Genomic DNA, 55,077 nt, shown 5'->3' on the forward strand with positions numbered 1-55,077 from the left:
CGTGGCCAGCAACGACAAGATCGGCAAGGCCGACACGCAGATCGCCGGCCTGTAAGCGCCCGCCCTGCCCCGCAGTATCCGAAGCCACCGTTCAGGTGGCTTTTTTACGTCCCGATTTACGTCATGAAAAAAGCCACCGCAGGTCGCCCTGGGGTGGCTTCTTGGCTGGCGGGCTGGCCCGTGCCGCTTAGCGCTTCTTGTCCGCCGCCGCCACTTCGTCGGGACGGATCTTGGCGGCCAGCTTGTCCAGCACGCCGTTCACATACTTGTGGCCATCGATGCCGCCGAACGATTTGGTCAGCTCCACCGCTTCGTTGATCACGACACGGTACGGAATTTCCAGGTTGTTCTTCAGCTCGAACGCGCCGATCAGCAGCACGGCGTGCTCCACGGGCGACAGCTCGGCGATGCCGCGGTCGACCAGCGGTGCGAACGTGTCGCGCAGCGCCACGGAATCCTTGATCGCGCCATACAGCAAGGCGCTGAAATGGTCGCCGTCGGCCTTGTCGAAGCCGTGCGCGCCACGGATGTTGTTGACCACGGTGGTCGCGTCTTCATTGTTCAGCAGCCACTGATACAAACCCTGCAACGCAAACTCGCGCGCGCGGTGGCGCGGCGTACGATTCTTGCTGGGGTTGGCGTGCAAAGTTTTCTCTGTCATGGTTTCCTACCTGTTCTCATTGCTTACACTACAAACTACACATGCGGCCGCCGCGCCCGCTCGTGGCAGGCGCGGCATGCCGTTCTTACTCTTCGTCGTCGCCGTCCTGGTTCAGTTCTTCCAGCGCGATGGCGAGATTGGCCATCTCGACGGCCACGCGGGCAGCGTCGGCGCCCTTGACGGCCATCCGCACTTCGGCCTGCTCGTCGTTCTCGGTGGTCAGCACGGCGTTGGCGATGGGGATGCCATAGTCCAGGCCGATGCGCGTGATGCCGGCGCCCGATTCATTCGACACCAGTTCGAAGTGGTAGGTTTCGCCACGGATCACGGCGCCCAGCGCGATCAACGCGTCGAACTGCTGCGATTCCGCCATCTTTTGCAGGATCAGCGGGATTTCCAGCGCGCCCGGCACGGTCACGTGCAGCACGTCTTCATCGGCGACGCCCAGGTGCTTGAGCTCGGCCAGGCAGGCCGACAGCAGGCCGTGGCACACGTCCTCGTTGAAACGGGCCTGGACGATACCGACGCGCAAACCGTCGCCGGACATATTGGTTTCGTAGCTACCTACGGTCATGGCATACCTCTTCTTGATGTGGGGTGATCTATCTTGGGTGTTATTGCTGCGGCTTGGTCATGTAGCCCGTCACTTCCAGGTTGAAGCCGGTCATCGACGGCATCTTGCGCGGGCTGGCCAGCAACTGCATCTTGCACACGCCGAGCTCACGCAGGATCTGCGCGCCGATACCGTAGCTGCGCAGGTCCATGCTGGCGGCGCGGCCTTTCGGTTTGGATTCCGGCTGGTCCAGCGCGGCGAACTGGGCGAACAGCTGGTCGGCCGTTTCCTCGCAGTTCAGCAGCACGATCACGCCGCGGTCTGCGGCCTTGATGGCGGCCAGCGAGGACGTGATATTCCACGAGTGGGTGGTCGCTTCCGATTCCAGCAGGTCCAGGATGGACACCGGCTGGTGCACGCGCACCAGCGCTTCCTTGCCCGGGCCCATTTCGCCATGCACCAGCGCCAGGTGGGCCGAACCGCTCGGCTTGTCGCGGAAGGCGATCATGCGGAACGAACCCTGGGCCGTGTGCAGCGGACGCTCGGCGATGCGCTCGACCAGGCTTTCGTTCTGGCTGCGGTAGTGGATCAGGTCGGCGATGGTGCCGATCTTCAGGCCGTGTTCCTTGGCGAATTCCAGCAGGTCCGGCAGGCGCGCCATGGTGCCGTCGTCCTTCATGATCTCGCAGATCACGGAGGCCGGGGTCAGACCGGCCATGGCCGTCAGGTCGCAACCGGCTTCCGTATGGCCGGCGCGCATCAGCACGCCGCCCTTTTGCGCTTTCAGCGGGAAGATGTGGCCAGGCTGCACGATGTCGGCCGGCGTGGTGTCCTTGGCCACCGCCACCTGGATGGTCTTGGCGCGGTCGGCGGCGGAAATGCCGGTCGTCACGCCTTCGGCCGCTTCGATCGAGACGGTGAAGTTGGTGCCGAAGGCGGTGCCGTTGCGGGTCGACATCATCGACAGGTTCAACTGGTCGCAGCGTTCTTCGGTCAGGGTCAGGCAGACCAGGCCGCGCGCGTGCTTGACCATGAAATTGATCGCTTCGGGCGTGACGAAATCGGCGGCGAGCACCAGGTCGCCCTCGTTTTCGCGGTCTTCTTCATCCACCAATATCACCATGCGGCCAGCGCGCAGTTCGGCGACGATTTCTTCGGTGCTGGAAATTGACATTTTTAATCCTTAGTAGCTGAGCAAGAACTTTTCTTAACCTGCTATTTTAAAGGATTTTGGCCCCGCCCATCCGCGAAACCTGGCTTTTATCCCGCTACAGTCCGGCATTTCGCCGTTTTCGGCCCGTATTTCCCGGCCATTACACCAGCACCTGACGGGTCTGGCGCAAAAACGCGTGCACCTGGGCCTCAATGGCGGGCTCCACCATGGCCTGCGGCCGCCTTCCATGCGGACAAGGCAGGCTGGGCGTCGTGCCGAACAGGCGGCAGATCAGCGGCCGTTCCTCGTAGGCGCCGCAGCCCGACGGCTGCAAGTGCGGACAACTCCAGTCCGCCAGCGCCTGCTCGCGCTGCGCGGCACTGCGCTCGGGCAGGCGCGCCAGTTCCTCGCTGGACGCAGTAACCGGGCCGCAGCAGTCGTGACAGCCCGGCACGCATTCGAAGGCCGGGATGCGGCGGCGCAGGAAACGCAATTGGTAGACGCGGTCGCTCATGGCAGGCGGCAATCGGAAAACATTATCATCCTATGATAATAGAAGCATCATGAAAAGCAGGTAAAATACTACCCCGACGACCATCAGGGCGGCCTGCCGAAGTACCCCGACCATGCAGAATCCACAGCGCGACGACGAAATCACCCTCCCACCCCGCTTCGAAGACGTAATCGCCGACAGCGGCGGCTTGCCGTTCACTTTCGATTACGGCGACATGCGCACGCTGCACTTCGACGAGCGCTTCATCCAGAGCGCCATGCGCATCTCCCAGCCCGACGAACTGCTGCTGAGCTACACGCGCGCCATGATGGGCTTCCTGCTGTTCCAGCCGCAACCGCGCCACATCCTCATGATAGGCCTGGGCGGCGGTTCACTGGCCAAATATTGCTACCGCCACCTGCCGGACAGCCGCATCACCGTGGTGGAACTGGACCCGGCCATTATCGCCCTGCGCAGCCGTTTCCACGTGCCCGATAACGATGCGCGCTTCCAGGTGGTGCAGGCCGACGCCGTCGACTACGTGGCCACGCTGGGCGAGCCGGTCAACATCATCGTGCACGACGGCTACGGCCCGGACGGCCTGCCCGCGCCGCTCAGCAGCACACCGTTCTACCGCCAGTGCCGCAAGGCGCTCGCGCCGGGCGGTGTGCTGGTGTCCAACCTGTGGGGAGAAGACCTGGACTTGCTGCCCGCCATGCAGCGGCTGCACAGCGTGTTCGACGCCCAGTTATGGTGGTGCAACGCCCAGTATTGCCTGAACCGCATCGTGTTCTCGTGCAAGGAATTCGACGCCGACGCCTTCCAGTCCACGCTGACCCAGCGCGCCGTGCGCCAGGAGTTGCGGCATGGCGAACTGGGCCTGTGCCAACTGGCGCAGAGCCTGTCCACTTCGGCCGGCCGCAGCCAGGCCGATTTCGAGGCCATCGCCGGCAACGATATGTACGCCGCCTACATGGGCGAGCACGCCGCCGGCTGAACTGCCGGCCCTTCCATCAGCGGCGCCGGCCAGCCCAGGCCACCACCGCGCGCGCCAGCAGCCGGTTCAGCGGCGCGCTCAGGCCGCGCGTGGCCGCCACCAGCCGCCGCATCAGCACTGCCCGGCCCGGCATCCACGACGGCAGTGGCGACCGCGGCGCCGGCGCCTTGACGGCGAACTTGACCCGGTTGCCATACGACATACCCCGGAAGCCGCACACGCGGCCGTCGAACGCGGCGCGCAGCCGGCGCAGCACGCCGGGGAAATCGCGGTCGTTGGCATGCAGATTGGCCACCAGCACGCCGCCCGGCCGCAAGGCCCGCAGGCAACTGGCGTAAAACGCCGCGCTGCCCAGCGCCGGCGGCATGCCGTTCACGTCATAGCCATCGACCACCAGCACGTCGAATTGCGCCGCATGGGTGGCGATCACGTCCACCGCGTCGCCCTGTACGACGCGAAAGCGCGGGCCGTCCGGCGGCACGGCGAACTGGTCGCGCACGGCGATCACTTCGGGATCGAGTTCGACCACTGTCACGTCGGCCTCGGGCAGATGGTGATGGCAGAACTTGGCCAGCGAACCGCCACCCAGCCCCACCATGAGGATGCTGCGCGGACGCGGCACGAACAGCAGGAAGCACATCATGGCGCGCGTGTAAGCCAGCGTCAGCGCGTGCGGGCGCGATAGCAGCATTTCACTCTGGATGGCGCCGTCGCCAAACAACAAGGTGCGGGTGTCGCCATCGGTCAGGACGATGGGCTTGCGGCGCGGCGGGACAACTGGCTGGGACATGGGAGGCAATGCGGTTGTCAAATCAAATTACAACAGCATTATAATGAAATTACCCTACCAACCTGCATTTTTGCCGCTCAGGCATGTTTGCGGAAGCGCCGCCAGCGCACCACCACATCGTCCATCACTGGGATGATGGCCAGCGCCAGCAGCAGCGCCGACAATGGCACGGTGGAGGCGAAACCGATGTGCTTGAAGCCCAGCGCGCCCACCACGCCGCCCACGAAAAACATGCTCAGCAAGGCGATGAGCAGCTTGAGCCGGTCGCGGTTGGCCATCACCTTGGGCTGCGCCGTGTGGTCGTGCTCCATGTTCCAGTAGACCAGCTTGCCCAGCTCGATGCCCAGGTCCGTCACCAGGCCGGTGACGTGGGTGGTGCGGATCTCGGACTTGGAAATCTTGGTGATGATGGCGTTCTGCAGCCCCATGATGTAGCACAGCAGCATGACGGTGACGGGCACGAACAGCCCCATGCGCAGGGACAGGTTGGCGCCGAGCAAACCGAAGCACAGCAGCAAGGCCGCCTCCAGCAGCAGCGACAAGGCGTATTCGCTGTGCAGATGCTGGCGCCGCGCCCAGTTGATCAGAATGGCCGAGCTGGCCGCGCCGGACAGGAAGGAGACGATGGCGCCCAAGCCAGACAGGGCCAATGTCACGTTGCCCATCGCCAGATCGTCCGCCATCGACGACACCACGCCCGTCATGTGCGACGTGTAGCGGCGCACGGCGAGGAAGCCGCCCGCGTTGGTGGCGCCCGCCACAAACGTCAACACCAGCCCCAGCAGCTGGTTCGCCTCGGTGGTGCGTTTGCGGCCGGACAGGCGGCGCAGAAACAGGATGGCCATAATCGATCGTCAATGTTGCGCTGTCGGCCAGGCCGCAGCTTGTAACCCAACAGGAACAACATACGTCATCTGAGGCCAACTTGCCGGGAAAACCACCGGGTGTGGCGTCCACGCCTCAAAAACACGCACACTGCATGCACATGATATTAACATCTAACCCGAGTAATGCGGGCCGATCCGGTGATTTCAAGAGCAGGCCGCCATTACAATTCGATTACAATGCAGCTTTTGACTCGCCCACCTCCGCGCCATGGAAACCAAATCCGCCCGCCTGACGATATTGATCGATCCAGTGAAGAAGAAAGCGTTTGAAGAATTATGCGCGGCGCAAGACCTGACGCCATCACAAGTGGTGCGCCAGCTGATTCGCGGCTACCTGGACAAGCATGGCGTGTCCTACGCCACGAAAAGCAAGATCAAGGGCGCCCTCGTCAGCGACGACTAAGCCCGCGTTTCGCGCCGGCCAAAAAAATGGGGGACGTAACACATTTGAGCATGTGTTACGTCCCCAATTGTTTTGGCTGCCAGGGCGCGTTGTGCCCCGGCGACAGGTGGGCGATTACTTGAGCGACAGCATGCGCTCAACGTAGCGCGCGATCAGGTCGACCTCCAGGTTGACCTTGGCGCCCGGCTTCAAGTGCTTGAGCGTGGTCATGGCGATCGTGTGCGGGATCAGGTTGATGGAGAACTGGCACACCAGTTGTTCGCCGCTGCCGATGTCGGTCACGCGGTTGACCGTCAGCGATACGCCGTTGACGACGATGGAACCCTTGAACGCCAGATATTTGGCCAGGTCGTGCGGTGCTTCAATCACCAGTTCCCACGACTCCCCCACGGCTTCAAACTTGCGCACCACGCCGAGGCCGTCGACGTGGCCCGACACCAGGTGGCCTCCCAGCCGTTCAGCCAGCGTGAGCGCCTTTTCCAGGTTCACTTCCGTGGTCGTGTCCAGGCCCACGGTGCAGTTCAGGCTTTCGCGCGACACATCGACCACGAAGCTGTCATTGGTCTTTTCCACCACCGTCATGCAGGCGCCGTTGATGGCGATCGAGTCACCCAGGGCCACATCGGCCAGCGGCAGGCCGCCCGCGTTGACGTGCAGGCGCACGCCCGCTTCCAGGCCGCCAGCCAGCGGCTGCACGGATTCAATTTTGCCGATGGCGGCGACGATTCCAGTAAACATGCGATACCAATCTTAAAGTGGGTTGAATCTGGCAAGGATACGCAAATCAGCGCCGATTTGCTTAACCTCATGAAATTTGAGCGTGTGCTTGCGCGACAGGTCCGTCAGCGCCGGCAAGGCGAACATCCCCTGGGCGTCGCCCAGCAGCACGGGCGCCAGGTAGACCAGCAATTCGTCCACGCAGCCTTCGCGGATCAGCGAGCCGTTGAGCTTGCCGCCGGCCTCCACGTGCAATTCGTTGATCTGGCGCCGGCCCAGCTCGCGCATCAGTTCAGGCAAGTCGACCTTGCCAGCCGCGTTAGGTAGCACAATGATTTCCGCCCCGGCAGTGCGCAATGCCGCCTCCTTCTCCGGATCGGACACGGCGGCCACGATCCAGGTACCGCCACCTTCCAGCACGCGCGCCTTGGGATCAATGTCGAGTTTGCTGTCAACGACGATGCGGCGCGGCTGGCGCGGCGTATTCACGGCCCGCACATTGAGCTGGGGATCGTCGGCCTTCACGGTACCGATGCCGGTCAGGATCGCGCACGCGCGGGCTCGCCACGCGTGGCCGTCGGCGCGCGCCTCCGGCCCCGTGATCCACTGGCTCTGGCCATTGTGCAGGGCCGTCATGCCGTCCAGGCTGGCGGCCGACTTCATGCGCACCCACGGCAGGCCGCGCCGCATGCGCGAGAAGAAACCGATATTCATTTCATGGGCCGCGTCGGCCAGCACGCCGGACGAGACGGCGATGCCGGCCGCCGCCAGCTTGGCCAGCCCCTGCCCCGCCACCAATGGGTTGGGATCTTCCATGGCCGCCACCACGCGGCCTAGCCCGGCGCGCACCAGCGCGTCCGAACACGGCGGCGTGCGGCCGAAATGGTTGCACGGCTCCAGCGTGACGTAGGCGGTGGCGCCGCGCACGTCGTGGCCGCGCGCCTGCGCATCCTTGAGGGCCTGGATTTCGGCGTGGTCGAATCCGGCCGCCTGCGTCACCCCGGCGCCGATCACGTGGCCGTCGCGCACGATCACGCAACCGATGCGCGGATTGGGCGAGGTGGTGTACAAGCCTTTGGCGGCCCATTCCAGGGCCAGGGTCATGCCGTCGAGGTCGTTGCGTATTTCCATATTCTTCCCGGCGCCGGCGCAGCGCCAGCGGCCTAGTCCGACTCGGCCGCCGCCGTGCAATCCACCGGTTGCACCAGCGGATCGCATACGCGCATCCGGCCCAGCATGTTGATCTTGATGTGGCGCGCCTGCCGCCCTTGCAGCAGCGACAGCGTGCCCCAGTGCGCGACCAGGCTATTGCCGGCGCTGCAACTGCGTCCAGCAGCATTATAAGCAAGGTAGAGCGGGACCGCACCGGATGAGAACGCCGACCGGATCACGATATCGTCCGATAACGCTTCCTGCCGGTACAGCACATGCTCGCCGCCATCGGGGCGCGCATTGCCATTGGCGTCGATGAACACCACCCAGCCGCGCCGCCAGTCGGCACCGCCCGGCTCCAGCGGCGCCAGCGTGACGATGCGGCCACGGGCGATCGCTTGAGAACGGGTCAGGTCGATCGCGCTGCACAGATCGTTGACGGCCGTGCGCAAGCGCGCCGCCAGCAGCAATTGCCGCAGCCCCGGTACGGCCGTGCCGGCGAGGATGCCGGCCAGCGCCAGCACCACCAGCGCTTCGACCAGACTGAACGCGCCATAGCGTTGACCGGGCCGGCGCATCAAGCTACGACGCCACGTGCCGCGAGGCCACCCGCCGCGATCACCGCTATCGCCGCAATCGCCGCTCATGGCCAGCAGTGGGCGCCGGGCCCGGAGGCGAGCCGCAAGCCGGTGCTGGTCAGCGTCAGCTCCTGGCAATCTTCATCGTGGAAATGGACATCCACCATGCTGGTGCCGGGCCGGGCGATCAGCCGCACGCACTGGCTGATCAATTCGCCTTCGCAGGCCTTGCCTTCCACTTCGTAGGCGCTGGTGTGGGCCTCGCTGCCGGTCCACCAGCGAAACAGCATGGCTTCCGGGTCTGTGCTGCTGGACGAGAATGCGATGTAGCTGTTGTATTGCGAATAGTAGCGCTCCTGCTGCTGCATCAGCCGCATCAGCGCCGCCTCCCCTTCGTTGCGCCGCACGCGGATCACGTAGCGCTGCAGGCTGGGGTAGGCTTGCGCCGCCAGCACGACGAATATCACCAGCGTGACCAATGCTTCCACCAGGCTGAAACCACCAATTCGCCCCATCATCACCTCCCAGACCATTTGACCGATTGGACCGCATGGACGCGGCTGCCCCTCCGGTTGCCCGCGATTGCCCGCGGCCTCCAATTAGCGGCGCGCCGCCGCATGCAATTCGCGCCAGTTCACTACCTCGCGCCAGCTCAGGCGGCCGGACGGCGCCGCCACCGTGATCGCCCCGGCCGGACGCACCGCGACGTCGCCCACGTTGCTGAACATCGCAATGGCGACGGTACGGGTAACGCTTGCCACAGCCGGCGATGGGGCAATAGCGGGGCCCGTTCCACCGGCCGCCGCCACCGCCGGCAAGCGCAGCACCACCGGACGCACGGCATAGCCCGGCGCGAGACGGGCCGTGACGCGGGTATCGCCAGCGCTCATGGCCGAAGCCATCCACATCGACGGCAAGCCCGTCAAAACGTCCAGGGCGTAGCTGCGGCTGCGCGCCGCGTCGCAAGGCATCCGGCCCGGCAAGACGGTATTGAACAGCAGCTTGCCATTGGCCAGCACGCCACTGTCCAGGCTGCGCTCCCCCGTGGTATCGCTGTGCAGAAAATCGATGTACCAGCCCTTGCTGTTGGCGGGCAGATCGGCGCCCAGCAAGGTCAACGCCGCATCGTCGTCTGCGCCGCTGAGCGTGCGCGGCGTCAGCTCGCCGCGCCCCGACACCAGTTGCGGCGGATCGGCCAGCGTGTCGAGAATGGCGTAATACGATTGCGACGCGGCGCGCGCTGGCAGCCGGTCAGCCGCCTCCAGCATGCGCCCTGTGCCGAACAGGATCAGATAACCACCACCCGCCGCGTACACCAGCCGGGGCTGTTGCGCGATCGCTTGCCGGACACCGGCGGCATCGCGCGCGACGAACAGCGGGGTTTTCGCCGGCCCCGGTCCTACCGCCCCGGACCAAGGCGCATTGCCGGTCAGGTCGAAGCGCCACAGGTTACCCTGCAAATCGCCGGCGTACGCGTAGCGCAGCACGCCATCCGCATCCACTGCCAGCGCCGGTGCGCTTAAGCCGTTGGCACGGGCCGCGTCGCTAATCGGCGTAACGAGGCGATAGTAGTTGTCATTGAGCCGCCACGGCTGCGACGGCAGCTTGTCCAGCGCCAGCAGGAACAGCGCGCCGTTGCCGCTGGCGCTGGCATGGCCGTCGGCCGCGTAATTGTTGACACCGCTGGCGACGACAGCCACGTCGCGCAGCACGGCCGCAGCACCGCTGCCGCCAGTGCGCACGCGCGCGACCCGCGGCAGGGTGGTCACGTTGCCCATCATGGGATCGTCGCGGTCCGTGAATTCCCACAGCACGCCCGATGCAGCGAAGTGCAGCGGGTCGGTCACGTCGAGCGCGAACACACCTTGCGCGCCGCCGCCCATGGCCGATACCAGTACCGTCTTCCACGCTGCGCCAGTGTAGGCCTCCCCGGCGCTGGCCGGGCCGTCGACGTAGGCGGTATGCACGTAAGCGGGGCTGGTCAGGCGGTTCAATTTGCTGAACAACGCATCTGGCACGTAAGCGAACAATTCACTGCCGTCGGATGCATCAAACCCATGCAGCATGCCATCGTTGGTGCCGATGTAGACGGCAGGCCGGCGCGTCTGGCTGCGCGCGTAAAAGTCCGCATACGCCGCGCCCCGCTCCACCGCTGACGCCACGCCCACATAAACGGCGGTGCTGTTAACGGCATCGCCCAACACACTGCTGCGGCGCCGGAACACACTGCCCTCCAGTGCACGCTCGCCGCGTAGATAGTCGAGCCGCTGCGGCCCCATGCCATCGGGTCGGCTGCGTGCACCCGCAGTCGGCGCACGGTCGAGCAAGGCCCGCTGGGCGCTGCTAATCGCGTCCCACGCAAACGGCACGGTGGTCAGCGTGCCATCGGGCTGCACGATGGCTGTGTAGATGTTGCGTGCGGCCGGCGTGGGCCGGGGCAGATGGCCGTCCACACCAGTGAGGATGGCACCGGCATCCCACATTGGTGCGCCGGCAGCCAACGTACTGGCGTCACTGGCCTGCACGGCGTAGCGTTCAAAGTGGCCGCTCCAATCGACACGGCTATAGACAGCCTGAAACACGGCTGATGCTGCGGCTTCAGCGCCTGCACCAGCAGCAGCACCAGGCAGCACCAGCGGCATGCCACGCACGGGCGGCCCGCCATCGGCCGAGACGCACCCGGCCAACAACGGCTCGCTGGCGAGATCGAGCGCCGGTGGTGCTGCGCGGGCAAGTCTTTCGGGGCAGACAACCAGCCACGCCAACAATAGCAGCAACAAGGGCAATTGCGGCAAAGGCGGCGTTGGCTGCAATGTCAGCAATTGCAGTAATCGCGGCAAACGTGACAACCGCAGCAACAGCAACCACTGCAAGCGCGGCAATGAACAGCGTGTGGCGTTCGTCATGCGGGCATCTCCATCTCAATCGGCCCTGCGGAAGACCGATTGCAGCACCACTTCCGTTTCCGGCCTGGCGCTAAATCCGATCGCCGTCACGCGGTAGCAATGTCCGCCCGGGGCGCCTACTTCGTCACTGGGCTGATGGCAGGGCAAGAACTCGATCAGGTAGCGGGGACGGTGAAATGGCAGGAAGCCACTGCCCGTCTGCATGGATGCGCCGCTGTAGTCGCCGTATTGCACGGTATGGCCGCCACCGTCTTCCGCACCGCTCAAGTCCACCGCCTGCCACGCGGGCGTCGCTGCGCCTGTCGCGCGGGCGCACAGGCCGGCGTTGACCGGCCCCGTGCCGCAGCCGTCGATAAAGCCCAGGCCGGTATCGCCGCCAAACAGCGCACTGCGCGCGCGCCACGCGCCAGCGCCAGAACCCGCACCACCAGCGCCACGCCCATCCGAACCGGACCCATCGCCGCCACCATGCCCGCCCCCTGCGGTTGCCGTGCCCGTCACATCGCGTTCTCCGTCCATAAGCGCATCCTCCGCCGCCTGAAACGCCACTTGCCTGTCCCGCCCCGCCCGCGCCGCTTGTTCTCCTTGCAGCGCCATCCGGGCAGCTGATGCGCCAACCAGCATCACGGCGACGAGGATCAACATCGTCACCAACAACGTGACGCCACGCTGCCGTCGCGCGTACATGCACGCCCACCCCATCACGTGCTCCGGTTACGCAACTGGAACAGCGCGACAAACAAGCGCCGCGCCCGCCGCTGCAAGGCCGGCGCCATCGGTTGCTCGGCCACCCGCACGCCGGGGTCGTCACCGGCATGGGCATCAGCGTAGGCTGCGCCGAACAAGTCGTAGGTCACTGGCGTACCGTCGGGCCGCGTCTGCACGTCACCGCGCAACAGCAGCGCGACCTTGACGGTGCGCACCCGCTTCCAATACGTCTTGCGGTTCAGGTCCCGCAACTGCTCGTCGGGCGTGGCGCCTGCCAGCACGAGACTGGCATCGAGCGCATTGACGGCGCTGGCGTTGAGGTAGGAATCGGGAATGCCGTCGGGCGGCGTATCGAGGTCAACGCCATACAGCACCTGGAAACTGTCGACGCCGCGCACGATGGCGTCGGCGCCCCAGCCGCTGGCGCTGCGGTACTTGCAGCGCAGTTCAGGTTCGCCGCCGCCGTCGTTGGCGACATAGAAAATGCTCCAGCCGCGCGCATCGGCAGTGTGACTGTCCGCCACGCCGAAACCGGCACAGTTGACGGCGGACCCATCGCCGTTGGCGGTGCCGCCCGATCCGCCAAAGCGCAACACCAATACGTCGCTGCCATTGGCCACCGGCGCCGTCGGATGCTCGATACCGTCGCTGCTGCGTGTGAGGCTGCGCGCATCGAGCCCGCCGATCGCAGCGCTGGCGGTAGAGACATAGGCGGCGGGCGCCGTCTCGCCATCCCAGTTCACGTAGGCACTCTGGCGCACGGCCTGACCGATGATGTCGAGCGCATAGTGGCCGCCGTCATCGAGCCACACGTTCGCGCTGTGCATGCGGTAAGCGCCATTGGCCAGCACCAGCATGGCGCAGGCCAGCAGCACCACCAGCATGCCCAGCGCCATCGACACCATAACCTCGGCCAACGCCACGCCAGTTTGCCTTTGCACGCGTGAATTCATGGCAGCGCTCCCACCGCCACGGCGACGCCGGGCACGAACTCGCCATCCTCATCGCGCGCGGGCGCACCATCAGGACGCTTGCCGCGCCACCCCACCTTGACCACCAGCGGCGCGCCCGCGCCACCGGTGCAGCGCCAGCGCAAGCGGCCGCCCTGCCACAGGCCGGCGTCACGGCACACCAAGGCGCGCCCGGCGGGCAAGCTGGCATGCACCTGCTGTTTGATCTCGTACAGATCGAATTGCGCCAACTGGCTGCGGTCGCAATGGGCGTCCAGCGCGTAGCACAGCGGCGACGGCGGCGCGGGCGACGGCTCGGCCAGCGCGTCATAGTTAAAGGACAGATAGGGATTGGCCGCGTCCGCCAACGGCGGCGTGATGCTGTTGGCGCGCATGCGCTCGGCCAGGCTGTTGGCCAGGTGCAGCGCTTGCGTGAGCAGGGCCGATTGATGGCGCGTGCGCAGCGCCGCCAGTTGCATGGCCGTGCCGCAAATGATGCCCAGCGCCAGCACCAGCAAGGCCACCATGATTTCCAGCATGGTAAAGCCGCGTGACCGTGTCCATCGCATGCCGCACCTCCGTCCCCGCAAGCCGCCTCACATGGCGGCTGAGGATGAAGTTAGCAGTGCGCGCGCTTCAATGCATGAGATAAGTCAACCGTGCGCCAAAGCGCGCTGACGGCTGGAAAGGGAATGACACCGGGAAGGGGAACGCAGACGGCAACGGGCCTCAGCCCTTACGGGGCTTGCGCTCCTGCCCCACTTCGGCGATGGCGTCCTGGAACTCTTCCAAGTCTTCGAAATTCTTGTAGACGGAGGCGAAACGAATGTAGGCGATCTTGTCGAGCCGCTTGAGCTCCTGCATCACCAGTTCGCCGATGTAACCGGAATCGACTTCACGCTGCCCGCTGGTGAGCAGCTTTTCCTCGATCGACTGCACCGCCGTATCCACGGCCGCAGCCGCGACGGGGCGCTTGCGCAAGGCCAGCATCAGGCTGTCGCGCAGCTTGGCGGCCGCATATTCGGTGCGGCTGCCGTTCTTCTTGACCACGAACGGCATCACCAGTTCGATCCGCTCATACGTGGTAAATCGTTTATCACATTTGGCGCAACGCCGGCGCCGGCGAATGGCGTCACCCTCCTCCGATACGCGGGTATCGAGGACCTGAGTCTCTTCATGCTGACAGAATGGACATTTCATGTGGGCGACGGTTTCGCTTGCGATTATTGTGTCAGGACGCCGGCCAGGGCCAGCGTCCTGTTGATACTACACCGATCAGGCAGCGTACACCGGGAATGCGTCGGCCAGCACCTTCACTTCGGCCTTCACGCGCTCGATGGTGGCGGCGTCATGCGGGTTGTCCAGCACGTCGGCGATCAGGTGCGCGACCTTTTCCGCTTCCGCTTCCTTGAAACCACGGGTGGTCATGGCCGGGCTGCCCAGGCGGATGCCGGAAGTCACGAATGGCTTCTGCGGATCGTTCGGGATGCCGTTCTTGTTGGTGGTGATGTGAGCCGAACCGAGGATGGCTTCCGCTTCCTTGCCGGTCAGGTTCTTGGCGCGCAGGTCCACCAGCATCACGTGCGACTCGGTGCCGCCGGACACGATGCGCAGGCCGCGGGCGATCAGGGTCTTGGCCATCACGTCGGCGTTCTTCACCACTTGTTGCTGGTAGGTCTTGAACTCGGGCGACAGCGCTTCCTTGAAGGCGACGGCCTTGCCGGCGATCACGTGCATCAGCGGGCCGCCCTGGATGCCGGGGAAGATGGCCGAGTTGATGATCTTTTCGTGCTCAGCCTTCATCAGGATGATGCCGCCGCGTGGGCCGCGCAGCGATTTGTGCGTGGTCGAGGTGACGAAGTCGGCGTGCGGCACAGGGTTCGGATACAGGCCGGCGGCGATCAGGCCGGCGTAGTGGGCCATGTCGACCATGAAGTACGCGCCCACGGCCTTGGCCACGGCGGCGAAACGTTCGAAGTCGATCTTTTTCGAGAACGCGGAGGCGCCGGCGATGATCAGCTTGGGCTTGTGCTCCTTGGCCAGCGCTTCCATGGCGTCGTAGTCGATGTCTTCAGCGGCGGTCAGGCCGTAGGACACGACGTTGAACCATTTGCCCGACATGTTCAGAGGCATACCGTGGGTCAGGTGGCCGCCTTCGGCCAGCGACATGCCCATGATGGTGTCGCCCGGTTTCAGCACGGCGAAGAACACGCCCTGGTTGGCTTGCGAACCCGAGTTCGGCTGCACGTTGGCCGCTTCGGCGCCGAACAGTTGCTTGACGCGGTCGATGGCCAGTTGCTCGACCACGTCCACGTATTCGCAGCCACCGTAGTAGCGCTTGCCTGGGTAGCCTTCGGCGTATTTGTTGGTCAGCTGCGAGCCCTGGGCTTGCATCACGGCCGGCGAGGTGTAGTTTTCCGAGGCGATCAGCTCGATGTGGTCGTGCTGGCGCTTGTTTTCGTTCTGGATGGCGCCGAACAGCTCAGGGTCTACGTTGGCGAGGGTGTGATCTTTTGCGAACATGAAAAAACTCCAATCAATATGAGTAACTTGTTTCTGGCAGGTTGGATCGAATGAGGGAAGCCGATAGCGGAAAGACAGCCTCATTGTGCGTACCATCGGTGGGCTGCCCAGGCGAACGGCTATTGAAATCTCACGTTCCCCGGTGGATGCCCACCTTTCGCCAACGGACCAACCCGCCTGCCGGGTGCCCGGCCTGGGGATCATCGCAGCTTTTCGCCAGTTACGTGAGACGTAATGGAAGGCAAATTGTAAGTTAAAGGCAGGAATTGGGCAAGATAAATGTTATCTAAATTGCAATCAAGCTGTCATTTTTGCGTGATAGGCTGGCGCGACTGGCATTTCGGCTACAATTTTGGCCACTCCTCCCCTTCCACCGACAAGGACAGAACATGATCGTATTCATCACGGGCGCGACGGCCGGCTTTGGCGCCGCCATGGCCCGCACTTTCGCCGGCCACGGCCACCGCGTCATCATCAGCGGCCGCCGGGTCGAACGCCTGCAGGCGCTGGCCGCCGAACTGGGCGCGGCCGCCCTGCCGGTCGAACTGGACGTGACGGACCAGGCTTCCATCGACGCCGCGCTGGCCGCCCTGCCCGCCGACTGGCAGCCGATCGACGTGCTGGTCAACAACGCCGGCCTGGCGCTGGGCACCACGCCCGCCCATGAATCATCGCTGGCCGACTGGAACACCATGATCGCCACCAACTGCGCCGGCCTGGTGGCCATGACGCGCGCCATCCTGCCATCGATGGTGGCGCGCGGCACCGGCACGGTGATCAACATCGGCTCCACGGCCGGCTCCCACCCTTATCCGGGCGGCAATGTGTACGGCGCCACCAAGGCCTTCGTGGAACAGTTCACCCTCAACCTGCGCGCCGACCTGGTGGGTACCGGCGTGCGCGCCACCAACATCGCGCCCGGCCTGTGCGGCGGCACCGAGTTCTCCAACGTGCGCATGAAGGGCGACGACGCGGCCGCCGCCAAGGTCTACGAAGGCACGGTGCCGCTGACGGCGGACGACATCGCCAACACGGCGTACTGGATCGCCACGATGCCGCCCCATGTCAATATCAATCACATCGAGATCATGCCGACCTGCCAGGGCTTCGGGCCGTTCGCCATCAAACGCAACGCCTGAAAACCGGGGTTTGCTTAGTATTTTTAAGTAAACTAGCTACAAAAGTTGCCAAAAGCGGCGATAAACGTAAGCGGTTGTTACAAGGCTTGGCATTTTGCCCGCCGTCAGCTTAACTGCTGGCGGCGCAACTTTGCGCGCCGGGATGACAGAAACGACAAAATGGACGGCGATTCCACGAAAATCGACCGCCCGCTTCAATCCCGACAACAAAGTCGCGTAAAATGTTGCTCAATCTCACTAGTAGCCAATCCAACATGTCTGCAGAGTTCACCTGGAATGTCCGCGTCTATTACGAAGACACGGACGCCGGCGGTATTGTCTATTACGCAAATTACCTGAAGTTCTATGAACGCGCCCGCACGGAATGGCTGCGCGCCATCGACGTGGGCCAGCACGCGCTGCTGCAGCAACATGACGCCATGTTCGTCGTCAAGAACGTCAGCGCCGAATACCACGCGCCTGCCAAGCTCGACGATGTACTAAAATTAACGCTCAGAATCGCCAAAATGGGCCGTGCCTCCATCCTGTTTGAACAGCAGGTCTGGTGCGGCGAGCAGTTGCTCAACACCGCCCACGTCAAGGTGGGTTGTGTCGATTCCGCCCTGCGTCCGCGCGCCGTGCCGCCCGAAGTCGCCGCCCGCATGCGCGGCGTCATGCCATCCTGAAGCCGCCCTTTTCACCCAGACCGTAAGCCCATGAACGTCACCCAAGACCTGTCCTTCCTGTCCCTCATCACCAACGCGCACCTGATCGTGCAGCTGATCATGGCGCTCCTGTTTGGCATTTCGCTGACCAGCTGGACCTACATCTTCCGCAAGATGTACGCCGTGCGCGCCGCGCGCCGCCAGACCATCGAGTTCGAAAAGACCTTCTGGGCCGGCGGCAACCTGCACGCGCTGCACCAGAACGCCGGCAAGGACCGCGCCAACAGCGGCGCCCTGGCCCGCATCTTCGAAGCCGGCATGGGCGAGTTCATCAAGGGCAAGGCTTCCTACGGCAGCCGCGACGCGCTCGACGTGGGCGCCGTGCTCGATGGCGCCCGCCGCGCCATGCGTGCCGCCTTCCAGCGCGAGATGGACGCGCTCGAATCGCACCTGGCCTTCCTGGCCTCGGTCGGTTCGGTGTCGCCCTACATCGGCCTGCTGGGCACCGTGTGGGGCATCATGAACGCCTTCCGCGGCCTGGCCAACGTACAGCAGGCCACGCTTGCCGCCGTCGCGCCCGGCATCGCCGAAGCGCTGATCGCCACCGCCATCGGCCTGTTCGCCGCGATCCCGGCCGTGGTCGCCTACAACCGTTTTTCGCACGACATCGACCGCCTGGCGATCCGCTTCGAGAGCTTCGTGGAAGAATTCTCGAACATCCTGCAACGCCAGTCGCGCTAATTAAGGCAGCACCATCATGGCTTCCTCTTTCAACAGCAGCATGCGCGGCGGCCGCGGCCGCAAGCTCAAGTCCGAGATCAACGTCGTGCCCTACATCGACGTGATGCTGGTGCTGCTCATCATCTTCATGGTGATGCCGTCGTCCAACAACCCGAGCGTGGTCAACCTGCCCAACGCGGAAAAAACCACCCGCCCGCCCGATGACTACATCCAGGTCGTGATCAAGCCCAATGGCGCGCTGTCGATCGGCGTGCAGGGCAAGGACCCGGACGCGCCCGAGACGGCGCCCAACCGCGAGGCCCTGGTGCGCAAGCTGCGCACGCTGCATGACGAACATCCCGAGTTCCCGGTGCTGATCGCCGGCGACAAGGACAGCAAGTACGACGATGTGATCCAGCTGATTTCGGAAGCGAAGAAGATGGGCATCAACCGCGTGGGCCTGGCAACCAAGTAATGCAGACGATGAAACACGCGACAAGCAGCGGCCCGTACAAGGTTCCCAAGGACCATGACGGCCTGCGTTCGGCCGCCATGGCCGTGGCCATGCACGCGGTGCTGATCCTGTTCCTGTGGGTGGGCGTGCACTGGCAAAGCAACGAGCCGGTGGCCGTGGAGGCCGAAGTGTGGGACATGAAGGTGCAGGAGGCCGCCCCGCCGGCGCCGCCCGCGCCCGAGGCGGAGCCGGAACCGGCACCGGAAGTGAAGCCGCCGCCCGCCCCGGTCTCGCCGCCCGACGAAGTCAAGCCCGAGCCCAAGGCACCGGACATCGCGCTCGAACGCCTGAAAGCCCGGCTCAAGGCCGAGAAGGAAAAACAGGAAGAATTGAAGAAGGAACAGCTGAAGAAAGAACAGCTGAAGAAAGAACAGCTGAAGAAGGAAGAGGAAAAGCAGGCCAAACTCAAGGCTGAGAAGGAAAAGGCCGAGAAGAAGAAGCTGGAAGAGCAAAAAGCCAAGGAAGAGCAGGAAAAGAAAGAGAAGAAGGAACAGGCCGAGAAGAAACTGAAGGCCGACAAGGAAGCCAAGGCCAAGCTGGACAAGGCGGCCGAGAAGGCGCGCGCGGCCGAGATGAGCCGCATCACGGGCGCCGTGGGCGCAGGCACCAGCGGCACGGCGGCCAAGTCCACCGGTCCCCGTTCCGACGGCGGCTACGAGGCGGCCATTCGCGGCAAGATCAAGGGCAACCTGGTCTACAGCGGCACGGACGACACCCTGAAGGCGTCGTTCCACATCTCGCAGCTGCCCACCGGCGAGATCATCTCGGTGCGCAAGACCAAGGGCAGCGGCAACGCGGCCTACGACACGGCGGTGGAAAACGCGATCTGGAAATCGTCGCCGCTGCCGAAGAAGAAAGATGGTACGGTGGTGCGTGATTTCGACACCGATTTCAATATGAAGGATTTACATTGATGGCTACCATGAAAAAACTGACCCATTGCGTGATCTACGCCGGCCTGGCCATCGCCGCCGGCAGCGCGCACGCCCAGATGCGGATTGAAATTTCCGGCGTCGGCAGCAACCAGATCCCCGTGGCCGTGGCCGCTTTCGCCGACGAGAACGTGGCGCCGCAGCAGATGTCGGCCATCATCAAGGCCGACCTGGAGCGCAGCGGCGCGTTCAAGGTGATCGACGCCGGCACCATCAACGATGTCAACAACATCGACTACAGCGCCTGGAAGGCGCGCGGCGCCGACGCGCTGGTGGTGGGCACGGTGCAGCAACTGGCCGACGGCCGCTACGACGTGCGCTACAAGCTGCTCGACACCATCAAATCCAACAAGATGTCGCAACTGGACCAGGCCACGCCGCCCCAGTTCACGCGCCTGGCGGCCCACAAGATCGCCGACGACATCTTCCTGAAACTGACCGGCGTGCGCGGCGCCTTCTCGACCCGCATCGCCTACGTGACCCAGGAAGGCCGCAGCTACCGACTGGAAGTGGCCGACGCCGACGGCGAAGGCGTGCAACTGGCGCTGCGCTCGAACGAACCCATCATCTCGCCGGCCTGGTCGCCGGACGGCACCAAGGTGGCCTATGTCTCGTTCGAGCAACGCAAGCCCGTGGTCTACGTGCAGAACCTGATCACGCGCGCGCGCACCGTGGTGGCCAATGAAAAGGGCAGCAACTCGGCCCCGGCCTGGTCGCCCGACGGTAGCAAGCTGGCCGTGGCCCTGTCGAAAGACGGCCACACCCAGGTCTACACCGTCAACGCCGACGGCAGCGGCCTGCGCCGCATCTCCAACAGCGCCGGCATCGACACCGAACCGAAATGGTCGGCCGATGGCCAGAGCATCTACTTCACCAGCGACCGCAGCGGCGGCCCGCAGATCTACCGCATGAGCCCGACGGGCGGCGACGCCCAGCGCGTCACCTTCGGCGGCAGCTACAACATCAGCCCCCGCATCTCGCCCGACGGCAAGACGCTGGCCTATATCTCGCGTCGCGACGGCAACTTCCAGCTGTATGTGCTGGACCTGGCCTCGGGCCAGGAGCAGCGCCTGTCCGACACCACCAGCGACGAAGCGCCCAGCTTCGCGCCCAATGGCAAGTACATCATGTACGCCACCGAGTCGGGCCGGCGCAAGTCGCTGGCCGTGGTGTCGGTCGACGGCCGTGTCAAGCAACGCCTGACCACACAGGTGGGCAATATCAAGGAGCCCACCTGGGGTCCTTTCATGCAGTAAAATCCTTCATTTACAACCAGGAGAGTCAACATGCGTAAACTCAGCAGCTTAGCCTTCGCCCTCACCACCGCCGCCATCCTGTCCGCTTGCAGCACCCCGGTCAAACTGTCCGAGCCTGCACCAGTGGTCGAGAGCAAGCCGGCGCCGGCACCGGCCGCCGACACCCGTACCGTCGCGCCAGTGGAAACCAAGTCGATCGATCCGCTGGACGATCCGAAAGGCGTGCTGGCTAACCGCAGCGTCTACTTCGACTTCGACAGCTACGTCGTGCGCGCCGATGGCAAGCCTGTGGTGGAAAACCACTCGGCCTACCTGACCAAGAACAAGCAGCGCAACATCCTGATCCAAGGCAACACCGACGAACGCGGCGGCGCCGAGTACAACCTGGCCCTGGGCCAGAAGCGCGCCGAAGCCGTGCGCAAGGCCATGGGCGCCCTGGGCGTGCCAGAGTCGCAGATCGAAGCTGTCTCGCTGGGCAAAGAGAAGCCTAAGGCCGAAGGCCACGACGAAGCCGCATGGGCGCAAAACCGCCGTGCCGACATCGTCTACAAGTAATCAAATTGATGCCTGACCCGCACGGGTCGCAGGCATAATACGGGGCGGCGCGCAGAACACTGTGCCCGCCCCGTTTCCATTTGTCCGACCGAATTGAAAGCGCCCACATGATCAAACCAACTACATCCAGCCTGGCCGCCGCGCTGCTGGCCGCGTTCGCCTTCCTGCCCCTGCACGCTGGCGCCGGCGTGTTCGACGACGACGAAGCACGCAAGGCCATCCTGGACCTGCGCACCAAGGTCGATACGCTGGCGCACGACCTGAACGCGCGCATCGACACCAAATCCGACAAATCGAGCACGCTGGACCTGGTCAGCCAGAACGAGCTGACGGCGCAGGAGATCGCCAAGCTGCGCGGCCAGATCGAAGTGCTGGCCAACGAGCTGGCCAACGCCCAGAAGCGCCAGAAGGACTTCTACGTGGACCTGGACACGCGCCTGCGCAAGCTGGAACCGCATGAGGTGACCATCGACGGCAAGGCCTCGCAGGTCGACCCGAACGAGCAGAAGACGTATGAAGCAGCCATGCAGCTGTTCAAGTCCGGCGACTACAAGAACGCCGGCATCGCCCTGAGCGAATTCGTGCACCGCTACCCGGAATCGGGCTACGCGGCCAACGCCCAGTACTGGCTGGGCAACGCCTATTACGCCCAGCGCGACTGCAAGAACGCCATCGCCGCGCAGCAGGTGGTGCTCAAGGCCTACCCGGACAGCCCCAAGGCGGCCGACGCCATGCTCAACATCGCCAGCTGCCAGACCGAGCTCAAGGACAAGGCGGCCAAGAAGACCTTGCAGGAACTGATCAAGCAATACCCGGATTCGAGTGCGGCCGCCACGGCCAAGGAACGCCTGAAGGGCAAGTAAGCGCCAGTGGGCGCAACGGCGCGCGGGGCGGCCGGTGGCCGCCCTGCCACGGCATGACGGCGCATCAACATAAAAGTCCGTCAGGCATTTGACAGAAGCGCTGGGGTTCCCTATAATCTTGCTTCTTTCGGGGGTCGTTAGCTCAGCTGGTAGAGCAGCGGACTTTTAATCCGTTGGTCGCAGGTTCGAATCCCGCACGGCCTACCACTCGAAAGAAGCCAAGGTTTATACCTTTGGGTCGTTAGCTCAGCTGGTAGAGCAGCGGACTTTTAATCCGTTGGTCGCAGGTTCGAATCCCGCACGGCCTACCAAGAATTCAGCAGTATGAGAAAAGGTTATGCGTTTCGGCGCATAACCTTTTTTCACATTTGCCCACCATCCCCTCCCACGAAAGCACCTCCATGAGAAAGACCGACCTGGCCAAATACGATGCCAAAAAACTGATGGGCAAAATGGCCGTTCCCGGTGGCGCCGAATTCGGCAAGGCTGCGGTGGTGGTCGATCGCCGCGAGCAGCGCCGTCGCGACCAGGCGCTGGGCCTGGTCCCCTTCGCCGTCAAGCTCAATAGCGACCTCGTCGCGCAGATCAAGGCGCTGGCGACCGAACAAGGAACCGACCTCAACGAAGTGGTCGCCGCGCTGCTGCAAAAAGGTTTGGCAAGCTGAGGTGCGGCCCGGGGAGCGACTGTCCGAAAGACAGACCTGACACCGCGTTTGTCACCGCGTTGCTATCGTGACACCGCTGTTATATCGGCCACGCCGTCTCCGCTTCAACGCTGTCCGTAAAAATGCGTGACGATGGGCTTGCGGAAGCTTTGATGACAGCCCAGGCATAAGGTTTGGATGGTCGCATAAGCGGCGATCACGCCCTTGCCGTCGGCGCGCGTCGCCGCCTCGTGCAACTCCTCCGCCGCGTGGTGGGTCTGCTCGTCGTAATGTTCGAATTTTTCCGCGTCTTTGCCGAGGAAGGACAGCACGCGCTTCTGTTCCGCAGCCGGTGGTTGCGGATGCTCGGCGATGCGCGGCGCCAGCTTGGCGATCATAGGCCAGTCCTCGCGCGCGATGCCGCCAGCGATGGCCTGCATGTCCGCGTCCAGTCCCTGCATGACTTTGCGCAGGGCCAGCGGCTTAACGCCCGCCCCTGCCTTCGCCGGCGCCTGAGTATCGGCCGCTTGCGCCGCCCCGGCCATCATCAGTGCCGCCGCCATCACGGCCGAGCTCAAGTACTTCATCGTTGCCTCCTGGTTCAAAGTGTCAGTCTATGGGGCGGCCTTCGCCCGCTTCTTCATGCGTGACGCCGTCACGGATATGGTAAATGCGCTTGAAGGTCGGGATGATCTTCTCGTCGTGCGTGACGATGATGACGGCCGTCCGGTAACGCTGCGCCATGTCGTTCAGGATGCGCATCACGGCCATCGCGCGCTGGCTGTCGAGCGGCGCCGTGGGCTCGTCGGCCAGGATCACGGGCGGCCGGTTGATCAATCCGCGCGCGATCGCCACCCGCTGCTGCTCGCCGCCCGACAGGCGCGACGGCATGGATGTGGCGCGGTGCTGCACGTCGAGCGCCGTCAGCAGTTCGAGCGCTCGCGCACGCGCCTCGCCATTGGCCACCCCGGCCAGCATGGGCAGCAGCGCGACATTGTCGGTGACGTCTAGGAAGGGGATCAGGTAGGGCGCCTGGAACACGAAGCCTATCCTGTCGCGCCGCAGCGCGCGCAGATCGCGCACCCGCCAGCCGTCGTCGTAGATCACGTCGTCGCCCAGCGTCATGCGGCCGGCCGTCGGGTCCACCACGGCGCCCAGGCATTTGAGCAGCGTACTCTTGCCCGAGCCGGAGGGGCCGATCAGGCCGACCACCTCGCCCGGCGCCACCTGCATATCGACACTCCTGAGCGCGTCGACGGCGGTGTCGCCATGGCCGTAACGCTTGCGCAAGCCTTCGATGCGGATGCCTTTGCCCTGCGCGTCTTGTCCATTACCGCTTTCATTCGGGTTACCCACCTTAGCCTCCAATCGCTTCGGCCGGATCGATCTTCAGCGCCACGCGGATGGCGACCAGGCTGGCCAGCGCGCACAGGAGCAGCACGGCGATGAAGCCGGCCACCGTGTCGAATGGCACCAGCAGCACGTATTTCGGGAACAGCGGCGCGGAAAGGCCGGCAGTGATGCGTCCAACAACGAAACCGATCACGCCCAGCACCAGCGCCTGCTGCAGGATCATGCCGGCGATCACGCGGTTGCGCGTGCCGATCAGTTTGAGCACGGCGATTTCACGCAGCTTGTCCATGGTGAGCGTGTAGATGATGAAGGCGACGATGGCGGCGCAAACGATGGCCAGGATCGCGAGGAACATGCCGATCTGCTGCGCCGACGTGGCGATCAGCTTGCCCACCAGGATGCGCTCCATTTCGGGGCGCGTGTAGACGGTCAGCCGCTTCCAGCGCCGTATTTCGGCGGCCGTGTCGTCGGCCGACTGGCCGGGCTTGAGCGTCACCAGCACGGCGTTGACGGAGGCGTTGGCGCTTTGCGCGGCGATCACGGCGTCGAGCAGGCCCGGCACGCCGGGGCGGTTGAAGGCGGGATTGGCGGCCGTGCGGCGCCGGCTTTGCCAGATCGCGTCGTTGTCCTTCAGGAACTGGGCCTGCTGCGCGTCCTTGAGCGGGATGAAGATCATCGGGTCGCCGCTGGACGATACCGTGCGTCGCGTCAGTCCCACCACCGTGTACAGGTTGCGGCGGATGGCGATGCGCTCGCCCAGGCGCATGCCGGCGGCGACGTCGGCCACCGCCTCGTAATGGCCGCGCGTGATGTGGCGGCCCGCCACCAGTTGCGGCGGCCAGCCCGGCGTCACGCCGGGTGCGCCGGGCGCGATGCCAACCACCATGGCCCGCACGTCGCGCTCGCCCTGGCGCACCTGCATGGTCAGATAGGTGGCGTTGGCCGCCTGCGCCACGCCCGGCATGGCGCGGATGGCGCGCCATGCGTCGTCGCTGACACTCGACGATTCGGCATACGGGCCGAGCGTGTCGCGCTGCACCACCCACAGGTCGGCGCCACTGTTGTCCAGCAGCGCCTTGGCGTCGTCGACCATGCCACGGTAGACGCCCGCCATCACCAGCGTCACGCCGATCAGCAGCCCCAGTCCCACGCCCGTGAACACGAACTTGCCCCACGCGTGGACGATGTCGCGCCCCGCCAGGCTGATCATCGCGGCACTCCGGCCAGGCGCGGCACAACGCGGATGCGGCTGTCCGGCGTCAGCGTCTTGTCGCTGTGGACGACGATCTGGTCGCCCTGCCGAAGGCCGGCGCGCACCTGCACCCAGCCATCGAGATCGGCATCACCGAGTGTGACGGGCACAAACTGCGCCTGCCCGGCCACGACCCGCCAGACACCCAGCACCTGCCCGCGGCGCTGGATCGCCGCGTTGGGGATGACCGGGGCGGCCGGCAGCGTCGGCAGGCGCACCGTCACCTCGGCCAGTTCCCCGATCGGTGGCAAGGCATCAGGCGCGGCGTCGAAGCGCACCTTGGCCAGCGTCTCCTCGGTCACCGTGTCGGCCAGCGGTTCGATCCGCGCCACGTGGCCGTCCAGGCCCTGGCCGGCGCGCGAACGCAGTGCGATCCGGGCCGGCAGGCCGGGCGCCAGTCCGCCAGCATGCACCTGGTCGAAGCGCACATTGATCCACAGGCTGTTGGGGTCCACCACCTCGACCGCCGCCTGGCCGGCGACGATGGTGGTGCCGGGATCGGCGTCGCGCGCAACCACGATGCCGTCGACCGGCGCCACCAGCCGCAGATTGCCGTGCTGCGCGCGCACGGCGCCACGGTCGGCGCGGGCCCGGGCCAACTCCTCGCGCGCGCCGGTCAGGGCGGCGTCGGCCACCTGCCCTTCCTGCCGCTTGGCCGTGCCCACCTCCTCGCTCACCATGCGCACCGCCACCAGTTGCTCGTAACGCCGCAGTTGCGACTGGGCGTAGGCCTGGCGCGCCTCGGCCTCGCGCACCGCCGCCTCGGCGCGACGCAACACCGCATCCTGCGAGCGCGCGCGTTCGTCCAGATCGACCGGGTCCATTTCACCGAGCAGCTGGCCGGCCTTGATCCGGTCACCCACGTGCACGTCGAGACGCTTGATGCGCCCGGCGTAGGTCGGCCCGATCTTGTAGCTGTAGCGCGTTTCGACAGTGCCGATGCCGAACAGGGCCGGCGTGATGGCCCGCGATTCGACCGTCGCCACTGTCACCGCGACCGGCGCCAGCGGGCCGGTGCGCAACGCGACCCACAGGAACAGGATCAACAACATGGCCCCGGCGCCGGCCAGCATCAACGTGCGCCGCTGTGGCAACCGGCGGCTCATGGCGCGCTCACGATGCCGCGCCGGAACACGGCGAACATGCGCGGCGCCTGGCGGCGCATCTGCTCCACGTCGCCGGCGAACAACGATTGCATCACCAGCCCCTGCACCATGCCGATGAACAGCAGGATGGCCGCGTCGGCGTCCAGCGCGGGCGACAATTCGCCGCACGCCTTGCCCTGTTCGAACAAGGCCTGCAGCCGTTCGCGGTAGCGCGCCAGCAGCACCTGCACCATGCGCTTGGCCGGTGTCGGTTCCGGTTGTTGCAACTCACCGAACATCACGCGCGGCACGCCCGGATGGGCGGCGACGAATTCGATATGGGCCATGAACATCGCTTCCAGCGCCGCCAGCGGCGAGGCCACGCCGGCGCTGGCCTGGTCGAGCCGGGACAGCAGGCGCTCGGCCACCCATTCCATCACCGCTTGCCAGATCGCCCCCTTGCTGGGGAAATGGCGGAACAAGGCGCCCTGGGTGACGTGCATGTGTTTGGCGATCGCCGCCGTCGTGATATCGCTCGGATTCTGGACGCTGGCCAGTTGAACGACGGCTTCGATGGTGACGGCGCGCCGTTCGTCGGCGGGCAGTTTGCCGTTGGGTGTGCTCATCGTGACTCCATACAAGCTAGTAATTGATTACTATCTTACAGGTCTAAAAAAATTTTGCAAGCTTGAATGGCGCCGGATCGCGCGCCCGCGCGGACCAGCGCGGCGCATGGCGTGGCGCCGCCGGACTGCGGCGTCACAGAGCGGTGGAAGCCAGCGTGCTCACTTGGCTTCGGCGGCGGCCTTCGGCTTGCGCGGTGCGCGCGGTTTCTTTGGCTTCTCGGCGGTCGCCGCTTCGCCACGGCCCTTCACTGCTTCGATCAGGGCGGCACTGTAGGCGTTGCGCGCAGTCTGGGCGATGGCCACTTGCTGCTGCAGACGGGCCAGTTCGGCGTCCACGATCAGGATGTTGGCGGCCTGCGATTTCGCTTCGGCGCTCAGCTTGTCGGATGCGTAGGACGTGCCGTTGATGGTGATATATTGAGGTAAAGTCATTGCGTTCCTTGTTTAAATTATTGCAAGGGATAATTCCCGGCAGCCCGTGATTGTATGTCCAACCCGTGTGCCGAGCAAAGCCCGTGAACATGCCGGCGCCACCGGTGGATCGGCGCCAGCGCCTATAATGCGGGTCCCGCTTTCCCCATCCGCCCTGCCGCACCATGCCGTCCACCCTCGCCGCCCCCGCCCACAGCGAACTGCTGATCAAGAAAAGCCGCTTCATCGCCTGCGTCCAGCCTATGACGGACCGCGCGGCGGCGCAGCAGGTGGTGGCCGACTTGAAAGCGCAGCACCCGGCGGCGGCCCATGTGTGCTGGGCCTTGCTGGCCGGCGGCCAGTCGGCGGCCGTCGACGATGGTGAACCGAGCGGCACCGCCGGCCGCCCCATGCTGGACGTGCTGCGCCACCAGGACCTGGAAGGCGTGCTGGCCACCGTGGTGCGCTATTTCGGCGGCGTCAAGCTGGGCGCGGGCGGCCTGGTGCGCGCCTACACGGACAGCGTGGCGCAGGCGCTGCTGACGGCATCCAAGGTGGCCATCATCAAGATGCATACGCTGCACTGCGCTGTGCCCTATGCGCTGGAGAGCTGGCTGCGGCGCGAGCTAGCCGGCGCCCACGCGCAGTTGCTGGAGGTGCGCCACGGCGATGCCGTCGACTTTGCCTTCAGCCTGCCCGATGACGCGGCCCCGGCCCTCATCACCACCCTGAACGAGGGTGGCAGCGGCCGCGTCATCTGGCGCGACGACGATGACGACGACGCCGGCGCCACCCCTCCCTGAGCTGGCGGCCAGCCCGGGCGGAGGGCGCCAGCGTCCGGCGGGTCCCGCCACCGCAGTGATGGAGCCGCCCCCGATACGGCCCTGCCGTGCAACGTCGGCCAAAGCCCGATAAAATGACCATTTGCTGTGCACCGTCGCAGCGGGCGTGGCGACCAGCCGGCGCCTGGATGGACGGCGGCGCGCTCGGTCACTCTACCCCACCGCGAATAAAGGCTGTCCATGGTACTGCACGTCATCCTCAATCTGCTGGCCGCACTGGCCCTGCTCGGCTTCATGGTCCACCAGCAACAGCGCAGCGCCACATTCACGGTGCGCGTGTTCACCGGCCTGGGACTGGGCGTGCTGCTGGGCGCGGCGCTGCAGGCGATCTACGGCGCCAGCGCGCCGGCCCTGCAGACCACCAGCGAATACCTCGACATCGTCGGCAGCGGCTACGTCAACCTGCTGCAGATGATCGTCATGCCGCTGATCATGGTGTCCATCATCGCCGCCATCCTCAAGCTGCAAGGCGCCAGCTCGCTGGGCAAGATCAGCGTGCTGACCATCGGCACGCTGATGCTGACCACGCTGGTGGCCGCCAGCATCGGCATTGTGATGGCCAAGCTCTACGGCCTGAGCGCCGTCGGCCTCACCTCCAGCGCGGCCGAGGTGGCGCGCGGCGAATACCTGCAAGGCAAACTGGGCGTGGCCAAAGCGCTCAGCGTGCCCGGCATGGTGCTCAGCTTCATCCCCACCAATCCCTTCCTCGACATGACGGGCGGGCGCAAGACCTCCACCATCGCCGTCGTCATCTTCTCGATTTTCATCGGTGTCTCAGCCACCGGCATCCACAGCCAGAAGCCCGAAGCGTTCGCCGCCTTCCAGCGTTTCATCGACGTGGCGCACGCGGTCGTGATGCGCATGGTGTCGCTGGTGCTGCGCCTGACGCCGTACGGCGTGTTCGCGCTGATGGCGCAAGTGGTGTCGACCTCCAGCTATGCCGACATCCTCAAGCTGATCAACTTCGTGGTCGCCTCCTACAGCGCGCTGATCCTGATGTTCGGCGTGCACCTGGCCATCGTCGCGGGCGCCGGCCTGCATCCGCTGCGCTACCTGAAGAAAGTGCTGCCGGTGCTGACGTTCGCCTTCACCTCGCGTTCGAGCGCCGGCGCCATCCCCATGAACGTGCAGACCCAGACCCAGCGCCTGGGCACGCAGGAAGGCATCGCCAACTTCGCCGCCTCGTTCGGTGCCACCATGGGCCAGAACGGCTGCGCCGGCATCTACCCGGCCATGCTGGCCGTGATGATCGCGCCCACCGTCGGCATCGACCCGTTCACGCTACACTTCATCGGCCCGCTGCTGGCCATCGTCACGATCGGTTCGGTGGGTGTGGCCGGCGTCGGTGGTGGCGCCACGTTCGCGGCGCTGATCGTGCTGTCGGCCATGGACTTGCCGGTGGCGCTGGCCGGGCTCCTGATCTCGGTGGAACCGCTGATCGACATGGGCCGCACGGCCCTCAACGTCAGCGGCGCCATCACGGCCGGCACCGTCACCAGCCGCGTGCTGGGCCAGACCGACATGGCCATCTTCCAGCGCGACGACGAACCGGGCGACGACGACCGCCTGGTGGCCTGAGCCCGGCGGGCTAGTTCACCCCGTATTGCGCGTAGATCTGGGCCATGCGCCCCGACTTGCGCAGGTTGCGCATGCCCTCGGAAAAGATCCGCGCATAGGCGCTGCCCGGCTGGAACGCGACGTATTCGTTGTTGCTGTCGATGCAGCCGGCGTTGCGCAACGGTGCGTGGCCACGCTGGGCCAGCTCCAGCGGCAAGGTCCGGTGTTCCTCCAGCACGGCGTCCAGCCGGCCGATATCGAGCATGCGCACCATGCGCCAGATCAGATCGGTGCCGCCCGGCACCCTGGTCGCATCTTGCAAGGCACGCTCGACCCCGGGCGGGAATTTCTTGCCGCTCCCTACCCCGACACGGACCGCCCCCAGCTCGCCGCCGCTGGTGTAGCGCCACGTGGACTCGGGGCGGGTGAAGAAGCAGAACTGGGTGGTGATGATGGGCTCGTCGGGATATTGCAGGTCGGGCGCAACGGCATGCGTGACACCGACGATGGCCTGGGCCTGTCCCGAGCGCACCGAGGACAGGGCCCGCGCGAATGGCAGTTGCACGAAATGCGGCGGGCTGCCGGCGGCGGTGAAGATGTCGTTGACGATATCGACCAGGATGCCACGGTGGCTGCCCTCGGCCGAACAGCTGTACGGGCACCAGTCGTTGATGGCGATCACCAGCGCATCGGCCCGCGCCGCCGCCGGCAGCAGCAGCGCGATGCACGACAGCCACAGCCGCCAGGTACGCCTCCGCATCATTCCCCTTTCGCATCGGTGATCGCGGCACGCCCTCCGCACGCTGCGGCGCGCGCCACGTCCATGGTGCCGATCATACCCCAAGCGCGCGCGCAAAAAAAATGCCCGCGTTCAGCACGCGGGCATTTCTTGAGCGAACCGCCGGGAAAGCGGTCAGAACTTGTAGTTGTACGCTACGCCCAGCAGTTGCAGATGGGTCTTATAGGTGCCGCGCGTGGTTTCGCCGTTGCCGGTGCAGGTCGGGTTCAGCGGGTTGCAGCTGTTGGTGTAGCTGGTGTCCGCATCCTTGAAGTGCAGGAAGCTGTAGGCCACGTCGATGGTCGATTTCGGGCTCAGCTTGTAGGCGGCGCCCAGCGAGAACTGGTAGCGGTCGCTGTCTGGCAGGGCCGGATCGCGCAGCTGCGCGCTCGGCACCGGCGACTGGTCGTAGGCCACGCCGCCGCGCAGCGTCACCTTGTCGTCGTAGCGGTAGTTGGCGCCCACGGCCACGCGCACGGTGTTCTTCCATTGCTGGTTGATCACCAGGTCGCCCTCAACCGTGTTCGGGAACTGGATGTGCAGGTCGCTCAGGCGCGAGTGGCGGCTCCAGGTCAGGTCGGCCATGCCGTCCCATTTCGCATCGAACTGGTGGAACACGTTCGCCGACAGGGTTTCCGGCGTGCGCAGCTTGACCATCGATGCCGAGTTCAGGCGGTGGCCGCTGGCAGCCAGCACATGGTTGGTGATCTGGTCGGTCGTCACCATGGAGAAGTCCCACGTGGCGTCGCCCTTCAGGCCGTGCGCCACCGACGAGCGGTAGGCGAAGCCGAAGCGGGTGTTCTGGTCCAGCGTGAACATATAGCCCAGGTTGAAGCCATAGCCCCAGTCCTTGCCCGTGATGGAGGCGTGCGCGTCGTTGGCTGCAGCCAGCGCGGCAGGGTTGCCGCCCAGGGCGACGATGGTGCCGATCAGCTGGGCGCGCGTGGCGGCAGCGGCCGGGCTGGACAGCGCGGCGATCGAGCCTGGCACGTCGACGGCCTGGCCCAGGTCGGCGTTGAAGTGCTCAGCCATGATGCCGAAGCCGAAAGCGTGGTGCTCGTTCAACTTGAACGAGGCGGACGGGTTCAGCGTCACCGCTTCCAGTTTCACGTCGGTCAGCGCGTAACGGCCGGTCCAGGTGTTGCCGTAATTGAGCTTGGCGCCATACGGCACGAACAGGCCCAGGCCCACGGCCCACTGGTCATTCAGCTTCTTGCTCGCGTACAGCGATGGCGCCGTCACGTTGTCCGGCGCGTAGCCGTGGGCCGCGGTGCCGCCCGTGGGCGCGCCCGTGAAGTGGGTGGAACCGGAGTCCTGGAACGTCGAGTGCGGCACCACGACGGTGGCGCCGAAATTCACTTGCGTGCCCTCCAGGCGCGACATGCCGGCTGGATTGTAGAAGATGGTCGAAGCATCGTTCGCTTCGGCCGCGTTGGCGTCAGCCGTGCCTTGGGCGGCCACGCTTTGCGAACCAAAGCGGTAACCGGATGCCAGGGCGCTGGCGGACAGGGAACTCAGCGCAACAGCGATGAGGAGGGGCAGGTATTTTTGTTTCAAGGTGGTCTCGCTCTTTATAGGTGATAACTGGTCGGCGCCAGATTATTCTGTGGGCCGGCATCGCGCGTGCCTGCGCGGCGGGCATGATGCCGGGTGGCAAGTAGGATACACCAGCCATAAAATATTAAAGTAGAGTAACAGTACTAATTATGCTACGGCCACGGCAAGATTGCCATTTCTGCACGCCGTTTGATCCGGCGCAGCGACAAGCTGTTGTAAAAAGAAAAGGACCCGCAGGTCCTTTTCCATTTTGCAATTAGTGCGCATCCAGCGCCGTGCCGGGCGGCACGGCCTTGCCGCCGCGCCCCAGCGCCTTGTTCACGGCCCACAGCACGAGCCGGAACACGAGCCGCACGAACACCAGCGTCAGCAGCGCCTCCACCAGCGTCATCAGCAACGCCGGCACCGTGGTCCAGCGCAGTTCGCGGCGGCGGAACTTGGCCAGTGCGCGGTCGCGGGCGATCTCGATGCTGTCGTAGAACGTAGGCACCACCAGCAGCGTCAGGATGGTCGAGGTGATGGTGCCGCCGATGATGGCGATCGCCAGCGGACGGTAGAACTCGCCGCCCTCGCCCAGCCCCAGCGCCACCGGGAACATGCCGGCGATCAGCGCGAAGGTGGTCATCAGGATGGGGCGCAGCCGCATGCGGCCCGCGTACATCAGCGCATCCTCGCGGCCAAAGCCTTCCTGCTCACGCTTGCGGGCCGCGTCCAGCAGCAGGATGGCGTTCTTGGCCACCAGGCCCATCAGCATGATCACGCCAATGAAGCTCATCAGGTTCAGGGTGCTGCCCGTGACCAGCAGCGCCAGCACCACGCCGATCAGGGACAGCGGCAGCGACAGCATCACGGCCACCGGCGCCGTGAACGAGCCGAACTGCATCACCAGGATCAAATACATCAGGCCGATGCCCATCACCAGCGCGATCGCCATTTCCGTGAACAGCTCGGCCTGGTCCTTGCCGGCGCCGCCCAGGTCCAGCCCGTAGCCGGGCGGGAAGTCGATAGCCTTGGCCAGCTTCATGGCGTCGTCCGTCACCTCGCCCGGCGAGCGGCCCTGCACGTTGGCCGACACCGTCACCGTGCGCTTGCCGTTCTTGTGCTCGATGGTGGACGGACCCTTGCCCATCGTGATGGTGGCGATCTGGTCCAGCGGCACCATCTGGTTGGTGCCGGTCACGGAGATCGGCAGGCGCTCGATGTTCTCCGCGTTCACGCGATCCTCCGGCGCCAGGCGCACAGCCACGTCGCGCGACTCGCCCGTGGGGTCGACCCAGTCGCCCACTTCCACGCCGGCGAACGCCACCCGCAGCGATTGCGCCGCGTCGTTGACGGAGATGCCCATCGAGTTGGCCAGACCACGGTTCAGTTCGATCTGCAGCTCGTTCTTCGGATCCTGCTGCGACAGCCCCACGTCCACCGCACCCGGCACCTGGCGCAGCTTGTCCATGTAGGCGCTGGTGATCTCCATCAGGCGACGCGAATCGGGGCCGGTGAATTCGATCTGCACCGGCTTGCCCTGGTTGCCCAGGTCGTCCACCACGGAAATCTCGGCGCCCACCACGTGGCTCAGCTTCTCGCGCAGCTCGGCGCCGATCTGGAACGCGGTGCGCTTGCGCGTATTGCGCTTGCCGATGTCGAGGTAGATGCGGCCACCGTTGGCATTGATGTTGGAGTTGGTGTCCTTCACTTCCGGAATCGCGCGCGCCAGTTCGGCGGCCCGCTCCATCTTCAGGCGCGCATATTCCACGCTGCTCGACGGCGGCGTGCGCACGTCGATGGCGATGGTGCTGCGGTCGGCCGCCGGCAGGAACGAGGAACCGCCGAACTTCACGTGCAGCACGATCGCGCCGACGAAGGTGCCCAGCGCGATCACGGCCATCCAGCGGCGGTGGTGCAGCGCCCAGGCGATCACGTGGCCATAGCGGTCGGACTGGTGGTCGAACCAGTCGTTAAAGCGTTGCAGCACCTTGCCCAGGCCTTTTTTCGGCGCCGTATGGTGGTCGACCGGGTCGCCCCAATAGGCCGACAGCATGGGGTCGAGCGTGAACGAGATGCCGAGGCTGACCAGCACCGAGCAGGTGACGGTCAGGGCGAACGGCCGGAACCACTCGCCCGAGATGCCGGGCATGAAGGCCACGGGAATGAACACGGCGATGATGGAGAACGTGGTGGCGGCCACGGCCAGGCCGATTTCGGCCGTGCCGTTCAGGGCCGCCGTGCGGCGGTCCGAACCCATCTGCATGTGGCGCACGATGTTTTCCCGCACCACGATGGCGTCGTCGATCAGCACGCCGATCGCCAGCGACAGGCCCAGCAGCGTCATGAAGTTGAGCGTGAAGCCGCACAGCCAGACGGCGATGAATGCCGCCACCACCGAGGTGGGCAGGCTCAGGGCCGTGATCATGGTCGAGCGCCACGAGTTGAGGAAGGCGTACACGACGAAGATGGTCAGCACGGCGCCGAACACCAGCGACTCGATCACGTTGTTCAGGCTGCGCTGCGACTCGTCGCCGCCGTCGCGCGTGATTTCCAGCTTGGTGCCGGCCGGCAGCGTGGCGTTGATGGCCTTGATCTCGTCGCGCAGGCGGGCCGCCACGGCCACGGTGGAGGCGTCGCGCGAGCGCGAGATGGCGATACCGACGTTGGGCTTGCCGCTGCGGATGCTCAGGCCGTTGATCTCGGCGAAGCCATCCTCGATGGTGGCCACCTGCGCCAGGCGCACGATCTCGTCGCCGTTGCGCTTGACCACCACCTGCTCGAATTCGCGCGGCGTCTCGATGCGGCCCACCAGGCGGATGCTCTTCTCATCCAGCGTGCCGCGCACCTTGCCCACCGGGGCGTTGGTGTTCTGGTTGCGCAGCGCGTTGACCACCTCGCCCACCGACACATTGTATTCACGCAGCTTCTCGGCCTTGAGCAACACCGACAGTTCGCGCTTGAGCGAACCGTTGACCTGCACCTGCGACACGCCATCGACGGCGCGGAAGCGGTCCGACAGCGTATCCTCGGCCAAGCGCGAGATTTCCGCGTGGGTCTGGCTGGTGGATGACAGCGCGACCTGCATCACGGGATCGGAGGCCGGATCGATCCGTTGCAGGATAGGTTCGCGCATCTCGGTCGGCAGCTTGTAGCGCACGGAACCGATGGCGTTGCGGATCTCGTCGGACGCCTCGATCAGGTTCTTCTTGAAGCTGAACTCGATGAAGATGGAGGCCGAGCCTTCATTGGCCGTGCTCTCGATCTTGGTGGCGCCGGAGATGGCCAGCAGCGGCTTTTCCAGCCGGTTGACGATCTCGCGCTCGACCGTGTCGGGCGAGGCGCCCGGGTATGGCACGTTGACGATGATGAACGGCACTTCCACGTCCGGGTTCTGGTTCACGCGCAGCTTTTTGAGCGCGAGCAGGCCCAGGCACATCATGGCCACGATCAGCACCAGCGTGGCGATCGGCCGCTTGATACTAAAATCGGATAAGAACATGGATCAATTCCCTTTCGTCGCGGTGTTCGCGGTGGCGGCCGAAGCCTGGGCCGGGTTGGCGGACGAGGCCACCACCTTGGGCACCGTCAGCTCCACCACCTGGCCATTGGCGTAGCTGGAATTGGGCACGCGCAGCACGCGGTCGCCGGCCGCCAGGCCGGAGCGCACCTCCCACTGGCCGGTGCGCGGGTCGCGCACGCCGATGTTGAGCATGGCCTTGCTCAGCGTTTTGCCGTTCAGGCGCCAGGCGTAGGACTGGTCGCCCGAGCGCACCAGGGCCGAATCGGCGATCATCAGCGCGTCCGTCACGTCGGATTCGACGCGCCCTTCCGCGTACAGGCCGGCCACGCCGGGCAGGCGCTTGTCGGCGAATTCCACCAGCACCTCGACCTGGCGCGTGACCGGATTGGCCGACGGGTCGACGCGCTTGACGCGGCCGGCGAAGTCCTGATTGGCGTAACCGTTGACGCGGAAGCGCACCGGCTGGCCCACCTTGACCACGCCGATCTTGTCGGCCGAGACCAGGCCTTCAAAACGCATGCTGGACGGGTCGATCACCTTGATCAGTTCCTTGCCGATGGCGGCCGTGTCGCCGCTGGACACCTTGCGGTCGCTGACGATGCCGTCGAACGGCGCGCGCACGCTGGTGCGGCTCAGCTGCTGGCGGGCCGACACGGACTTGGCGCGCGCGGCCGCCAGTTCGCTTTGCAGGTTGTTGCGGCGGATTTCGGCATCCTCCAGCGCCTGGGTCGACACCATGCCCGACGCGCGCAGCGTCTTCTGGCGCTGGAAGGCGCGCTCGGCCTGCTCCAGGCTCTGGGCGGCGGCGCGGGTGGCTTCCTCGGCCGAATTGAGGCTGTCACGGATGGCCGTCTCGTCCAGGCGCACCAGCACGTCGCCCTTGTGCACGACCTCGCCGTTTTCCTTCAGCACTTGCAGCACCACGGCGTTCACCTCGGCGCGCAGGTCGGCGCGGCGCTCGGGCTGGATCGAGCCGGTGATGACGGGGCCGGACGCGAGCGCGTTGGTATCGACCGTCAGCAAGTCTTCCGGCGCCACTTGCAAGGTCACCGCACCCTTGCCGTCCTTGCCCGCCTTGTCCGGTGCCTTGGTGGACTTGCCGCAGGCGACCAGGGCCGAGGCGACGGCGAGAGCAACTAAGGTTTTGCGCAACATAAAAAATCTCCGAAATAGATGAACGTCGGTGCGGTTGGAATATTTGTTAAAACTGCAAGGCGCAGAGTATCAACCAGCGCCGTCGGCGCGTCAATCACACAATGGCTGGATTGCCGGTTTCCATGCCTGGAACGCGGAATCGGCGGATAAACGGGGGAAGGAAGTGAGAATTGGTGAGAGTGTGGCGGCCGCCCGCAAGGAACGGGCGGCGGACGCCGGTGCGATCAGCCGCGGCCGAACAGCGCGAAGATCACATGGCCCATGGCGATGCCGGTGGCCAGGCCGCCGGCGATCTCGACCAGCGTATGGCCCATGCGCTCGCGCAGCCAGGTGTGGCCGGCGTCATCCTTGGCCAGCCGGTTGATGGCGGCCGCCTGCTTGCCCACGTGCTGGCGCAGGCTGTTGGCGTCGATGATGACGATGAAGCACAGCGTGACGGCCACGCCGAAGGCCGGATGGCCGATGCCCTCGCGCAGCGCGATCAGGGTCGCCATGCTCGACACGACGGCGCTGTGGTTGCTGGGGAAGCCGCCGTTGCCCACCAGGTTGAACGCCCACTTGCGGGCGCGCACGCTGTTGATCAGGAACTTGATCGGGCCGACCGTGATCCAGGTCAGCAAGGGGGTAACGAGGTAGGCGAGATCCATCGGGGTGTCCTTCATGAAAAACGTGGCTTAAGGGTGCCCATCCGGGCGAATTGGCGGCCATTATCGCAGAACGCCATGCTGTCTCGTAAGCAAGTATTATAAAATCGGGCCACGTCCACCCTTGAAAGCCCAGGAAAGCCATGCAGCATTTCAAATTCTCGTTCGCCGTCACCGTCGTGCTGCTGGGCCTGGCGGCCTGGTGGGGCTTCCACCACGACGGCGCGGCCGGGGTGCTGCAAGCTGTGTGGATCGCGGCCGTGCTGGGCGTGATGGAAGTCTCGCTGTCGTTCGACAACGCCGTCGTCAACGCCTCCGTGCTGCGGCACTGGAACCCGTTCTGGCAGCGATTGTTCCTGACGGTGGGCATCGTGGTGGCCGTGTTCGGCATGCGGCTGCTGTTCCCGCTGCTGATCGTCGCCTTCGCCACGGGGCTGGGGCTGGTGGAAGTGTGGCACATGGCCACCACCACGCCCGACGTGTATGCGGCCCACCTGACGGCCTCGCACGGCCAGGTGGCCGCGTTCGGCGGTGCCTTCCTGCTGCTGGTGTTCCTCCACTTCCTGTTCGACGAGGAAAAGGAACTGCACTGGCTGGGCTGGATGGAAAAGAAAATGGGCGAGCACGGCACGGACAGCCTGGCCGTGCTGCTGGCCCTGCTGGCCGTGTTTGCGTGCATGGGCGTGGCCAGCAAGGAAGAACAATTCGGCGTGCTGACGGCCGGCGTGACGGGCGTGGCCACCTACCTCGCCGTGCACTGGATCAGCACGCTGCTGGAGGAAGACCCGCAACCGGAGGACGACAGCGACGCCACGGAGACCGGCGTGGAAGCGGTGGGCGCCGGCGCCGCCGCGCTGGCGCTGTCGGCCGCCACCCGGGGCGGCATCGGCGCCTTCCTGTACCTGGAAGTGCTGGACGCCTCGTTCAGTTTCGACGGCGTGATCGGCGCGTTCGCCATCACCAGCGACGTGGTGGTGATCATGCTGGGGCTGGCCATCGGCGCCATGTTCGTGCGTTCGCTCACCGTGTTCCTGGTGCACAAGGGCACGCTGGACGAATTCGTCTACCTCGAACATGGCGCACATTATGCGATCGGCATCCTGGCGCTGATCATGCTGGCCAGCGTCAAATACGACATCCCCGAGTGGTTCACCGGCTTGTCGGGCGTGGCCTTCATCGCCATTTCGCTGTGGTCGTCCATCCTGTACAAGCGGCGGCGGGAGCGGTGATCGCCGCGCTGGCCGTCCGGTGATAAGATGTCCAACCTTGCTTTAACCCTAACGCGAACTACATGACCACATCCAAACGCATCGTGCTGTCCCTGATCGGCCTGGTGGCCGCCGCTATCCTGCTGTTCTGCGCTTACACCTGGATCACGCTGCACCTGACCTACTCGGAAGGCGAGCGGGCCGGCTTCCTGCAGAAATTCTCCAAGCGGGGCTGGGTGTGCAAGACGTGGGAAGGCGAAATCCTGCTGACCTCGATGCCGGGCGCGATCCCGGAAAAATTCGAATTCAGCGTGCGCGACGACGCCGTGGCCCAGCAACTGCTGGCCGCCACCGGAAAGCGCGTGCTGCTCACCTACGAACAGCACAAAGGCGTGCCCACCGCCTGCTTCGGCGAAACCGAGTACTACATCGCCAAAGTGCAGATCAGCCAGTAACAAAAAGAAAAACCGGGGTCAGGTCATACCGTCACGCAACTTGCGGGCAAGTTGCGTGACGGTATGACCTGACCCCGGTTTTTTGGTGTTTTACTTAGCTTAGCGGGCGCGCCACACGGCGCCGACCGTTTCCACGCCCTGAGTCAGGCGGCCGATAACGTCACGGGCGATGCTGGCCGATTGCTCGCGGTCCTTGCGGGCGCGGGCGGCGTCCAGCGAGGCGACGCGGGCTTGCGCTTCGGCTTGCTGGCATACGCCCTGCTCCGCTTCCACTTTCGCTTGCAGCGCGGCCAGCGCGTTGCGCGCGGCTTGCTGGCGGCGCGTTTCCAGATCCAGCAGTTGACGCTTGGCGGCCGTCATGGCGGCCGTGGTGTCGGCCACCTTGCGCTGCATGGCGGCGTGTTCCATGGCGGCGGCCAGCAAGGCTTGCTGCGCTTGCGCCTTGTCGGCGGCGGCCAGGCGGGCGGCGTGTTCAGCCTGCTCGCGCTGGCGCATCGCCTCCAGTGCGGCCTGCTCCGCTTCGGCGCGGGCGCGCGCTTCGGCGGCCACTTGCTTTTCCGCTTCCAGGCGGCTTGCGATGTTCTTGGTGGCGCGCGCTTCGGCGGCCGTGGCCTGGCGCTGCTGGGCCAGTTTCTGTTCGATCAGTGCCAGCGACTGGCGCTCTGCTTCCACGAATTCGCGCTCGGCCTGCAGCAACGCTTCGGCGGCGGCGGCTTTTTCCTGCTCGACGCGGGCACGCTCGGCCTGCACCACACCCAGCTCCACGGCCAGACGGGCTTGCGCGGTCAGCGCGGTCGCGGCAGCGGCTTTCTGCTCCGCTTCAATCGCGGTCTGCTCAGCCATCATGCGGGCGGCGGTCGTTTCCTGCTCGGCAGCGGCGGCCAGGCGCGCGTCGGCTTCGTGCTGCTGGCGCAGCGCGGCGGCCTGGGCCTGCTCGGCGGCGATGCGGTGCTCGGCGGCGGCCGTGGCGACGCGCTCCGTTTCCATCTTGTCCTTCATGGCGGCCAGCGCTTGCTGTTCGGCGGCGGCGCGGGCCTGCTCGGCGGCCAGCAGTTCGGCGGCGCGGGCGGCGCTCTGTTCGGCCAGGGCCTGGGCCTGGCTTTGCGCTTCCACGTGTTCGGCCAGCAGGGCGATCTCGCGCTGCTCGGCGTCGTTCTGGCTGGCGGCCAGTTCGGCGGCGGCGCGCGTCAGTGCGGCGCGTTCGTCGGCCAGTTGCGCGGCGCGCTGCTGTTCCAGGCTGTCGGCGCGGGCCGCCTCGGCCGCCGCTTCGTCGGCTACCTGACGCAGCTTGATCTGCTCCAGCGCCTGCGCTTCCGCCTCCACCTTGGCAAGGGTTTTCAGTTCCGCTTCCTCCTCGGCCTGCACGCGGGCTTCGGCCACGGTGCGCAGCTGGCGGTCCACTTCGATGCGCGCTTCGGTGGCCTGCAGGATGCGGGCTTCGGCGTCGCGCCGGGCCTGGGCGGTGGTGGTGGCCATCGTTTCCAGCCGTTCGCGCTGCAGGGCGGCATCGCGGATTTCCTTTTCCGTCTGCAGACGCAGATGCAGCGACTGGGCGGCGCTGCGCTGCGATTCGGCCTGGGCCAGCGCGATCTGTTCGCGCTCCTGTTCCAGGTGGGCCAGCGCACGCGCTTCTTCCAGCGCGCGCACTTCGGCGGCGGCGCGGTTGAAGGCCGCTTCCAGAGCGATCTTGTCGGCGCGTTCGCGCTCGATGGTCAGTTCCAGCGCTTCCGCTTCGGCCTTGGCCAGGTTCTCGGCCGCCTGGCGGGCGGCGTGGGCGTGGCGCTCGCGCTCACGTGCCAGCGTGGCCATGCGGGCGTCCGCTTCGGCGATGCCCACCACTTCTTCTTTGGCGGCCTGCACGGCGGCCACGCGCTCGACGGCTTGCAGGCGGGCCTGCTCCGTTTGCGCTTGCAGTTCTTCGGCGGCGCGGGCGGCTTGCGCGGCCAGCTCCGATTCGGCCGCCATCTGTTCGGCGGCGCGCTTGCGGCTTTCTTCCTCGGCGCGGGCGCGCTGTTCGGCGGCCTGGCGGATGGCGTTGTCGGCTTCGACGCGGGCGCGCAGTTCGGCCGTTTCCTGCTTGACGGCGTCCAATCGCGCCACGCTGGCCTGGGCGGCGGCGCGCAGCGATTCGAGGCGGTCGCGGTTGGCGGCGATGGCTTCCTCGGCCGCCTGGGCATTCTGCAGCGCGACGGCGGCGGCGGCGGCGTCCATGGCGGCGCGGTCCTCGGCCAGGGCGCGGGCGCGCGCTTCGGCGTGGGCCCGGCTCTCGGCGGCGCAGGCGGCCTTCGCTTCCGCTTCCACGCGGGCGATGGCTTCCTGGATGGCGCGCATCTCCAGCGCGGCGCGCGGCGGTTGCGCCGGCGTGGCGCTCAACTGGTCCTGTTCACGGGCCGGGGATGCGGCCACATCGTCGGCCGAGAATGCGACGGTGAGATTGGCGCCTTCGCGCTGAGCCAGTTGTGCTTGCATAAGTGTTCTCGCTTTCCGCTGCGTCCCGGCACCAACCGGGACTTCTGAGTTGCCATTATCAAACATGGCCCTGGCCAGCGGAGCGGCGAGCAGAACGGGAAAAACCCGCTAATTCACGCAAATGGATGTGATATCAGATTTGCATCACAGGTTGGTTTCGATATGTTTTTCGACTGGTCACGACAGACCGCCCTGCCCTCACACGGGCCACAAGGGCGGCTCGTCCATCAGCGCGACCTGTTCGCGCAACTCCAGGATGCGGTCCTGCCAGTAACGCTGCGTGTTGAACCATGGGAAAGCAACGGGGAAGGCCGGATCGTCCCAACGCCGCGCCAGCCAGGCCGAGTAATGAATCAACCGCAGCGTGCGCAGCGCTTCCACCAGGTATAACTGGCGCGGGTCGAATTCGCTGAAGTCCTCGTAGCCGGCCAGGATGTCGGCCAGCTGGCGCACCTGCTCGTGGCGCTCGCCCGACAGCATCATCCACAAGTCCTGTACGGCCGGGCCCATCCGGCTGTCGTCGAAGTCGACGAAATGGGGGCCGGCGTCGGTCCACAGCACGTTGCCGCCGTGGCAGTCGCCGTGCAGGCGCAACCGGGCCACCGTACCGGCCCGCTCGTAGCAACGGCGCACGCCGTCCAGCGCCTGGTCGATCACGCTGGTGTAGGCGGCCAGCAGTTCGGGCGGGATGAAGCCATTGGCCAGCAGGTAGTCGCGCGGTTCGATGCCGAAGGTGTCGATATCGAGGCTGGGCCGCTCGGTGTAGGGCTGGAGCGCGCCGACGGCGTGGATGCGGCCGATGAAGCGGCCCGTCCATTCCAGCACGGCCGGGTCGCCCAGCTCGGGCGCGCGGCCGCCGTGGCGTGCGAACACGGCGAAGCGGAAACCCTGGTAATGGTGCAGCGTGGCGCCATCCAGCGCCAGCGCCGGCACCACCGGGATTTCGCGCTCGGCCAGTTCGGCCGTGAACGCGTGTTCCTCCAGGATGGCGGCGTCGCTCCAGCGCGCAGGCCGGTAGAACTTGGCCACCAGCGGCGCGCCGTCCTCGATGCCGACCTGGTAGACGCGGTTTTCGTAACTGTTCAGCGCCAGCAGGCGGCCGTCGCCACGCAGGCCCACGCTGTCGAGCGCATCGAGCACGCAATCCGGGCTCAGGTCGGAAAAAGGATGGTGGGCGCGGGCGCCGGAAAGATCGTCGGTATGCATGGCGCCATTGTACGTGGCCGCCGCCAACACGTGGGAAGTGGGCATCGCCGGCCGCGCAGCGTATACTGTCGCCTTCAACCCCATAAAAAGAGCTAACTATGCAACTCGATCAGCCACTGAGCGAAAAAGAATTCAACGAACTCGATAACTTCCTGCTGTCGGACCGCGCGCCCGAAGACGCGATGACGATGGACACCCTGCACGGCTTCCTGACGGCCATCGCGATCGGCCCGGAAACCATCATGCCGGCCGAATGGCTGCCCAAGATCTGGGGCCAGGATGGCAAGGACGTGCCCAAGTTCAAGAACGCCAAGGAAGAGGAACGCATCGTCAACCTGATCATGCGCTTCATGAACGAGGTGCTGGTGACGTTCGAAGTGGCACCCAAGGAATTCGAACCGCTGTTCGTCGAGCACGAGCACGAAGGCCAGACCCTGATCGACGCCGAGGCGTGGTGCTGGGGCTTCTGGGAAGGCATGGAAATGCGCCCCGGTTCGTGGGACGAGATCTGGGATTCGGAAGTGGGCGATCTGATGCGCCCGATCTACCTGCTGGGCGCGGACGAGATCGAGGAAGAGGAATTGCCGTTGGTGGAAGACCCCGTGCTGGCGCACAAGCTGGCGCTGGAACTGGAAGCGAACCTGCCGGCCATCCACAAGTTCTGGGTGCCGCGCCGCAAAGCGCCCGTCACCACGGTCAAGCGCGAGGAGCCGAAAGTGGGCCGCAACGACGACTGCCCTTGCGGCAGCGGCAAGAAGTACAAGAAGTGCCACGGCGCGGCTGACGCGGCCGCCGAGTAAGCATTGAAGTAAACGTCGAAGATATCAGCCCGCGCGTGCGGGCCGATCACAGCGGGCGGCGCAGCATGCCGCGCCCCCGCCCGCCTTGCCTCAGGCCGTCGCGCCGGAGGATGGCAACGTCAGCCCAAACACCTCGCGCACCACGACCGCCCGCTCCTCGGGCCCCATGCTGCGCTGCTCGACCACCCCACGGGTGATGGTCTTGAGCGTGTCGCCCAACAAAATCGAACGGCCATCGGCGCGGTGCTGCACCAGCAGCAGCGTCTTGACGAAGATCGATTCGGGATGGGTGGAGTTCAGGTAGTTGGCCGGCATGAAGTCGATCCACTCCTGCTGCGACAGGTCGAAGCCGAACTGGTTCATCCACTCCCCGCCCACGCGCGCCTGCACGAGGAATTCGCGCTCGTTCGGCTTGCTCAGCATGAACACATCGTCATCCTGCACCAGCTCCGTGTCGAGCAGGTCGAGCCGGACCGGCGCACGGATGCCGTAGCTGCCGAAGCCGAGGTCGCACAGCCACTGCACGCCGTCGAGCGTGACGACGATGACCATGTGGGTGCGCGGCCGGCGAGCCGGATAGAACATGGGGCGGGCCGCCACCAGTTGGTAGGGCACGCCCAGCGCCTGCAGCGCCATGGCGAAGATGCCATTGACTTCGTAGCAATAACCGCCGCGGCGGCGGGCCACGATCTTGTCCACGATCTCCTCCGGCACCAGCGACACGATCTTGCCGGCCTGGACATCAAGGTTCTCGAACGGCACCGTGAACAATTGGCGCCGCATCATGGCCGTGACCGTGGCCAGGTCGGCCCTGGCCTCGCCCGTGTAACCGATGCGGTCCAGGTAATCCTGCAATACGAAGTTCTCTGCTTGCATGGCGCTCCTTGGGTGAAGGTCCGCTTACAGCTTGATGAAGTGCTCGCGGTAGTATTTGAGTTCTTCGATCGACTCGATGATGTCGGCCATGGCCGTGTGCTTCTGGTGCTTCTTGAAGCCGGACACGATCTCGGGCTTCCAGCGCTTGCACAGTTCCTTCAGCGTGGACACATCGACGTTCCGATAGTGGAAGAACGCTTCCAGCTTGGGCATGTAGCGTACCATGAAGCGGCGATCCTGGCCGATGGTGTTGCCGCACATGGGCGACTTGCCGGCCGGTACCCACTGCTTGAGGAAGGCGATCAGGTCGGCTTCGGCCTGCGCTTCCGTCACGGTGGAGGCCTTGACGCGCTCGGTCAGGCCGGAACGGCCGTGGGTGCCCTTGTTCCAGGCATCCATCTTGTCCAGCGTCTCGTCGCTCTGGTGGATGGCGAACACGGGGCCCTCGGCCAGCACGTTCAGGTGCATGTCGGTGACGACCACGGCCACTTCGATGATACGGTCGGTATCCGGCTCCAGGCCCGTCATTTCCATGTCCACCCACACCAGGTTGAGTTCATTCGGACGCTGGGGCGCAGGGGCGACACCTTGGGTTGCTGCGAAGTCGGTAGCTTGTGACATAATTCTCTCTTGGCGAAATCAATCCGCCATTTTCTCACAGGCCCAGCATGTATTCACTCGCGTTTTCGATTTTGTTTGTCTCCCTCCTCATTTTGACGCTGCTGGTGCGCTTCTGGCTCGCCTCGCGCCATATCCGCCACGTGCTGCGCCACCGCGCCGCCGTGCCGGCCGAATTCGCGCAAACCATCCCGCTGGCAGCCCATCAGAAAGCGGCCGACTACACGGTCGCCAAGACGAAATTCGGCCTGCTGGGCCTGATGATCAACACCCTGGTGCTGATCGGCTTCACGCTGCTGGGCGGCCTGCAATGGCTGTCCGTGGCCGTGTTCCAGCACACCGGTCCCGGCATGACCTACCAGCTGGCCCTGATGGCCGGCTTCGCCCTCATCACGGGCCTGATCGACCTGCCGTTCGACTACTACAAACAATTCGGCATGGAGCAGCGTTTCGGTTTCAACAAGATGACGCCCGGCCTGTTCTTCGCCGACCTGCTCAAGGGCGTGGCGCTGGGCGCCGTGATCGGCCTGCCGCTGGTGTGGGTGGTGCTGACCCTGATGGCCAAGGCCGGCAACCTGTGGTGGCTGTATGCGTGGTTCGTGTGGAGCGGCTTCCAGTTGCTGATGATGGTGTTGTTCCCGACCGTGATCGCCCCCCTGTTCAACAAGTTCACGCCGCTGGCCGACGAAGCGCTCAAGGCGCGCATCGAAGGCTTGATGGCGCGCGTGGGCTTCGCCTCCAAGGGCCTGTTCGTGATGGACGGCTCCAAGCGCAGCGCGCACGGCAACGCCTACTTCTCCGGCTTCGGCGCCAACAAGCGCATCGTGTTCTTCGACACCCTGCTGGCCCGCCTGGCGCCGCAGGAAATCGAGGCGGTGCTGGCGCACGAACTGGGCCACTTCAAGCTCAAACACATCATCAAGCGCATCGCCATCATGTTCGCCGTGTCGCTGGCTTTCCTGGCGCTGCTGGGCTACCTGAAAAACCAGCTGTGGTTCTACACGGGCCTGGGCGTGGACCCGCTGCTGCTGCCGGGCCAGAACAACGACGCCATGGTGCTGCTGCTGTTTATGCTGGTGCTGCCCGTGTTCACCTTCCTGCTGGGGCCATTGATGTCGCTTAGCTCGCGCAAGCATGAATTCGAGGCGGACGCCTTCGCGGCCCGTCACACGGACGCCAACGACCTGGTGACGGCACTGGTCAAGATGTACGAGGACAACGCCTCCACGCTGACGCCCGATCCGCTGCACTCGGCGTTCTACGATTCGCACCCGCCGGCCAGCGTGCGCATCCGTCACCTGAAGCTGGCGGCATGATGGAGCACGTCCTGCTCACCACGGCCGACCTGCTGCAGGCCCGCTGCGCCCACACGACCGCCGCGCTGGACGAGGCCGACGTCACCCGCCTGCTGGCCCAGATTCCGGGCTGGCGCCTGGAGGAAGGCCGGCTGTGCCGCGACTTCCCGCACGCCGATTATTACCGCACCATGGCCTTCGTCAACGCGCTGGCCTGGCTCAGCCACAACGAAGACCACCACCCTGAATTGACCGTGACCTACAACAACTGCCGGGTACGCTACCACACGCATTCCGTCAACGGCGGACGCGGCGGCCTGTCCCACAACGATTTCATTTGCGCGGCCAAGGCCAGCGCGCTGGCGCAACAGGCGCCGCAGGACCAGCCATTGAAGGACAAGGCGGTGCAGGCATGAGCCGCCGCAGCCCCGCCAAGAGCAACAGCGGCTCCAGCAATACCAGCAACACCGGCAACAGCGCCAGCCACGCCACCATCATCGCCGCCCACGGCCGCCACTACCTGGCCGACGCGGACGGCTTGCGGCTGCAATGCGTCACGCGCGGCAAGAAGACCAACGTGGCCGTGGGCGACCGGGTGCGCATCACGCTGACCTCGTCCGACCAGGGCGTGATCGACAGCATCGATGAGCGCGACACGCTGCTGTACCGCTCCGACCAGTACAAATCGAAACTGCTGGCGGCCAATGTGAGCCAGTTGTTCATCGTGGTGGCCACGGAACCGGGGTTTTCCGACGACCTCGTCTCGCGCGCGCTGGTGGCGGCCGAGGCGGCCGGCATCACGGTCCGCCTGATCCTCAACAAGACCGACGTGACGGAATCGCTGGCCAAGACGCGCGAGCGCTTGCAGCCTTACGCGGCGCTCGGTTATCCCGTGCATGAAGTGTCGGCCAAGGGCCGTCCCGAGGACACCGTGGCCACGCTCACGCCGCTACTGGCGGGGCAATCGTCGATCCTGATCGGTCAGTCCGGCATGGGCAAATCGTCGTTGATCAACCTGCTGGTGCCGGACGCCGACATCGCCGTGCGCGAAATCTCGGCCGCGCTCGACACGGGCAAGCACACCACCACCTTCACGCGCCTGTACCAGTTGCCGGCGCTGGGCGCCGGCTCGTCCATCATCGACTCGCCCGGCTTCCAGGAATTCGGTTTATACCATTTGAGCGAAGGCATGCTGGAACGGGCCTTCGTGGAATTCGCGCCCTATCTCGGCCACTGCAAGTTCTACAACTGCCGCCATCTGACCGAGCCGCAATGCGCCGTGCTGGCCGCCGTGGAGGAAGGCAAGATCGCGCGCATGCGCCATACGCTGTACGGGCAGTTGCTGCACGAGTCGTCGCAGACTTTGTATTGACCGTGCGGGCGGGACGCCCGCTTTTCCCCATCACTTTCCAACGTTTCGAAATTGAAATACTATCGAAACACGCACGTATTTCCGTGTCTGCTGGGGAGTAGGTCATGAAAAAAATTCTGCTTTCGGTCGTCCTCGTTTCCTCGTTCTCATGCGTCGCCTTTGCGCAAATCGCACCCGCCGCCGCGCCGGTCAGTGCGGTTTGCAAGGACGGGACAAGCTACAGCGGTGCCACCATGAAAGGCGCGTGCCGCGGACATGGTGGTGTGGACAAGAAAGCCGCTGCGGCGCCGTCTGCATCGGCTTCCGCGTCCGCGCCGGCGGCGCCAGCAGCACCAGCAATGAAGCCGGCAGCATCGGCGCCGCCAGCCCAGCCGGCGGCCGGCGGTGGTGCGGGCAAGGTGTGGGTCAATTCCTCATCGAAGGTGTATCACTGCCAAGGCGACCGCTACTACGGCAAGACCAAGAGCGGTGAATACATGAGCGAATCGGACGCACAGGCCAAAGGCTACCGTGGCGACCACGGCAAGGCGTGCGCCAAATAACGCCATCGTCGCGCCATAGCGGGCCAGCATCGTCCGGCGATCTTCGGCGATGCTGGCCGGCGTACTCGCACCGGTTCACGCACCGGCTAATTCAGGCCAGCTCAGGCGAGCTTTTCCTTCAGGAATGCGGCGATATAAGGCGTCGCGGCGGCTGCCACGGTCGAGGCCGTGGAAGGGTCGATGCCCATGCGCTCCGCCAACGCCGCCGTCACCTTGCCGGTCAGGATGCCCTCGCCGCCTTCCACCAGCGAATGGAAGAAGCCGTCGCCGCGCACCAGTCCCGCCGCGAACGCGGCAAAGAAATTACGCCCCGTATGTTCGACCGATGCGCCGGCCTGTTCTTCAACGTGAGCGTGGGTCACATCGACCGCGTGGCTCAGCATCTGCTGGGCATCGTCGGCGCTGATGCCCTGCGCCGCCAGCGCCTGGCTCGCTTGCGCGCCATGGTCAGAGGCCAAAAATTCCGAGAATAGTTGTTGCGCATCCATAGAACACCCTCCTGTTGAAGTGAGCGCTGGCGACAGCCTGACCAGGTGCGACGAAGCTGAGCAAGATGATGGCTTGCGCATCGCCAACTTTTTATGCGCGGCGCCACGCAAGGCGGCAGACGCGACTGTCAGATTAACTAGTTCTGATTCGCATTGTCAACAACGGCTAACGGACGCGCCGGCGGCCAGCTCAGCTCTCAAACGCCTGCTTGCCCAGCGCCTCGACCACGTGGTCCACAAAGCAGGTGATGCGCGCGGCCAGCGCCGTGTTGCGGTAGTAGACCGCGTTGACGGGCTGGCGCACGTCCAGCGTCTGCCGGACCAACAACGGCACCAGGCGGCCCTCGCGCCTGTCCTCGCGCGTCATGAAGTCCGACAGGCAGACGATGCCCAGCCCCGCCAGCGCCATGTGGCGCAAGGTCTCGCCGCTGGACGAGGAGATCGTGGGCCGGATGCGCAGCGTGTCGCCATCGGCGTCCCGCAGCGGCCAATCGTTCAGGGTTTCAGGTTGGGTAAAGCCCAGCAAGGCGTGCTGGGCCAGTTGTCCCACCTTGGCCGGCGTACCGTGGCGCGCCAGATAGGCCGGACTGGCCAGCACCCGGACCCGGCTCGCGCCCACCGGACGCGCATGCAGGGTGGAATCCTTCAGCGCGCCGATGCGGAACGCCACGTCGGTGCGCTTTTCGATCAGGTCCGTGATCCCTTCGTTCGAATGCAGTTCCAGCTCCACCTCGGGGTAGCGCGCGCGAAAACCATCGAGCAGCGGCACCAGCACGTGCAGCATGAACGGCGTGGCCGCGTCGATCCGCAAGCGGCCGGCAGGACGCAGGCGGCGTGCCGCCATCTGCTCCTCGGCCAGGTCGACCGAGGCCAGGATGGCGCGCGCATGCTGCAGGAAGGTGGCGCCTTCCTCGGTCAGTTCCAGCCGGCGCGTCGTGCGGCGCAACAAGGTCGTCTGCAGCTTTTCCTCCAGCCTCCCCAACGCGCGGCTGGTGGCCGAGATGGTCAGCCCGAGCGACTCCGAGGCGGCCGTCAGCGAACCCGTATCGACCACGGTGACAAAGGCCAGCAACTCGTCGAAGGTGGTTTTCATATTTGAATAAAAATCAAATGAGTTTAGCAGATACCTGGCTTAATCTTCAAAAGTCACCAAGCTACACTGCGAGCCTTCCACCAACTCGTTGTCCCTCAGGAGTAAGCGTAATGAAACCCTCTGCCACCCTGCTCGCGCTCGCGACCGGCGCGTTCGCCATCGGCACCACCGAATTCACCCCCATGGGACTGTTGCCCGTGATCGCGGACGGCGTGCACGTGAGCATCCCCACGGCCGGCATGCTGGTGTCGGCCTACGCGATCGGCGTGATGGCCGGCGCGCCCGTGATGACCTTGCTGTTCAGCCGCCTGGGCAAGCGCGCGGCGCTGATGGCGCTGATGGCCATTTTCACCATCGGCAACGTGCTTTCGGCCTGCGCGCCCGGCTACGCCACGCTCTTGCTGTCGCGCCTGATCACCAGCCTCAACCACGGTGCCTTCTTCGGCCTGGGCGCCGTGGTGGCGGCCAGCGTGGTGCCGCGCGAGAAACAGGCCAGCGCCATCGCCGCCATGTTCACGGGATTGACGGTGGCCAATATCGGCGGCGTGCCGGCCGCCACCTGGCTCGGACAGCAAGTGGGCTGGCGCCTCGCGTTCGGCGCCACCGCCATGCTGGGCCTGCTCACCATCGCCGCGCTGGCGCTGGCCTTGCCCAAGGGGGAGCCCGGCGCGCGTCCCGACGTGCGGCGCGAACTGCGCGTGCTGACCCGTCCCGCAGTACTGTTCGCGATGGGCACCACGGTGCTCGGCTCGGGCGCCATGTTCGCGCTCTACACCTATGTCGCGCCGATGCTGGCCACCATCACGCACGCCAGTCCCGGTTTTGTCGCCTTGGCGCTGGTGCTGATCGGCATCGGCTTCACGCTGGGTAACAGCCTGGGCGGCAAGCTGGCCGACTGGTCGCTCGAAGGCGCCACCAAATGCATGCTGGCCGCGCTGGCGCTGATCATGGCCGTGCTGCCACTGGCGCTCGCCACCAAAACCGGCGCCGCCATCGCCCTCGTGGCCTGGGGCGCGGCTGCGTTCGGCATCGTGCCGCCGGTGCAGATGCGGGTGATGCAGGCAGCGGCCCAGGCGCCCGGCCTGGCCTCGTCCGTCAACATCGGCGCCTTCAACCTCGGCAACGCGCTGGGCGCGGCGCTGGGCGGCGCCGTGATCAGCCAGGGCTACGGTTATGCGGCCGTGCCGCTGGTGGGTGCGGCGCTGGCGGCCGCCGGCCTGCTGCTGGTGTGGCTGGGCGCGGCCCACGGCCGTGCCGGCGCCGCGGCTTCCTCTGCTGCCATTTGAGAGAGGAAGCGGGACCGAACAGAGAAATGCAATAATTGCAACTCAACCGGTGATAATGGCCGGGCAAAGGATAAGCAACGGATGCGCATCTGAAGCGCAACCAACGCGCAGCCGGCGCAAAAAAATATCGCTGTTGCCGGATGCGCACACGCCGCCACTCGGTATTACAATGTCCAGAGAAATGCTCTAAGGCAATGAATTGGCGCCGGCCCACTGGCGCCAGCCCCACCGGTCCGAGGTAGACGATGGAAATGTTCGCGGTCGACGAAGCGGTAGCGCAATGGGAAGTGGCCCTGCTGCCCCTACGCGGCCCGGCGCGCCTGTCGCCGCTGCTGCGGCTGGCCTGGCACCTGCGCCAGCGCGACCCGGCCCGCGCCGCCGCCCTGGCCGACGAGGCTGAAATCCTCTTACCCGGCGCCGGCCCGGAACTGTCCCGCGCCGGCCTGGCGCGGCTGCAACTGGTGCGCGGCGAGAGCCTGTGGTTGCAGGGCGAGCTCGATGGCGCGCAAGCGCTGGCCGACGCCGCCCATGCCACCCTGGGCACCCTGGACGATGCGGCCGGCTGCGCCGACGCCCACTGGCTGCGGGCCTGGATCGCCATCGACCGCGGCGACCACCAGCGCTGCGACGACGAATTGCAGCTGGCCCTGGCGGCGTCCCGGCGCGCCGGCGACACGACGCGCGCCATCGTGATGGAGGCCACCATGGCCCGCTGGGACGTGCTGCGCGACGCGCGCGCTGCCCAGCAACGCTGGTCCGCGCGCCTGGAGCAGCTGCGCCCCGGGGCGCCACCGGCGGCGGCAGCCTGGATCAGCGACTTCCTCGGCCTGTCCGCCAGCCTGCTAAGCCAGTTCGGCACGGCCGCCAGCCACTACATCCAATGCTACGAGGCAGCCCTGGGCACGGGCCAGGTGCGCGCCGCCATCACGGCCGCCACCAACATCGGCGAAGACTTCACCAACCTGAACGACCACCATGCGGCGCTCGAATGGATGCAGTGCGCACTCGACCTGGCCCGGCCCACGCGCTGGCCGCGCAGCGTGGGCGCATGCATGATGCACACGGCCGACACCATGCGCCGCCTGGGCCGGCTGGACGCGGCCGAGGAACTGCTGGAGGAAGCGCTGGTCATCCTGGCGCCGCTGTCGGGCGCGCGCAGCTACGCCGTGGCGCTGCTATACCTGGGCGAACTGGCGCTCGACCAGGGCCACTACGAGCGCGCGCTGGCCACCTTCGGCCAGCTCGAACAACGGGCCGACGCCTTGCAGCAGGCCGACTTCCAGACCGTGGCCCGCCGTGGCCAGGCGCACGCCCTGTGCTTCCTCGGCCAGGGTGAGGCGGCCCTGGCGACGGCGCAGCAAGCCGTGGCGCTGGCCGCCGCCCAGGCCAACGCCTACCACCACATCGCCGCGCTGCGCGTGCTGTCGCTGATCCACACCGAGCACCGGCTGCCCGCGCCGGACGGCATGACCGAGCAGAACGCCACCCTGCACTACCTGCACCAGGCGCTGGCGGTGGCCTCCACCATCGACGGCTACACCCTGCCCGGCGACCTGCTCGACGCGCTGGCGCGCGAATACGCCAACGTGGGCAACTACGCCCAGGCCTACGAATCGGCGCTGGCGGCCAGCGCGGCGCGCGACAAGACCCACAGCCAGGAGGCGACCAACCGCGCCATCGCCATGCAGGTGCACCACCAGACCGAGCACGCGCGGGCCGAGGGCCAGCACCACCGCGAGCTGGCCGCTTCCGAGGCGCGCCGGGCCGAGGTGCTGCAACAGACCAGCGACACGCTGGAGCGCCTGTCGGCCATCGGCCAGGAGATCACCACCCACCTCGACGCGCAAGCCGTGTTCCAGGCGCTGGACCGTCACGTGCAGGCGCTGCTGCCGGCCGACACCTTCGCCGTCTACCTGACCGATGCGGGCGGCGCGTCGCTGAGCCGCGCGTTCGGGGTGGAAGCGGGCCGGCCGCTGGCCATCAACACCATCGCGCTCGACCATCCGCACGCCCATTCCGTGCGCAGCCTGCGCGAGCGGCGCGAGGTCTACATCGAGCACGTGCCCAGCGAAACCAACAACACGCTCACGCCCGGCACGCTGGCCAGCATGTCGGCCCTGTTCGCGCCCATGCTGGTGGGAGAACGGGCACTGGGCGTGATGACGGTGCAGGCCATGCGCCCGTGCGCGTACGGCGAACGCGAACGGCTGATCTTCCGCACCCTGTGCGCCTATGGCGCCATCGCCATCGACAACGCCCTGGCCTACCGCCAGCTCAAGGATGCCCAGGCGCAGCTGCTGTCGCAGGAGAAGCTGGCCGCGCTGGGGTCCCTGATGGCCGGCGTGGCGCACGAACTGAATACGCCGATCGGCAACAGCCTGCTGATCGCCAGCACGCTGGCGCAGAAGACGGAGGAGCTGGAACGGCGCATGAACGGCCCCGGCCTGCGCCGCTCCGACCTGGGCGCCTACGTGACGGATGCGAAAAAGGCGTCGGAACTGGTGATGCGGGGCCTGACCAGCGCGGCCGACCTGGTCAACAGTTTCAAGCAGGTGGCGGTCGACCGCACCACCGAGCAGCGCCGCACGTTCAACCTGCACCAGGTCACGCACGAACTGGTGGCCACCATGATGAACCGCATCCGCGCCTCCAACCACAAGATCGAATCGGAGGTGCCCGAGCACATCGCGCTCGACAGCTACCCCGGCCCGTTCGGCCAGGTGATCGCCAATTTCATCAACAACGCCCTGCTGCACGCGTTCGGACGCGAGCAGCAGGGCCGCATGTGGCTGCGCGCGGCCACGCCGGCCGAGGGCCGGGTGCTGGTCACATTCGGCGACAACGGCGGCGGCATCGCGCCCGAGCACCTGTCGCGCATCTTCGACCCGTTCTTCACGACCAAGCTGGGCCAGGGCGGCAGCGGGCTGGGCTTGTCGATCAGTTACAACATCGTCACTTCCCTGCTCGGTGGCCAGATCAGCGTGGCCAGCGGCGCCGACGGCACCGTGTTCACGCTCGACCTGCCGCTCACGGCGCCCCAGCACGACGCCGCCAGCGCCCAGCGCATCTATCACTGAGCGGTGGCCGGCCCCACGCCGCCGCCCAACCTGTATAGACAGCATAATCTGCCACCGTTAGACCGTTACACCAAATTCCCTTTATAATGGATCGGCTGTGCTGGCCGCCCAGGGCACACCGCCCCGCGCCCACGCCCCCAATTCGTTGTGACTATGTCTATCCAAAAACCGATCAAACACTATCTGCAGTTTTCCGACTTTACGCTGGCCGAATACGAGTACGTCATCGAGCGGGCGCACCTGATCAAACGGAAATTCAAGAACTACGAGATCTACCATCCGCTGATCGACCGCACGCTGGTGATGGTGTTCGAGAAGAATTCGACCCGCACCCGGCTGTCGTTCGAAGCCGGCATGCACCAGCTGGGCGGCGCCGCCATCTACCTGAACACGCGCGACTCGCAACTGGGCCGCGGCGAGCCGGTGGAGGACGCGGGCCAGGTCATGAGCCGCATGTGCGACATCATCATGGTGCGCACCTTCGGCCAGGACATCATCGAACGTTTCGCCGCCAACTCGCGCGTGCCGGTGATCAACGGCCTGACCAATGAACACCACCCGTGCCAGGTGTTCGCCGACATCTTCACCTACTACGAGCACCGCGGCCCGATCGCCGGCAAGACCGTGGCCTGGATCGGCGACGCCAACAACATGCTGTACTCGTGGCTGCAAGCGGCCGAAGTGTTCGGCTTCCACGTCAACGTGTCCACGCCCAAGGGCTACGACATGGACATGTCGCTGGTCTCGACCGACCGCTACACCTTCTTCGCCAACCCGTCCGACGCCTGCGAG

The 55,077-nt window shown here is 65.7% G+C and carries 56 protein-coding genes, 2 tRNA genes, 1 pseudogene and 1 riboswitch (2 of these 60 running past the window's edge); of the genes and pseudogenes, 26 read left to right on the forward strand and 33 right to left on the reverse strand.

What is annotated here, in order from left to right; genetic code table 11:
• Positions 1-55 carry the final stretch of a lytic transglycosylase domain-containing protein gene (locus H3H37_RS03375; RefSeq protein WP_182160176.1) on the forward strand. The gene continues 854 nt to the left of window position 1, outside the view, so only the last 55 of its 909 coding nucleotides appear in the window; the start codon falls outside the window, past its left edge; it ends in the stop codon at positions 53-55.
• A 132-nt stretch (positions 56-187) separates the two neighbouring features.
• Here the strand turns inward: H3H37_RS03375 and nusB are convergent, their stop codons facing one another.
• The 4 genes from nusB to H3H37_RS03395 form a co-directional block, all read right to left on the reverse strand.
• Entirely contained in the window at positions 188-661 is a 474-nt protein-coding gene (gene nusB / locus H3H37_RS03380; RefSeq protein ID WP_182160178.1) for a transcription antitermination factor NusB, read from the reverse strand.
• 85 nt (positions 662-746) lie between these two features.
• Positions 747-1,235, reverse strand: a complete 489-nt coding sequence (gene ribH, locus H3H37_RS03385; protein ID WP_182160179.1) for a 6,7-dimethyl-8-ribityllumazine synthase — start codon at positions 1,233-1,235, stop codon at positions 747-749.
• A gap of 40 nt (positions 1,236-1,275) precedes the next feature.
• The gene (gene ribBA / locus H3H37_RS03390) at positions 1,276-2,388 is read right to left on the reverse strand and encodes a bifunctional 3,4-dihydroxy-2-butanone-4-phosphate synthase/GTP cyclohydrolase II (protein ID WP_182160181.1); all 1,113 of its coding nucleotides are present in this window, start codon (positions 2,386-2,388) and stop codon (positions 1,276-1,278) included.
• A gap of 139 nt (positions 2,389-2,527) precedes the next feature.
• The gene (locus H3H37_RS03395; protein ID WP_182160183.1) at positions 2,528-2,881 is read right to left on the reverse strand and encodes a YkgJ family cysteine cluster protein; all 354 of its coding nucleotides are present in this window, start codon (positions 2,879-2,881) and stop codon (positions 2,528-2,530) included.
• A 112-nt stretch (positions 2,882-2,993) separates the two neighbouring features.
• Between H3H37_RS03395 and H3H37_RS03400 the strand changes: the two genes are divergently transcribed.
• Entirely contained in the window at positions 2,994-3,857 is an 864-nt protein-coding gene (locus H3H37_RS03400; protein WP_182160185.1) for a fused MFS/spermidine synthase, read from the forward strand.
• 16 nt (positions 3,858-3,873) lie between these two features.
• On the opposite strand, the gene H3H37_RS03405 is transcribed toward H3H37_RS03400, so the two are convergent.
• Positions 3,874-4,647, reverse strand: coding sequence for a fused MFS/spermidine synthase (locus H3H37_RS03405; RefSeq protein WP_182160187.1), 774 nt, complete (start codon positions 4,645-4,647; stop codon positions 3,874-3,876).
• 95 nt (positions 4,648-4,742) lie between these two features.
• Positions 4,743-5,492: pseudogene (locus H3H37_RS03410) on the reverse strand (YoaK family protein); the annotation flags it as partial.
• A gap of 250 nt (positions 5,493-5,742) precedes the next feature.
• Here H3H37_RS03410 and H3H37_RS03415 point away from each other — a divergent pair.
• Complete coding sequence (locus H3H37_RS03415; RefSeq protein WP_182160189.1) at positions 5,743-5,937, forward strand: ribbon-helix-helix protein; 195 nt, start codon at positions 5,743-5,745, stop codon at positions 5,935-5,937.
• A 114-nt stretch (positions 5,938-6,051) separates the two neighbouring features.
• Here H3H37_RS03415 and H3H37_RS03420 read toward each other — a convergent pair whose 3' ends face one another.
• The 10 genes from H3H37_RS03420 to glyA form a co-directional block, all read right to left on the reverse strand.
• Positions 6,052-6,675 carry a riboflavin synthase gene (locus tag H3H37_RS03420; protein ID WP_182160190.1) on the reverse strand — a complete coding sequence of 208 codons (624 nt, stop codon included), beginning with the start codon at positions 6,673-6,675 and terminating at the stop codon, positions 6,052-6,054.
• Positions 6,676-6,687: 12 nt separating this feature from the next.
• A complete protein-coding gene (ribD, locus tag H3H37_RS03425) occupies positions 6,688-7,785 on the reverse strand; it encodes a bifunctional diaminohydroxyphosphoribosylaminopyrimidine deaminase/5-amino-6-(5-phosphoribosylamino)uracil reductase RibD (protein ID WP_182160191.1) in 1,098 nt (365 codons plus the stop codon).
• A 32-nt stretch (positions 7,786-7,817) separates the two neighbouring features.
• Complete coding sequence (locus H3H37_RS03430) at positions 7,818-8,384, reverse strand: GspH/FimT family pseudopilin (protein ID WP_182160192.1); 567 nt, start codon at positions 8,382-8,384, stop codon at positions 7,818-7,820.
• A 65-nt stretch (positions 8,385-8,449) separates the two neighbouring features.
• On the reverse strand, positions 8,450-8,902 hold the full coding sequence (locus tag H3H37_RS03435) for a type IV pilin protein (RefSeq protein ID WP_182160193.1): 453 nt from the start codon (positions 8,900-8,902) through the stop codon (positions 8,450-8,452).
• 81 nt (positions 8,903-8,983) lie between these two features.
• Entirely contained in the window at positions 8,984-11,290 is a 2,307-nt protein-coding gene (locus tag H3H37_RS03440) for a pilus assembly protein (RefSeq protein ID WP_182160194.1), read from the reverse strand.
• Positions 11,291-11,305: 15 nt separating this feature from the next.
• Positions 11,306-11,992 carry a pilus assembly PilX family protein gene (locus tag H3H37_RS03445; protein ID WP_311197390.1) on the reverse strand — a complete coding sequence of 229 codons (687 nt, stop codon included), beginning with the start codon at positions 11,990-11,992 and terminating at the stop codon, positions 11,306-11,308.
• Positions 11,992-12,939: a PilW family protein gene (locus H3H37_RS03450; protein ID WP_311197391.1), complete on the reverse strand. Its 948-nt coding sequence runs from the start codon at positions 12,937-12,939 to the stop codon at positions 11,992-11,994. Before H3H37_RS03450 ends, H3H37_RS03445 begins: the two co-directional genes overlap by 1 nt.
• Positions 12,940-12,947: 8 nt before the next feature.
• On the reverse strand, positions 12,948-13,517 hold the full coding sequence (gene pilV, locus H3H37_RS03455; RefSeq protein ID WP_182160197.1) for a type IV pilus modification protein PilV: 570 nt from the start codon (positions 13,515-13,517) through the stop codon (positions 12,948-12,950).
• A 160-nt stretch (positions 13,518-13,677) separates the two neighbouring features.
• A complete protein-coding gene (gene nrdR, locus H3H37_RS03460; RefSeq protein WP_182160198.1) occupies positions 13,678-14,148 on the reverse strand; it encodes a transcriptional regulator NrdR in 471 nt (156 codons plus the stop codon).
• 75 nt (positions 14,149-14,223) lie between these two features.
• Complete coding sequence (glyA, locus tag H3H37_RS03465) at positions 14,224-15,471, reverse strand: serine hydroxymethyltransferase (protein ID WP_182160199.1); 1,248 nt, start codon at positions 15,469-15,471, stop codon at positions 14,224-14,226.
• A 98-nt stretch (positions 15,472-15,569) separates the two neighbouring features.
• A riboswitch (ZMP/ZTP riboswitch) is annotated at positions 15,570-15,705 on the reverse strand.
• 155 nt (positions 15,706-15,860) lie between these two features.
• On the opposite strand from glyA, the gene H3H37_RS03470 reads away from it, so the two are divergent.
• From H3H37_RS03470 to H3H37_RS03520, 11 genes are all read left to right on the forward strand, one after another.
• Positions 15,861-16,610: an SDR family NAD(P)-dependent oxidoreductase gene (locus H3H37_RS03470; protein ID WP_182160200.1), complete on the forward strand. Its 750-nt coding sequence runs from the start codon at positions 15,861-15,863 to the stop codon at positions 16,608-16,610.
• Positions 16,611-16,864: 254 nt separating this feature from the next.
• A complete protein-coding gene (gene ybgC, locus H3H37_RS03475; protein ID WP_182160201.1) occupies positions 16,865-17,275 on the forward strand; it encodes a tol-pal system-associated acyl-CoA thioesterase in 411 nt (136 codons plus the stop codon).
• Between the two features lie 30 nt (positions 17,276-17,305).
• Positions 17,306-17,995, forward strand: a complete 690-nt coding sequence (tolQ, locus tag H3H37_RS03480) for a protein TolQ (protein WP_182160202.1) — start codon at positions 17,306-17,308, stop codon at positions 17,993-17,995.
• A 16-nt stretch (positions 17,996-18,011) separates the two neighbouring features.
• Positions 18,012-18,449 carry an ExbD/TolR family protein gene (locus H3H37_RS03485; RefSeq protein ID WP_229218621.1) on the forward strand — a complete coding sequence of 146 codons (438 nt, stop codon included), beginning with the start codon at positions 18,012-18,014 and terminating at the stop codon, positions 18,447-18,449.
• A gap of 8 nt (positions 18,450-18,457) precedes the next feature.
• On the forward strand, positions 18,458-19,402 hold the full coding sequence (gene tolA, locus H3H37_RS03490) for a cell envelope integrity protein TolA (protein ID WP_182160203.1): 945 nt from the start codon (positions 18,458-18,460) through the stop codon (positions 19,400-19,402).
• Positions 19,402-20,676: a Tol-Pal system beta propeller repeat protein TolB gene (tolB, locus tag H3H37_RS03495; RefSeq protein WP_182160204.1), complete on the forward strand. Its 1,275-nt coding sequence runs from the start codon at positions 19,402-19,404 to the stop codon at positions 20,674-20,676. Before tolA ends, tolB begins: the two co-directional genes overlap by 1 nt.
• Positions 20,677-20,706: 30 nt before the next feature.
• Positions 20,707-21,231 carry a peptidoglycan-associated lipoprotein Pal gene (pal, locus tag H3H37_RS03500; RefSeq protein ID WP_182160205.1) on the forward strand — a complete coding sequence of 175 codons (525 nt, stop codon included), beginning with the start codon at positions 20,707-20,709 and terminating at the stop codon, positions 21,229-21,231.
• A 107-nt stretch (positions 21,232-21,338) separates the two neighbouring features.
• Entirely contained in the window at positions 21,339-22,094 is a 756-nt protein-coding gene (gene ybgF / locus H3H37_RS03505) for a tol-pal system protein YbgF (RefSeq protein ID WP_182160206.1), read from the forward strand.
• Between the two features lie 131 nt (positions 22,095-22,225).
• Positions 22,226-22,301, forward strand: a tRNA-Lys gene (locus H3H37_RS03510).
• 28 nt (positions 22,302-22,329) lie between these two features.
• Positions 22,330-22,405, forward strand: a tRNA-Lys gene (locus tag H3H37_RS03515).
• Positions 22,406-22,495: 90 nt separating this feature from the next.
• The gene (locus H3H37_RS03520) at positions 22,496-22,759 is read left to right on the forward strand and encodes a hypothetical protein (protein WP_182160207.1); all 264 of its coding nucleotides are present in this window, start codon (positions 22,496-22,498) and stop codon (positions 22,757-22,759) included.
• Between the two features lie 104 nt (positions 22,760-22,863).
• Here H3H37_RS03520 and H3H37_RS03525 read toward each other — a convergent pair whose 3' ends face one another.
• The 6 genes from H3H37_RS03525 to H3H37_RS03550 all read right to left on the reverse strand — a co-directional run bounded on the left by H3H37_RS03525 (position 22,864) and on the right by H3H37_RS03550 (position 27,486).
• Positions 22,864-23,325, reverse strand: a complete 462-nt coding sequence (locus H3H37_RS03525) for a cytochrome c (RefSeq protein ID WP_182160208.1) — start codon at positions 23,323-23,325, stop codon at positions 22,864-22,866.
• Positions 23,326-23,347: 22 nt separating this feature from the next.
• Entirely contained in the window at positions 23,348-24,094 is a 747-nt protein-coding gene (locus H3H37_RS03530) for an ABC transporter ATP-binding protein (RefSeq protein ID WP_182160209.1), read from the reverse strand.
• Between the two features lies 1 nt (position 24,095).
• A complete protein-coding gene (locus H3H37_RS03535; protein ID WP_182160210.1) occupies positions 24,096-25,301 on the reverse strand; it encodes an ABC transporter permease in 1,206 nt (401 codons plus the stop codon).
• Positions 25,298-26,449 (reverse strand): efflux RND transporter periplasmic adaptor subunit, encoded by a 1,152-nt coding sequence (locus H3H37_RS03540; RefSeq protein WP_182160211.1) that lies wholly within the window; start codon positions 26,447-26,449, stop codon positions 25,298-25,300. The genes H3H37_RS03535 and H3H37_RS03540 overlap by 4 nt, the downstream gene beginning before the upstream one ends.
• On the reverse strand, positions 26,446-27,054 hold the full coding sequence (locus H3H37_RS03545) for a TetR/AcrR family transcriptional regulator (protein WP_182160212.1): 609 nt from the start codon (positions 27,052-27,054) through the stop codon (positions 26,446-26,448). The genes H3H37_RS03540 and H3H37_RS03545 overlap by 4 nt, the downstream gene beginning before the upstream one ends.
• Positions 27,055-27,213: 159 nt before the next feature.
• Positions 27,214-27,486 carry a DUF6447 family protein gene (locus H3H37_RS03550; protein ID WP_220456310.1) on the reverse strand — a complete coding sequence of 91 codons (273 nt, stop codon included), beginning with the start codon at positions 27,484-27,486 and terminating at the stop codon, positions 27,214-27,216.
• A gap of 164 nt (positions 27,487-27,650) precedes the next feature.
• Between H3H37_RS03550 and H3H37_RS03555 the strand changes: the two genes are divergently transcribed.
• Both H3H37_RS03555 and H3H37_RS03560 read left to right on the forward strand, forming a co-directional pair.
• Entirely contained in the window at positions 27,651-28,268 is a 618-nt protein-coding gene (locus H3H37_RS03555; protein WP_182160213.1) for an IMPACT family protein, read from the forward strand.
• 219 nt (positions 28,269-28,487) lie between these two features.
• A complete protein-coding gene (locus H3H37_RS03560; RefSeq protein ID WP_182160214.1) occupies positions 28,488-29,885 on the forward strand; it encodes an L-cystine transporter in 1,398 nt (465 codons plus the stop codon).
• Positions 29,886-29,895: 10 nt separating this feature from the next.
• On the opposite strand, the gene H3H37_RS03565 is transcribed toward H3H37_RS03560, so the two are convergent.
• From H3H37_RS03565 to H3H37_RS03585, 5 genes are all read right to left on the reverse strand, one after another.
• A complete protein-coding gene (locus tag H3H37_RS03565; RefSeq protein WP_182160215.1) occupies positions 29,896-30,627 on the reverse strand; it encodes a substrate-binding periplasmic protein in 732 nt (243 codons plus the stop codon).
• Between the two features lie 150 nt (positions 30,628-30,777).
• Positions 30,778-32,199 carry an OmpP1/FadL family transporter gene (locus H3H37_RS03570; RefSeq protein ID WP_182160216.1) on the reverse strand — a complete coding sequence of 474 codons (1,422 nt, stop codon included), beginning with the start codon at positions 32,197-32,199 and terminating at the stop codon, positions 30,778-30,780.
• Between the two features lie 256 nt (positions 32,200-32,455).
• Positions 32,456-35,680 (reverse strand): efflux RND transporter permease subunit, encoded by a 3,225-nt coding sequence (locus H3H37_RS03575; RefSeq protein WP_182160217.1) that lies wholly within the window; start codon positions 35,678-35,680, stop codon positions 32,456-32,458.
• 3 nt (positions 35,681-35,683) lie between these two features.
• Complete coding sequence (locus H3H37_RS03580; RefSeq protein WP_182160218.1) at positions 35,684-36,856, reverse strand: efflux RND transporter periplasmic adaptor subunit; 1,173 nt, start codon at positions 36,854-36,856, stop codon at positions 35,684-35,686.
• A gap of 224 nt (positions 36,857-37,080) precedes the next feature.
• Positions 37,081-37,503, reverse strand: a complete 423-nt coding sequence (locus H3H37_RS03585; RefSeq protein WP_182160219.1) for a divergent PAP2 family protein — start codon at positions 37,501-37,503, stop codon at positions 37,081-37,083.
• 140 nt (positions 37,504-37,643) lie between these two features.
• Here H3H37_RS03585 and H3H37_RS03590 point away from each other — a divergent pair, with 140 nt between their 5' ends.
• Complete coding sequence (locus tag H3H37_RS03590; protein WP_182160220.1) at positions 37,644-38,729, forward strand: DUF475 domain-containing protein; 1,086 nt, start codon at positions 37,644-37,646, stop codon at positions 38,727-38,729.
• Between the two features lie 62 nt (positions 38,730-38,791).
• Positions 38,792-39,163, forward strand: a complete 372-nt coding sequence (locus tag H3H37_RS03595; protein ID WP_182160221.1) for a DUF8785 domain-containing protein — start codon at positions 38,792-38,794, stop codon at positions 39,161-39,163.
• 99 nt (positions 39,164-39,262) lie between these two features.
• Here the strand turns inward: H3H37_RS03595 and H3H37_RS03600 are convergent, their stop codons facing one another.
• Both H3H37_RS03600 and H3H37_RS03605 read right to left on the reverse strand, forming a co-directional pair.
• A complete protein-coding gene (locus tag H3H37_RS03600) occupies positions 39,263-41,632 on the reverse strand; it encodes a coiled-coil domain-containing protein (RefSeq protein ID WP_182160222.1) in 2,370 nt (789 codons plus the stop codon).
• Between the two features lie 198 nt (positions 41,633-41,830).
• Entirely contained in the window at positions 41,831-42,838 is a 1,008-nt protein-coding gene (locus H3H37_RS03605) for an SrkA family protein kinase (RefSeq protein ID WP_182160223.1), read from the reverse strand.
• A gap of 98 nt (positions 42,839-42,936) precedes the next feature.
• On the opposite strand from H3H37_RS03605, the gene H3H37_RS03610 reads away from it, so the two are divergent.
• A complete protein-coding gene (locus H3H37_RS03610; protein WP_182160224.1) occupies positions 42,937-43,638 on the forward strand; it encodes a UPF0149 family protein in 702 nt (233 codons plus the stop codon).
• 90 nt (positions 43,639-43,728) lie between these two features.
• Here H3H37_RS03610 and H3H37_RS03615 read toward each other — a convergent pair whose 3' ends face one another.
• Together H3H37_RS03615 and orn are read right to left on the reverse strand one after the other, a co-directional pair.
• Positions 43,729-44,514, reverse strand: a complete 786-nt coding sequence (locus H3H37_RS03615; RefSeq protein ID WP_182160225.1) for an arylamine N-acetyltransferase family protein — start codon at positions 44,512-44,514, stop codon at positions 43,729-43,731.
• Positions 44,515-44,538: 24 nt separating this feature from the next.
• Positions 44,539-45,135, reverse strand: a complete 597-nt coding sequence (gene orn, locus H3H37_RS03620) for an oligoribonuclease (protein WP_182160226.1) — start codon at positions 45,133-45,135, stop codon at positions 44,539-44,541.
• A gap of 47 nt (positions 45,136-45,182) precedes the next feature.
• Here orn and H3H37_RS03625 point away from each other — a divergent pair, with 47 nt between their 5' ends.
• The 4 genes from H3H37_RS03625 (at position 45,183) to H3H37_RS03640 (ending at position 48,341) form a co-directional block, all read left to right on the forward strand.
• Positions 45,183-46,448 (forward strand): M48 family metallopeptidase, encoded by a 1,266-nt coding sequence (locus H3H37_RS03625; RefSeq protein ID WP_182160227.1) that lies wholly within the window; start codon positions 45,183-45,185, stop codon positions 46,446-46,448.
• The gene (locus H3H37_RS03630; protein WP_375539975.1) at positions 46,445-46,843 is read left to right on the forward strand and encodes a 4a-hydroxytetrahydrobiopterin dehydratase; all 399 of its coding nucleotides are present in this window, start codon (positions 46,445-46,447) and stop codon (positions 46,841-46,843) included. Before H3H37_RS03625 ends, H3H37_RS03630 begins: the two co-directional genes overlap by 4 nt.
• Positions 46,840-47,799 (forward strand): ribosome small subunit-dependent GTPase A, encoded by a 960-nt coding sequence (rsgA, locus tag H3H37_RS03635; RefSeq protein WP_182160228.1) that lies wholly within the window; start codon positions 46,840-46,842, stop codon positions 47,797-47,799. Before H3H37_RS03630 ends, rsgA begins: the two co-directional genes overlap by 4 nt.
• A gap of 104 nt (positions 47,800-47,903) precedes the next feature.
• On the forward strand, positions 47,904-48,341 hold the full coding sequence (locus tag H3H37_RS03640; protein ID WP_182160229.1) for a DUF3761 domain-containing protein: 438 nt from the start codon (positions 47,904-47,906) through the stop codon (positions 48,339-48,341).
• Between the two features lie 101 nt (positions 48,342-48,442).
• Here H3H37_RS03640 and H3H37_RS03645 read toward each other — a convergent pair whose 3' ends face one another.
• Entirely contained in the window at positions 48,443-48,829 is a 387-nt protein-coding gene (locus H3H37_RS03645) for a hypothetical protein (protein WP_182160230.1), read from the reverse strand.
• 190 nt (positions 48,830-49,019) lie between these two features.
• Entirely contained in the window at positions 49,020-49,922 is a 903-nt protein-coding gene (locus H3H37_RS03650; protein ID WP_182160231.1) for a LysR substrate-binding domain-containing protein, read from the reverse strand.
• A gap of 110 nt (positions 49,923-50,032) precedes the next feature.
• Between H3H37_RS03650 and H3H37_RS03655 the strand changes: the two genes are divergently transcribed.
• The 3 genes from H3H37_RS03655 to argF form a co-directional block, all read left to right on the forward strand.
• The gene (locus H3H37_RS03655; protein WP_182160232.1) at positions 50,033-51,208 is read left to right on the forward strand and encodes an MFS transporter; all 1,176 of its coding nucleotides are present in this window, start codon (positions 50,033-50,035) and stop codon (positions 51,206-51,208) included.
• Positions 51,209-51,453: 245 nt separating this feature from the next.
• Positions 51,454-54,285, forward strand: a complete 2,832-nt coding sequence (locus tag H3H37_RS03660; protein ID WP_182160233.1) for a sensor histidine kinase — start codon at positions 51,454-51,456, stop codon at positions 54,283-54,285.
• Between the two features lie 153 nt (positions 54,286-54,438).
• Positions 54,439-55,077: the 5' portion of an ornithine carbamoyltransferase gene (argF, locus tag H3H37_RS03665; RefSeq protein ID WP_182160234.1), read on the forward strand. Its footprint extends 291 nt past the window's final position; 639 of the gene's 930 nt are visible here — the first part of the coding sequence; the start codon lies at positions 54,439-54,441; the stop codon falls past the right edge of the window.

The organism is Rugamonas brunnea (assembly GCF_014042345.1).
GTDB lineage: Bacteria > Pseudomonadota > Gammaproteobacteria > Burkholderiales > Burkholderiaceae_D > Rugamonas > Rugamonas brunnea.

Coding starts and splice junctions, on each gene's coding strand:
- nusB (WP_182160178.1), bottom strand. CDS start 661: ATGACAGAGAAAACTTTGCACGCCAACCCCAGCAAGAATCGTACGCCG.
- ribH (WP_182160179.1), bottom strand. CDS start 1,235: ATGACCGTAGGTAGCTACGAAACCAATATGTCCGGCGACGGTTTGCGC.
- ribBA (WP_182160181.1), bottom strand. CDS start 2,388: ATGTCAATTTCCAGCACCGAAGAAATCGTCGCCGAACTGCGCGCTGGC.
- H3H37_RS03395 (WP_182160183.1), bottom strand. CDS start 2,881: ATGAGCGACCGCGTCTACCAATTGCGTTTCCTGCGCCGCCGCATCCCG.
- H3H37_RS03400 (WP_182160185.1), top strand. CDS start 2,994: ATGCAGAATCCACAGCGCGACGACGAAATCACCCTCCCACCCCGCTTC.
- H3H37_RS03405 (WP_182160187.1), bottom strand. CDS start 4,647: ATGTCCCAGCCAGTTGTCCCGCCGCGCCGCAAGCCCATCGTCCTGACC.
- H3H37_RS03415 (WP_182160189.1), top strand. CDS start 5,743: ATGGAAACCAAATCCGCCCGCCTGACGATATTGATCGATCCAGTGAAG.
- H3H37_RS03420 (WP_182160190.1), bottom strand. CDS start 6,675: ATGTTTACTGGAATCGTCGCCGCCATCGGCAAAATTGAATCCGTGCAG.
- ribD (WP_182160191.1), bottom strand. CDS start 7,785: ATGGAAATACGCAACGACCTCGACGGCATGACCCTGGCCCTGGAATGG.
- H3H37_RS03430 (WP_182160192.1), bottom strand. CDS start 8,384: ATGCGCCGGCCCGGTCAACGCTATGGCGCGTTCAGTCTGGTCGAAGCG.
- H3H37_RS03435 (WP_182160193.1), bottom strand. CDS start 8,902: ATGATGGGGCGAATTGGTGGTTTCAGCCTGGTGGAAGCATTGGTCACG.
- H3H37_RS03440 (WP_182160194.1), bottom strand. CDS start 11,290: ATGACGAACGCCACACGCTGTTCATTGCCGCGCTTGCAGTGGTTGCTG.
- H3H37_RS03445 (WP_311197390.1), bottom strand. CDS start 11,992: ATGGGGTGGGCGTGCATGTACGCGCGACGGCAGCGTGGCGTCACGTTG.
- pilV (WP_182160197.1), bottom strand. CDS start 13,517: ATGCGATGGACACGGTCACGCGGCTTTACCATGCTGGAAATCATGGTG.
- nrdR (WP_182160198.1), bottom strand. CDS start 14,148: ATGAAATGTCCATTCTGTCAGCATGAAGAGACTCAGGTCCTCGATACC.
- glyA (WP_182160199.1), bottom strand. CDS start 15,471: ATGTTCGCAAAAGATCACACCCTCGCCAACGTAGACCCTGAGCTGTTC.
- H3H37_RS03470 (WP_182160200.1), top strand. CDS start 15,861: ATGATCGTATTCATCACGGGCGCGACGGCCGGCTTTGGCGCCGCCATG.
- ybgC (WP_182160201.1), top strand. CDS start 16,865: ATGTCTGCAGAGTTCACCTGGAATGTCCGCGTCTATTACGAAGACACG.
- tolQ (WP_182160202.1), top strand. CDS start 17,306: ATGAACGTCACCCAAGACCTGTCCTTCCTGTCCCTCATCACCAACGCG.
- H3H37_RS03485 (WP_229218621.1), top strand. CDS start 18,012: ATGGCTTCCTCTTTCAACAGCAGCATGCGCGGCGGCCGCGGCCGCAAG.
- tolA (WP_182160203.1), top strand. CDS start 18,458: ATGAAACACGCGACAAGCAGCGGCCCGTACAAGGTTCCCAAGGACCAT.
- tolB (WP_182160204.1), top strand. CDS start 19,402: ATGGCTACCATGAAAAAACTGACCCATTGCGTGATCTACGCCGGCCTG.
- pal (WP_182160205.1), top strand. CDS start 20,707: ATGCGTAAACTCAGCAGCTTAGCCTTCGCCCTCACCACCGCCGCCATC.
- ybgF (WP_182160206.1), top strand. CDS start 21,339: ATGATCAAACCAACTACATCCAGCCTGGCCGCCGCGCTGCTGGCCGCG.
- H3H37_RS03520 (WP_182160207.1), top strand. CDS start 22,496: ATGAGAAAGACCGACCTGGCCAAATACGATGCCAAAAAACTGATGGGC.
- H3H37_RS03525 (WP_182160208.1), bottom strand. CDS start 23,325: ATGAAGTACTTGAGCTCGGCCGTGATGGCGGCGGCACTGATGATGGCC.
- H3H37_RS03535 (WP_182160210.1), bottom strand. CDS start 25,301: ATGATCAGCCTGGCGGGGCGCGACATCGTCCACGCGTGGGGCAAGTTC.
- H3H37_RS03540 (WP_182160211.1), bottom strand. CDS start 26,449: ATGAGCCGCCGGTTGCCACAGCGGCGCACGTTGATGCTGGCCGGCGCC.
- H3H37_RS03545 (WP_182160212.1), bottom strand. CDS start 27,054: ATGAGCACACCCAACGGCAAACTGCCCGCCGACGAACGGCGCGCCGTC.
- H3H37_RS03550 (WP_220456310.1), bottom strand. CDS start 27,486: ATGACTTTACCTCAATATATCACCATCAACGGCACGTCCTACGCATCC.
- H3H37_RS03555 (WP_182160213.1), top strand. CDS start 27,651: ATGCCGTCCACCCTCGCCGCCCCCGCCCACAGCGAACTGCTGATCAAG.
- H3H37_RS03560 (WP_182160214.1), top strand. CDS start 28,488: ATGGTACTGCACGTCATCCTCAATCTGCTGGCCGCACTGGCCCTGCTC.
- H3H37_RS03565 (WP_182160215.1), bottom strand. CDS start 30,627: ATGATGCGGAGGCGTACCTGGCGGCTGTGGCTGTCGTGCATCGCGCTG.
- H3H37_RS03575 (WP_182160217.1), bottom strand. CDS start 35,680: ATGTTCTTATCCGATTTTAGTATCAAGCGGCCGATCGCCACGCTGGTG.
- H3H37_RS03580 (WP_182160218.1), bottom strand. CDS start 36,856: ATGTTGCGCAAAACCTTAGTTGCTCTCGCCGTCGCCTCGGCCCTGGTC.
- H3H37_RS03585 (WP_182160219.1), bottom strand. CDS start 37,503: ATGGATCTCGCCTACCTCGTTACCCCCTTGCTGACCTGGATCACGGTC.
- H3H37_RS03590 (WP_182160220.1), top strand. CDS start 37,644: ATGCAGCATTTCAAATTCTCGTTCGCCGTCACCGTCGTGCTGCTGGGC.
- H3H37_RS03595 (WP_182160221.1), top strand. CDS start 38,792: ATGACCACATCCAAACGCATCGTGCTGTCCCTGATCGGCCTGGTGGCC.
- H3H37_RS03600 (WP_182160222.1), bottom strand. CDS start 41,632: ATGCAAGCACAACTGGCTCAGCGCGAAGGCGCCAATCTCACCGTCGCA.
- H3H37_RS03605 (WP_182160223.1), bottom strand. CDS start 42,838: ATGCATACCGACGATCTTTCCGGCGCCCGCGCCCACCATCCTTTTTCC.
- H3H37_RS03610 (WP_182160224.1), top strand. CDS start 42,937: ATGCAACTCGATCAGCCACTGAGCGAAAAAGAATTCAACGAACTCGAT.
- H3H37_RS03615 (WP_182160225.1), bottom strand. CDS start 44,514: ATGCAAGCAGAGAACTTCGTATTGCAGGATTACCTGGACCGCATCGGT.
- orn (WP_182160226.1), bottom strand. CDS start 45,135: ATGTCACAAGCTACCGACTTCGCAGCAACCCAAGGTGTCGCCCCTGCG.
- H3H37_RS03625 (WP_182160227.1), top strand. CDS start 45,183: ATGTATTCACTCGCGTTTTCGATTTTGTTTGTCTCCCTCCTCATTTTG.
- H3H37_RS03630 (WP_375539975.1), top strand. CDS start 46,445: ATGATGGAGCACGTCCTGCTCACCACGGCCGACCTGCTGCAGGCCCGC.
- rsgA (WP_182160228.1), top strand. CDS start 46,840: ATGAGCCGCCGCAGCCCCGCCAAGAGCAACAGCGGCTCCAGCAATACC.
- H3H37_RS03640 (WP_182160229.1), top strand. CDS start 47,904: ATGAAAAAAATTCTGCTTTCGGTCGTCCTCGTTTCCTCGTTCTCATGC.
- H3H37_RS03645 (WP_182160230.1), bottom strand. CDS start 48,829: ATGGATGCGCAACAACTATTCTCGGAATTTTTGGCCTCTGACCATGGC.
- H3H37_RS03650 (WP_182160231.1), bottom strand. CDS start 49,922: ATGAAAACCACCTTCGACGAGTTGCTGGCCTTTGTCACCGTGGTCGAT.
- H3H37_RS03655 (WP_182160232.1), top strand. CDS start 50,033: ATGAAACCCTCTGCCACCCTGCTCGCGCTCGCGACCGGCGCGTTCGCC.
- H3H37_RS03660 (WP_182160233.1), top strand. CDS start 51,454: ATGGAAATGTTCGCGGTCGACGAAGCGGTAGCGCAATGGGAAGTGGCC.